The 57,671-nt window shown below is 44.6% G+C and carries 46 protein-coding genes (2 of these 46 cut by a window edge); 22 read left to right on the forward strand and 24 right to left on the reverse strand.

Annotation, left to right across the window (positions count from 1 at the left end):
* From HF312_02050 to HF312_02095, 10 genes are all read left to right on the forward strand, one after another.
* Positions 1-824, forward strand: partial view of a hypothetical protein gene (locus tag HF312_02050; protein MCU7518967.1) — the 3' portion only. Its footprint begins 496 nt before the window's first position; 824 of the gene's 1,320 nt are visible here — the last part of the coding sequence; its start codon lies off the left edge, out of view; it ends in the stop codon at positions 822-824.
* A gap of 4 nt (positions 825-828) precedes the next feature.
* Entirely contained in the window at positions 829-2,919 is a 2,091-nt protein-coding gene (locus HF312_02055; GenBank protein ID MCU7518968.1) for a SpoIIE family protein phosphatase, read from the forward strand.
* Positions 2,920-2,944: 25 nt separating this feature from the next.
* Complete coding sequence (locus HF312_02060; protein MCU7518969.1) at positions 2,945-3,298, forward strand: STAS domain-containing protein; 354 nt, start codon at positions 2,945-2,947, stop codon at positions 3,296-3,298.
* Between the two features lie 2 nt (positions 3,299-3,300).
* Entirely contained in the window at positions 3,301-3,732 is a 432-nt protein-coding gene (locus tag HF312_02065; protein ID MCU7518970.1) for an ATP-binding protein, read from the forward strand.
* A gap of 12 nt (positions 3,733-3,744) precedes the next feature.
* Positions 3,745-5,427: a SpoIIE family protein phosphatase gene (locus tag HF312_02070; protein ID MCU7518971.1), complete on the forward strand. Its 1,683-nt coding sequence runs from the start codon at positions 3,745-3,747 to the stop codon at positions 5,425-5,427.
* Between the two features lie 12 nt (positions 5,428-5,439).
* Positions 5,440-7,995, forward strand: a complete 2,556-nt coding sequence (locus tag HF312_02075; protein MCU7518972.1) for a SpoIIE family protein phosphatase — start codon at positions 5,440-5,442, stop codon at positions 7,993-7,995.
* Positions 7,996-8,068: 73 nt separating this feature from the next.
* A complete protein-coding gene (locus HF312_02080) occupies positions 8,069-8,746 on the forward strand; it encodes a hypothetical protein (protein MCU7518973.1) in 678 nt (225 codons plus the stop codon).
* Entirely contained in the window at positions 8,739-10,619 is a 1,881-nt protein-coding gene (locus HF312_02085; protein ID MCU7518974.1) for a PAS domain-containing sensor histidine kinase, read from the forward strand. The genes HF312_02080 and HF312_02085 overlap by 8 nt, the downstream gene beginning before the upstream one ends.
* Positions 10,620-10,754: 135 nt before the next feature.
* Positions 10,755-13,571: a S8 family serine peptidase gene (locus HF312_02090; protein MCU7518975.1), complete on the forward strand. Its 2,817-nt coding sequence runs from the start codon at positions 10,755-10,757 to the stop codon at positions 13,569-13,571.
* 18 nt (positions 13,572-13,589) lie between these two features.
* The gene (locus tag HF312_02095; GenBank protein ID MCU7518976.1) at positions 13,590-15,572 is read left to right on the forward strand and encodes an oligopeptide transporter, OPT family; all 1,983 of its coding nucleotides are present in this window, start codon (positions 13,590-13,592) and stop codon (positions 15,570-15,572) included.
* A gap of 86 nt (positions 15,573-15,658) precedes the next feature.
* Here HF312_02095 and HF312_02100 read toward each other — a convergent pair whose 3' ends face one another.
* Positions 15,659-18,823 carry a T9SS type A sorting domain-containing protein gene (locus tag HF312_02100; protein MCU7518977.1) on the reverse strand — a complete coding sequence of 1,055 codons (3,165 nt, stop codon included), beginning with the start codon at positions 18,821-18,823 and terminating at the stop codon, positions 15,659-15,661.
* Between the two features lie 181 nt (positions 18,824-19,004).
* Positions 19,005-20,051: a hypothetical protein gene (locus HF312_02105; GenBank protein MCU7518978.1), complete on the reverse strand. Its 1,047-nt coding sequence runs from the start codon at positions 20,049-20,051 to the stop codon at positions 19,005-19,007.
* Positions 20,052-20,943: 892 nt separating this feature from the next.
* Here HF312_02105 and HF312_02110 point away from each other — a divergent pair.
* Positions 20,944-22,080, forward strand: coding sequence for an aminotransferase class V-fold PLP-dependent enzyme (locus tag HF312_02110; protein ID MCU7518979.1), 1,137 nt, complete (start codon positions 20,944-20,946; stop codon positions 22,078-22,080).
* Positions 22,081-22,126: 46 nt separating this feature from the next.
* Here the strand turns inward: HF312_02110 and HF312_02115 are convergent, their stop codons facing one another.
* Both HF312_02115 and HF312_02120 read right to left on the reverse strand, forming a co-directional pair.
* Positions 22,127-22,354, reverse strand: coding sequence for a hypothetical protein (locus HF312_02115; protein ID MCU7518980.1), 228 nt, complete (start codon positions 22,352-22,354; stop codon positions 22,127-22,129).
* A gap of 61 nt (positions 22,355-22,415) precedes the next feature.
* Positions 22,416-23,762 (reverse strand): phosphomannomutase, encoded by a 1,347-nt coding sequence (locus HF312_02120; GenBank protein ID MCU7518981.1) that lies wholly within the window; start codon positions 23,760-23,762, stop codon positions 22,416-22,418.
* 796 nt (positions 23,763-24,558) lie between these two features.
* Here HF312_02120 and HF312_02125 point away from each other — a divergent pair.
* Positions 24,559-26,694 carry a S46 family peptidase gene (locus HF312_02125; GenBank protein ID MCU7518982.1) on the forward strand — a complete coding sequence of 712 codons (2,136 nt, stop codon included), beginning with the start codon at positions 24,559-24,561 and terminating at the stop codon, positions 26,692-26,694.
* 38 nt (positions 26,695-26,732) lie between these two features.
* Here HF312_02125 and HF312_02130 read toward each other — a convergent pair whose 3' ends face one another.
* The 4 genes from HF312_02130 to HF312_02145 form a co-directional block, all read right to left on the reverse strand.
* Positions 26,733-27,284 carry a hypothetical protein gene (locus HF312_02130; protein ID MCU7518983.1) on the reverse strand — a complete coding sequence of 184 codons (552 nt, stop codon included), beginning with the start codon at positions 27,282-27,284 and terminating at the stop codon, positions 26,733-26,735.
* Positions 27,285-27,350: 66 nt separating this feature from the next.
* Positions 27,351-27,533 carry a PspC domain-containing protein gene (locus HF312_02135; GenBank protein MCU7518984.1) on the reverse strand — a complete coding sequence of 61 codons (183 nt, stop codon included), beginning with the start codon at positions 27,531-27,533 and terminating at the stop codon, positions 27,351-27,353.
* A 109-nt stretch (positions 27,534-27,642) separates the two neighbouring features.
* Entirely contained in the window at positions 27,643-27,969 is a 327-nt protein-coding gene (locus HF312_02140; GenBank protein MCU7518985.1) for a cupin domain-containing protein, read from the reverse strand.
* 165 nt (positions 27,970-28,134) lie between these two features.
* A complete protein-coding gene (locus HF312_02145; GenBank protein ID MCU7518986.1) occupies positions 28,135-28,599 on the reverse strand; it encodes a YbaK/EbsC family protein in 465 nt (154 codons plus the stop codon).
* A 203-nt stretch (positions 28,600-28,802) separates the two neighbouring features.
* Here HF312_02145 and HF312_02150 point away from each other — a divergent pair, with 203 nt between their 5' ends.
* The 3 genes from HF312_02150 (at position 28,803) to HF312_02160 (ending at position 32,043) form a co-directional block, all read left to right on the forward strand.
* On the forward strand, positions 28,803-29,033 hold the full coding sequence (locus HF312_02150; protein ID MCU7518987.1) for a hypothetical protein: 231 nt from the start codon (positions 28,803-28,805) through the stop codon (positions 29,031-29,033).
* 1,224 nt (positions 29,034-30,257) lie between these two features.
* Positions 30,258-30,941, forward strand: a complete 684-nt coding sequence (locus HF312_02155) for a T9SS type A sorting domain-containing protein (GenBank protein MCU7518988.1) — start codon at positions 30,258-30,260, stop codon at positions 30,939-30,941.
* A gap of 232 nt (positions 30,942-31,173) precedes the next feature.
* Entirely contained in the window at positions 31,174-32,043 is an 870-nt protein-coding gene (locus tag HF312_02160; protein MCU7518989.1) for a ChbG/HpnK family deacetylase, read from the forward strand.
* A gap of 42 nt (positions 32,044-32,085) precedes the next feature.
* On the opposite strand, the gene HF312_02165 is transcribed toward HF312_02160, so the two are convergent.
* The 12 genes from HF312_02165 to HF312_02220 all read right to left on the reverse strand — a co-directional run bounded on the left by HF312_02165 (position 32,086) and on the right by HF312_02220 (position 44,955).
* A complete protein-coding gene (locus tag HF312_02165; GenBank protein MCU7518990.1) occupies positions 32,086-32,511 on the reverse strand; it encodes a Rieske (2Fe-2S) protein in 426 nt (141 codons plus the stop codon).
* Between the two features lie 161 nt (positions 32,512-32,672).
* The gene (locus tag HF312_02170; GenBank protein ID MCU7518991.1) at positions 32,673-33,305 is read right to left on the reverse strand and encodes a redox-sensing transcriptional repressor Rex; all 633 of its coding nucleotides are present in this window, start codon (positions 33,303-33,305) and stop codon (positions 32,673-32,675) included.
* Positions 33,306-33,489: 184 nt separating this feature from the next.
* Entirely contained in the window at positions 33,490-34,692 is a 1,203-nt protein-coding gene (locus tag HF312_02175) for a SpoIIE family protein phosphatase (GenBank protein MCU7518992.1), read from the reverse strand.
* Positions 34,676-36,403 carry a 4Fe-4S binding protein gene (locus HF312_02180; protein MCU7518993.1) on the reverse strand — a complete coding sequence of 576 codons (1,728 nt, stop codon included), beginning with the start codon at positions 36,401-36,403 and terminating at the stop codon, positions 34,676-34,678. The genes HF312_02175 and HF312_02180 overlap by 17 nt, the downstream gene beginning before the upstream one ends.
* A gap of 9 nt (positions 36,404-36,412) precedes the next feature.
* On the reverse strand, positions 36,413-36,670 hold the full coding sequence (locus tag HF312_02185; GenBank protein MCU7518994.1) for a (2Fe-2S) ferredoxin domain-containing protein: 258 nt from the start codon (positions 36,668-36,670) through the stop codon (positions 36,413-36,415).
* Positions 36,671-36,726: 56 nt separating this feature from the next.
* Positions 36,727-37,353, reverse strand: coding sequence for a redox-sensing transcriptional repressor Rex (locus HF312_02190; GenBank protein MCU7518995.1), 627 nt, complete (start codon positions 37,351-37,353; stop codon positions 36,727-36,729).
* 119 nt (positions 37,354-37,472) lie between these two features.
* Positions 37,473-39,476 carry a 4Fe-4S binding protein gene (locus HF312_02195; GenBank protein ID MCU7518996.1) on the reverse strand — a complete coding sequence of 668 codons (2,004 nt, stop codon included), beginning with the start codon at positions 39,474-39,476 and terminating at the stop codon, positions 37,473-37,475.
* Between the two features lies 1 nt (position 39,477).
* A complete protein-coding gene (locus HF312_02200; protein ID MCU7518997.1) occupies positions 39,478-41,373 on the reverse strand; it encodes a 4Fe-4S binding protein in 1,896 nt (631 codons plus the stop codon).
* A complete protein-coding gene (nuoE, locus tag HF312_02205; protein MCU7518998.1) occupies positions 41,357-41,875 on the reverse strand; it encodes an NADH-quinone oxidoreductase subunit NuoE in 519 nt (172 codons plus the stop codon). The genes HF312_02200 and nuoE overlap by 17 nt, the downstream gene beginning before the upstream one ends.
* A gap of 129 nt (positions 41,876-42,004) precedes the next feature.
* The gene (locus tag HF312_02210) at positions 42,005-42,655 is read right to left on the reverse strand and encodes a redox-sensing transcriptional repressor Rex (GenBank protein ID MCU7518999.1); all 651 of its coding nucleotides are present in this window, start codon (positions 42,653-42,655) and stop codon (positions 42,005-42,007) included.
* A gap of 175 nt (positions 42,656-42,830) precedes the next feature.
* Complete coding sequence (locus tag HF312_02215) at positions 42,831-43,298, reverse strand: CoA-binding protein (protein MCU7519000.1); 468 nt, start codon at positions 43,296-43,298, stop codon at positions 42,831-42,833.
* A gap of 79 nt (positions 43,299-43,377) precedes the next feature.
* Positions 43,378-44,955, reverse strand: coding sequence for a T9SS type A sorting domain-containing protein (locus tag HF312_02220; protein ID MCU7519001.1), 1,578 nt, complete (start codon positions 44,953-44,955; stop codon positions 43,378-43,380).
* Between the two features lie 843 nt (positions 44,956-45,798).
* Between HF312_02220 and HF312_02225 the strand changes: the two genes are divergently transcribed.
* Entirely contained in the window at positions 45,799-46,854 is a 1,056-nt protein-coding gene (locus HF312_02225; protein ID MCU7519002.1) for a hypothetical protein, read from the forward strand.
* Between the two features lie 241 nt (positions 46,855-47,095).
* Positions 47,096-47,851, forward strand: a complete 756-nt coding sequence (locus tag HF312_02230; GenBank protein MCU7519003.1) for a T9SS type A sorting domain-containing protein — start codon at positions 47,096-47,098, stop codon at positions 47,849-47,851.
* 150 nt (positions 47,852-48,001) lie between these two features.
* Here HF312_02230 and HF312_02235 read toward each other — a convergent pair whose 3' ends face one another.
* Together HF312_02235 and HF312_02240 are read right to left on the reverse strand one after the other, a co-directional pair.
* Positions 48,002-48,706: an SDR family oxidoreductase gene (locus HF312_02235; protein ID MCU7519004.1), complete on the reverse strand. Its 705-nt coding sequence runs from the start codon at positions 48,704-48,706 to the stop codon at positions 48,002-48,004.
* 12 nt (positions 48,707-48,718) lie between these two features.
* The gene (locus HF312_02240; GenBank protein MCU7519005.1) at positions 48,719-49,300 is read right to left on the reverse strand and encodes a phosphatase PAP2 family protein; all 582 of its coding nucleotides are present in this window, start codon (positions 49,298-49,300) and stop codon (positions 48,719-48,721) included.
* Between the two features lie 158 nt (positions 49,301-49,458).
* Here HF312_02240 and HF312_02245 point away from each other — a divergent pair, with 158 nt between their 5' ends.
* Positions 49,459-50,319, forward strand: a complete 861-nt coding sequence (locus tag HF312_02245; protein ID MCU7519006.1) for a hypothetical protein — start codon at positions 49,459-49,461, stop codon at positions 50,317-50,319.
* Positions 50,320-50,345: 26 nt separating this feature from the next.
* Here HF312_02245 and rocD read toward each other — a convergent pair whose 3' ends face one another.
* The gene (gene rocD, locus HF312_02250; GenBank protein MCU7519007.1) at positions 50,346-51,563 is read right to left on the reverse strand and encodes an ornithine--oxo-acid transaminase; all 1,218 of its coding nucleotides are present in this window, start codon (positions 51,561-51,563) and stop codon (positions 50,346-50,348) included.
* Between the two features lie 295 nt (positions 51,564-51,858).
* Here rocD and HF312_02255 point away from each other — a divergent pair, with 295 nt between their 5' ends.
* The 4 genes from HF312_02255 (at position 51,859) to HF312_02270 (ending at position 57,446) form a co-directional block, all read left to right on the forward strand.
* The gene (locus HF312_02255; GenBank protein ID MCU7519008.1) at positions 51,859-52,701 is read left to right on the forward strand and encodes a hypothetical protein; all 843 of its coding nucleotides are present in this window, start codon (positions 51,859-51,861) and stop codon (positions 52,699-52,701) included.
* Between the two features lie 20 nt (positions 52,702-52,721).
* The gene (locus HF312_02260; protein MCU7519009.1) at positions 52,722-53,837 is read left to right on the forward strand and encodes a T9SS type A sorting domain-containing protein; all 1,116 of its coding nucleotides are present in this window, start codon (positions 52,722-52,724) and stop codon (positions 53,835-53,837) included.
* Positions 53,838-53,885: 48 nt separating this feature from the next.
* On the forward strand, positions 53,886-56,669 hold the full coding sequence (locus HF312_02265) for a T9SS type A sorting domain-containing protein (GenBank protein MCU7519010.1): 2,784 nt from the start codon (positions 53,886-53,888) through the stop codon (positions 56,667-56,669).
* Between the two features lie 327 nt (positions 56,670-56,996).
* Positions 56,997-57,446, forward strand: coding sequence for a damage-inducible protein DinB (locus HF312_02270; GenBank protein MCU7519011.1), 450 nt, complete (start codon positions 56,997-56,999; stop codon positions 57,444-57,446).
* 99 nt (positions 57,447-57,545) lie between these two features.
* On the opposite strand, the gene HF312_02275 is transcribed toward HF312_02270, so the two are convergent.
* Positions 57,546-57,671, reverse strand: partial view of a CHRD domain-containing protein gene (locus HF312_02275; protein ID MCU7519012.1) — the 3' portion only. Its footprint extends 2,436 nt past the window's final position; 126 of the gene's 2,562 nt are visible here — the last part of the coding sequence; the start codon falls outside the window, past its right edge; it ends in the stop codon at positions 57,546-57,548.

The raw sequence follows: 57,671 nt of genomic DNA on the forward strand, positions 1-57,671 counted from the left end.
ATCTTAACAAGGCCCTCTTAGCCGACCTGTTCATGTTTGCCTCAAAGGCCAACAGGGCGAAATTCAAAGAGATGGGTCCTTCCATGGCGGAGTTTACGGACAACCCGCAGCTCTCCCGGATGGTATCGGAGGTTAAGGAAGCTGACGTCAACCGTTTTATTTTCGTTACAAAAGACTCAATCTTCTCGCACGACTATAAATTTGACATGGAGCAGTACAGGAAGGATGCAAAGCAGTCGAAGCGTGATGCCGCGGAGACAGACAAGGACATCAAACTGCAGATGAAGTTTGAAAAAGACTACGCGAAGAACATGAAGAAAAACTCAAAGAAGCTTCCAGACAGGCAGTTTATGATCTACATGGATTCGACGCGTTTCCGCATCAGGGTGCCTGAAGTCCCCCCGGTTACTCCTGAAATCCCGGACATGGAAGAGATTGCAAAGCAGATTGAAATGGCCACAAGGCAGCTGAAACATTTTAATATAAAGATGAGACCTCCTGTTGTTCCCAACGGAAGGCACAGTAAGACGCCTCAGGTGCCTGATGTGCCGGCGGAGGATAAAGAGGAAGCCACAGACTATTTTGAACTGAATATTGATCTGCCGGACGTGGATTCAATTATTGAAGAAAGCCTGAAAAAAAGCGGATTTAATGAGGACGGGATTAAAAAACTCCGCCGGCATCCGGATTCGCCTTCGTACGTGCAGGGAGGGCTTGACAGCCTTAAGCGCCTGGAGCTAAGGGAAAGCATGAAGAAAGTAAGGGAAGAGCTTAAAAAACTTAAAAAAGTGAACAAACAAAAAACGGAAAACAGAGAGCCTTAAATAAATGCAAAATACACTCGCAAATAATGTAATTATAAAGAAACTGTTCCACTGGAGCAGCCAGCGCAAGCTGCAGAACGCAATGACACTGGCGGCTGTTCTGTTCCTCTTCAGGCTGGTTTTTCCTGATAACCTCAGCTACAGTCCGCTTTTTGTATGTCTGAGTGAAATCCTTGTAATTCTGACCTTTTACTTCAGCACGCTCTATGCCGGTGATTTTATTCAGGAGAAGAAGCTTTCGCCATTATCTATAATATTGAATGCCGGAATATTAAACGCGCTTATATTTTTTGTGCTCTCTGTGATCTCCCCGGTCTTTAATGAGATCTTCGGGCAGAATGGCGGCGGCAGCTTTATATATTCAATTGCTGCAATTTTTCTTGCATTCCTTTTTATTGTTGCAATGGCCTATAATTTTTCTGTTTTCAGGATGCTGTTCTTCCTGAAGCAGAAGCGCAACCCTTCATTCTACTTTAATACAATGGCGGGGTTTCTTGCTGCTACCTCCTTTGCCAGCACAATATCGTTTCTGCACGTTGAGTTTGCGGACTTCAAGACCGCTCTTATGATAGTTTCCATACTTTTAATTGCGCTTAATTCAATCAGGACATCATGGATTGCATTTCTTACCAAAAAGGAAAAGATGTATCTGCTCATTATTTCAGTTGTGCTTTCAATCCTCTTCGGCGTCAATATAGGCCTCAGCAATTCAGGCAGCCTGTTCGTTACGCAGGCTCTTACGGAGTTTTCACCCGCGCTTCATGAGTTCCTTGTGCTCATGATGACATACGGATGCATATATTTCAGCGTTGTATTCTTTACAACACTTTTCCACATGCCGACAGCTGAAGCCTTCGACCGCAAGGCTCAGGAGGTCTCATCGCTCATGGATTTAAGCCGCCTGATGACGCAGGTATTTGACTTTAAGGAGCTGGCTGAGACCGTAACGGATATTACAATAAAGGTATGCAACAGCGACTCGGCCTGGCTGGTCTCGGGCGAGAACGGCGAGCTTAATTTGAACGCGGTTAAAAACATAGGCTACGTTGAGGCCGATAAAATTACCTCTACCTTAAGCCGGAAGTACGGGCTTAAGAATATAAAAAATGTTAAAACAATTTCACTCGATCAGCTGAAGCATAAAGATCCTTCCACAGAGGAGTTCAGTACGGACTTCCGCCTTCTGGCGGTTTCCCCCTTAAAAGTGCACGATGAGGTAAACGGGTACCTTATTGCCGCCAGGAAAAGCGAAGACCCCTTTGACGACGACGACCAGAAGTCGATTGGGGCATTTGCAGATTATGCCGCCGTTGCAATTGAAAACGCAAAGCTCCTGGCTGAAAGCCTGGAAAAGGAAAGGATGGAAAAAGAGCTGGACGTGGCGCGTGAAATACAGTATAAGATTCTGCCGGACAAGACCCCCGAGCTTGAAAATATGAAGGTTTCGGCTCTTTTTGTCCCGGCCTTTGAAGTCGGGGGCGACTACTACGATTTCTTCAGGCTTACGGGCGACCGTCTGGGTTTTGTTATAGCCGACGTTTCGGGAAAAGGGATTCCCGCGGCTTTTATAATGGCGGAGGTTAAGGGCATTTTTGAGTCTCTGGCAAGGCTCATAGACAGTCCCAAAGAGGTGCTTGTAAAAGCCAATCAGGTCTTAAGGCACAGCCTGGATAAGAAGAGTTTTGTAACGGTTGAATACGGAATAATAGATACAAAAACCGGGACCCTATTTTTCTCGAGGGCCGGGCATTCACCGGTTCTTCTTGTAAGAAACGGTACGATTGAGGAACTTAAGCCGTGCGGAATGGGCCTGGGGCTTGATTTCTCGCCTAATTTTGCAAATTCACTTGAAGAAGTTGAGATTAAATTAAAAGAAAATGATATATTGCTGCTCTATACAGACGGAATTCCTGAATCGAAGAACGCATTTCTGGAAGATTTCGGCTATGAAAGGTTTAATAAAGTCATTCTTGAGAACCTGGATGCTCCGATAGATCTGATCTCAAAGAGGATCATGAAGGAAGTTGCCGTATTCTCTCAGGGAAAACCGCAGCATGATGATATAACTCTGGTAATTTTTAAGTGGACAAAATAAAACTAAATAAATCGGGAGAGGTTGAATGGTAGATTTTAATGTGGAGACGCGCGAAAACAGTCATGTAAATGTCGTCAATTTGCATGGCTATCTCGATGCACACACAGCACCTGAACTGGAGGATGTTTTCACAAAACTAATAGATAATAAAAGATACAAAGTTGTCGTGAACTTTGAAGATCTTGCTTACATAAGCAGTGCCGGACTCGGCGTTTTTATGGCATACGTCGAGACCATGCGGGAGAATGACGGGGACATTAAATTTTCAAATATGAGCCCGAAGATCTACAACATTTTTGACTTACTGGGTTTTCCGCTGTTGTACGAGTTCTACAGAGATGAAAAAGAGGCCGTTCAAAAGTTCAACGAGAAGAGTTAATATTGAAAACTGCAAATAAATTATTCGAAAAAGAGCTGGTTGTCAAAAGTACTACCGATAACCTGGCGCTGATAAGAGACTTCACGAAGTCCGCGGCGCAGAAGTGCGGTTTTACAGAGGAGACTATAGACAAGATAGCGCTGGCAGTAGACGAGGCCTGCACAAATGTGATAAAGCATGCCTACAAGTATTCCCCCGAAGGCGATATCATTGTCAATATTAACATCAACCACAATAAAATGACCGTCTCCATTACCGATCATGGCACTAACTTCGATCCGTCGCTGGTTCCCGAGCCTGACGTAAAGAAGTACTACCGCCAGCATAAGATCGGCGGCCTGGGAATCTATCTGATGCGGAAGCTGATGGATGAGGTGAATTTCAGTTCAGTTGCGGGCAGTAAAAATCAGGTCGTCCTAGTTAAATACTTTTAAGAAAGTACACGAATGAACAGTTATGACATAGATGGAGCAAAAAGAAATCTTTCTGCTTTGGTAGATTTCAGTAATTTCATTAATTCAAGCCTGGATTTGAAATTTATCTTAAGCAATCTTCTTCTTACCTGCTTCGGTAAATTCCATACAACGAAGGGGCTTGTAGCCCTTGTAGATGAAGACAATAAGCTGAGGGTAAAGGCCTTCAAGGGTTTTACGCAGGCAATGGCCGATGAATTCCCCGATGCTCTTCTTTGCGGTGAATGCTTTACTTCCAAAGGCCTTGAGGCATTCTGTGAAAAATTCCACATTGCATATTCCCAGAATATAGTCTGCTCACAGGGAGTGAAAGGCGCCATCTTCTTAGGCGAGCGCCTGAATAAAAAAGAATACTCCCCGGATGACAAAGAGTTTGTAGGCACACTGGTTAATATTGCCGCTACGGCAATTGAGAACTCGACTTTTGTTGAAAAGCTGAAGGACTTAAACCGCAGCCTCGATTCCAAGGTAAGCATGCTTTCCTCGCTTTTTGAACTTAGCAAGGAGTTCTCGGGCATATTTGACCCTTCGAGGGTTGGAAAACTCCTGGTTTACTCTGTAATAGGGCAGCTTCTGGTATCAAACTACGCCGTTGTGCTCTGCAGTCCTGAAGGTCTGCAGGTTCTGGAGGCCAATTTCCCAAAGAAGCTTCTTGAAACGCTTAAAGTCTGCAATGCTAATGAAGTGACAAGCGCCTTAAGGAAATCTGAATTTACAGAAGAGCTTCTGCCGCTTGCCACGCTTGGCGTTGAGCTGATCATTCCGATGCAGATACAGGGGGAGACCAAGGGGCTCATACTTCTGGGCAAGCGCTTTAACAAGGAAGAGTTTAAGGAGTCTGACATAGAATTTATTTATGCCACGGGAAGCCTTGCCATAATATCCATTGAAAACGCGAAGCTTTTTAAGGAGGCTCTGGAAAAGCAGAGGATGGAAGAGGACCTGGAAATTGCGCGCGACATACAGAAAAACCTTTTCCCGCAGAAGATACCCAAACTTAAGAGCTTTGAAATCTCAGCCATAAACGTTTCCTCCAAACAGGTTGGCGGCGACTACTACGATGTAATTAAACTTGCGGAGAATGACTATCTTATTGCAATTGGCGACGTATCGGGTAAAGGCGTTCCGGCCGCGCTGCTAATGGCTAACCTGCAGGCTTTCTTAAAGTCCATCTGCCGCCAGGGGCTTGAGCTTAACAAGGCCACAGACATGATCAACGACCTCATCTCGGAAAACACGGCCATGGGCAACTTTATTACTTTTTTCTGGGGTGTGCTTAATGATGAAACAAAAAGCCTGACTTATGTTAATGCCGGGCATAACCCTCCTTTACTTGTGCGCAACGGAGAGATAAGGAAACTGACAAAGGGAGGAATGATACTTGGGGTCTTAAAGACCGTGGTTCCTTACATCTCCGAGACAGTAAGCCTTGAGGCCGGGGACACACTGATACTTTTTACCGACGGCGTAACAGAAGCTATGAATAAGAACATGGAAGAGTTTACAGATGAAAAACTGGAGCATCTGGCAGCAGGATTGAAAAATGAAACTGCAGGAGAGATACTGCAGAAAATAAGGGCTGAAGTTGAAACGTTTGTCAACGGGGCAAACCAGTCCGACGATATAACACTTTTGACCGTAAAGGTAAAACCGTAAAGGCAATAACCGATGAAAAATATAAAAGCTTTCATTCAGAAATACAGGCAGAAACTCATCATTTTCTCTACTGTTGTGCTGGCCATAATAGGGGTTACCAACCTGTACTATAATCTGAAGATAAATCCCATATCAAATGACGAATGCCTCTGGGTTCCCCATATAGAGGGGCAGGATACACTCATCTATTTTGACAAGGTGAAAAATGGCGGCGTGGCCTGGAATGCCGGAATCAGAAACGGCGACCGCCTGATTGCAATTAATAACGTAAAGCTTACTAATGTAATGCTCGCCTCGCTCACGCTGAACAAATTTCATGAAGGGGAATATGCGCCTTATACTTATGAGAGAAAGGGAGAGAAATTTAATACAACAGTATATGTAAAGAAACTGATAAATTTCAGCAATCTGGGTTTTAACCTGCTCGGCATAATCTGGCTTTTTGTGGGTTTTGTTGTTATTATGGCAAAACCGAACGGCTACGTTCAGCGCCTGTTCTACAGGGTGGGCGTACTCTTTGTGCTTTCGTTTACCTATACTTTTCTTTCCTCTGAAAATATACCCAACTCGCTGAGGAATGCGGCTTTGGTGCCGGCAATTATAGATTTTGTCTGGACATTTTCGGCCTATCTGCTTCCCTTTATGATTATATACTTTTTCTGGCATTTCCCGAAGCCCTTTAAGGGTGTGGATAAGGTCTGGGTCCGCCGCATGTTCTTTATAATTCCGGGGATCTTCTTTGTCATATCTTATATATACAGGGTTTTCTTTGTTTACATACCGGGTACGACAGAAAATTACAAGTACGTCATGCTGTCGGTAAGTCTACTGATAGGGGTGGGGCTTTTGTCCGGGCTTATTTCTCTTATTGTAAGCTACAAACGCCTGAAGACAAGAAGCGAAAAGAAGCCGGTATTTATAATCCTTGCGGGATTTATACTTGGAACTGCATCAATAGTCTATACTACAACAATTGCAAACGTAATTGCCGATTCAATTTTTAATTCACCCGAATATTTCACGCCTATTATTCTTGTTATTCTTATTCCTGTTTCCTTCGGGTATTCAATATTCAAGTACCAGCTGATGGATGTCAGCATTGTTGTTAAAAATACTATAATTTATGGAACGGCAACGGCTGCCCTGGCTGCCATTTATTTTCTTACTGTTTACGGCCTGGGACAGGGAATTGGCGAAGTAATTGGAACAGAAAACAGGAGCTTTATTGCGGCTGCGGCCTTTGTAGTCTTTGCACTGATATTCCAGTCGACGCGCGACCGCTTTCAGGACCTTTTGACGAGGAAATTTTATCCTGAGCAGTTTGCATATCAGAAAGTAATACTGAAGTTTGGAAAGGATGTTGTTTCAATTGTAGGGCTGGGAAATATACTGGACTCCATGCTGGACACATTCGTCAACTCTTTGAGGCTGGAGCACTTTGCAATACTCTTAAACGACAGCGACCTTCACCGCTTTGACATGAAAAGAGGCAAGGGCCTGTCGGGTGCCGGAGCCTTAAGTATTTCGGACAAGGACATGAGGCTAACGCATTACATAAGAGAGCAGATTGTTCTTCAGGGGCCGCTTTCGGTTGAACGCCAGCAGTTCATGGAAATATTCCCGGGCGACTATACGCTTCTTGAGGCTGCACAGATCTATACAGTACTTCCGATGGTAATAAAGTCCAAGTCTATAGGGCTTCTGGCCTTTGGCCTTAAGCATTCAGGCTCGCAGTTTGCCGGAAAGGACCTGGAGCTTTTATGTGCCGCGGCCAATCAGGCGGCAGTTGCAATTGAAAACGCAAGGCTTTATGAATCCGAAGCCCAGAGGCTTGCCGTTCAAAGGGATCTTGAGAATGCAAGAAAAATTCAGGAAAGCCTGCTTCCCAAAACTTTCCCCCAGATCCCCTGCTTTGACATAAGCGGCAAGATGATCTCGGCAATGCAGGTGGGAGGGGATTATTATGATTTTATACAGGTCTCACCCTTAAAGATGTTTGCCGTTGTAGGGGACGTATCGGGCAAGGGCCTTTCGGCTTCGCTTTACATGTCGAAGCTGCAGACGATGATGAGGCTTTACTGTGTGGACGGCAGGAGCCCGAGAGAGATACTTGTTGAGGTCAATAAAAAGATCTACGAGGGAATTGAAAGGAACTGGTTTATTACGGCTACACTGGTGCTTTTTGACGCCGGTGAGGGCACGGTAAAATTCTGCCGCGCGGGCCACAGCCAGCTTCTGGACGTCAGCGGAAATAACGTCAATGTTTACCAGCCAAAAGGCATAGGCCTGGGGCTGGAGGAAGGGCGTGTTTTTGCCGATACGCTTGAAGAAGTGACGCTGAGGCTTGAGGCGGGGCACATATACGCCATTTATTCAGACGGCATAAGCGAGGCGATGGATGAAAGCAATGAGATGTTCGGAACCGAGCAGCTCGTAAGGTCCATTATGATGAATAAGGACAAAGCTTCCGAAAGTATAATCTCAGGCGTACTGGAAGAGGTAGCGCAGTTCCGGGGATCACGCGAGCAAAGTGACGATATTACGCTCGTTCTTGTAAAAAGCAGGTAACTAAAACCTCATTTTGCCCGGCAAGGGTTAATAAATTTTCCTGTTTCTACGATAATACTATCAGGGAAATTCCATGCTGGACAAAATAATAAATATAAAAGCCACACTGCCGTATCAGAAAGAATTAGGCGTTTACAATAACCTTGAAACCGCCAACCTTGAAAGGATTCTTGCCGGTACGGTAAAAACCACACAGGGGTCGAAGGATTCTATTAAGTTTTCTCCTGCGGCGCATTTCCTTGCCCGGATCAACTGGCGGCTTAAAGATCTTGCCATAGATAACGAGGGGGGTAAACTGCTAATAGCCTTTTCTGCCGGAGGCTACGAGATCCACACGGAAATTGATTTCCTGAAATTCCATCTTACAGCACGGCAGTTCTATGAAATTACAGGCATCAGAGTTTCAGGCGGTAAAACTGCCCGGGCCAGGATCAGGATTTCTGCGGCTAAAAAAGGGAGGCTCCCGCAGGACGAAAAGGCATTACTCAGCTTTCCCGGCCTCGACGAGCTGTTTAAGAGGGTTTTTTCACTTGAACTCAGCGGGGAAATTGACAAGTATTACAGCTCCGCGCTCCCGGAGCTGATGGATGGAATTAGAGAGACTTTAATTACAGAATTTGATTATATTAATGGCGCTCTTTTTACTTTAATAGACAGGATTTCTCCCGGCAAGATGGCGCCTAATTACGTCTATAGCGACGAGAGAAATGAAACGCTAATAATCGAGAAAATAAAAGTATTAAATGACTGACAGATTTCCCGGCAGTATGGATTCACCGGACAATACCCAGAAAAGATTCGAGTCACTGGAGGACTTTAAGCTACTGGAGGAGTTCCCGGATACAAAGTCTCTTGTGATAGTGAATATCGGGGGGACTATTGTATACAGCAATCATTCATTTGAAAATGCTTTTTCTCTCAAAGAGCACGACAGCATTTCAGGAGTAGAGTCTGAACCCAAGCTTGCCCAGATGATTCAGGGGCTGGCCGGCAGCAATTACAGCAGCTGCCACCTGGAGCTTTTCTTCCCGGGAGGTGACAGGGACATTCCCTTAAACTTTCTTGCCGAAATTGAAAGAATATTTGTCAGGGATCAGGAGCTCTTTGTAATTGTCCTTAGCTCACTTGAGGACAAATATAAGATTGAGAACAAAATAAACTCACTGCACAATGCCCTGGAGTTTGGAAACGTTCCGGTTATAATTACAGACGAATGGGGCAAAGTAACATTTTCCACGAGGTCGTTTGAGGAAATTCTGGGCACAAACATAGAATTTCTTTATAATCAGCCGATTCAGAAGGTGCTGGAGGATTTTCTTGAGGCTCCTGCACTCGAAGAGGTAAAAAGCAAAATTCAGCTGCATGAGAAGTGCACAAAAATAATCTCTGGAATACACGAGGAAGGCTCGCTCTGGTACCAGGAAATCAGCATTACGCCTGTCAGGAAAGAGGAGTCGGAGTCTGTAAACTTCATAGTAACGGCCAACGACATAACCAATTACGTCCTCAAAAACCGCATTATTAAGCGTTCAGAGGAAAGGCAGAAGCTCATTATCAATAACATCTCGGATCTGCTTTTAATTGTGCGCAACGAAAAAGAATCGCTTTTCTTTGAGAATGCAAACGACAACTTTTACGAGACATTCTCCATAAAAAGGGAAAAGGCGCTGGAAAGGAAGATTGAAGAGGTCTTTGACGAGCATTTCCTGATGGTGCTTTCTCAGGCTACTACGACCTTGCTCAGGACAAAGAGCGATTTTCATGAATTCCGCTATAAGAACTATGTGCTTGACAGGGAGTACCTGGGCTCGATTACCTTTACAGAGGATCTTTACGAGTCGCAGAGGATTTTCATCATAAGCCTCAAGGACATAACCGAGCAGCTCTTAAACGAAGAGCGCCTGAGGAAGGCATACCAGAAAGAAACCCACATAAACAAGCTCAAAAGCTCGTTTCTGGCAAATATGTCGCATGAGATCAGGACGCCCTTAAATGCAATTGTAGGCTATTCGGAGCTGATTGAAGATGACGTGATTGCAGGCAATGTGGAGTCGGCAGCGGAACTGTTCCCGTATCTGAAGGAAGGATACAACAGGCTCCTTAAGCTGGTGGATAACATTCTGGAGGTTTCGCTCATACAGTCGGGTGAGACGGAGTTTGAGATAGGCCGTACGAGGATCAGCGAGATACTGAGGGCAGTCTACCAGGATCTGATGAATGCCGCAATTGAGAAGACGCTGGCTTTTGACCTGGATATTGAGGACGAAAACCTCTCAATTAACGCCGACAGCCGCAAACTGGAGAAAATTATATCGGCCCTTGCCGATAACGCCATAAAATACACAGAAGCACGCGGCCGTGTAAGCTTAAGTTCCAGAATGGAAGGCAGTTACGCCAAAATTATCATATCTGACACCGGAATAGGAATTAAAAAAGAAAACCTTGCCCGCATGTTTGAAGCTTTCACGCAGGAAGATGAGGGCCATAAGCGCCAGTTTGAAGGTGCGGGCTTAGGTCTTACCATAGCCTACAACCTGACAAAAATGATGGGCGGCGAGCTTACAGTCGACAGCATCTTAACCGAGGGTACCACAATAACGCTTTCATTCCCAATTCCCTGCTGAACAGGGATATTGCCTTTCCTGTCAGCCCTTTTATCCGGCTCAAAAATCTTGGAAGTGACTCCATTTAATTCTTTTCTTTAAGGCCTTATTTACTTAACTTTTCGAATTAAAAAAACGGACTAATTATTTATAGTTATGAAACTTAGAAACCTTTTACCCCTGCTTTTTCTCTGTGTGCAGCCACTTAATGCACAGGATACTTCGCAGACATTTCTGTCGCTGAAGCCGACAGGAGTTGAAAATTTTCTTTTGTCCCACCCTAAATATGACGGGCGGGGGACGATAATTTTTGTGCTTGATACGGGCGTCGATATGGGAATTGACGGCCTTAAGAATACTTCTGAGGGGAAAACTAAAGTAATTGACGTGAGGGATTTTACAGGGCAGGGGGACGTAAAAATATATGATGCCCGCCTGGATGAGGCAACACTGAGCCTTGTAAATGAAGAACACGGGCTTTCGGTAAAAGGTATAGATAAACTTAAGTTAAAGCCTTCCGACGGGAAATATTACATCGGGAACTTTGACGAGGAAAGATTTAAGAATTCCAACTCCGGCGTAAAGGACCTCAACGGAAACGGCAAAACAGACGACAAATTTATTGTTGTTACTTTTAAGACTGTGCAGAACGGAGAAGAGTTCTGGGCGGCTTATTTCGACACAAACGCTGACGGCAGCCTCTCAGATGAAAAGCCTATGAGGAGCTACCACGAAAAGTTTGATACTTTCCAGATCCAGGCTGCGGATAAACTTCCCTATTTTACGTTCGCATTCAACATTTTCCCTGAGGCAAAGACCATCAGTGTTTTTTATGACGACGGCGCCCACGGCACTCACTGTTCAGGCATCGCTTCGGGTTACGGGATCGGGCGTGAAAAGCATTTTAACGGCGTTGCACCGGGTTCAAACATTGTGGGGCTCAAGATCGGGCAGAACACAATGTCGGGCGGAGCAACCGTTACAGAAAGCATGAAAAGAGCCTACCTCTTTGCCGATTCAGTCTCCAGGGTCTGGAAAGAGCCCTGCATAATAAACATGAGTTTCGGCATAGGGAGTGTTATTGAGGGAAGTGCCGACATGGAGCTTTTCCTGCAGGACCTCTTAAGAAAAAACCCTTATCTTTATATCTGCACTTCAAACGGCAATAACGGCCCCGGTATTTCGAGCTCGGGACTGCCGGCTTCATCGAAATATGTATTTTCCTCCGGTGCCGTTTTGACTAAAGAAGTGGGCCGCGACGTTTACGGCGCATCACTTTCTGAAGACATTGTTCTTCATTTCAGCGCAAGAGGAGGCGAGGTTTCAAAGCCTGACGTGGTTTCTCCGGGAGCCTGCGTTTCCACGGTTCCGAACTGGAAAGAAAGCGACCGCATGTGGGGCACCAGTATGGCCTCCCCGTATACGGCAGGCGTAATGTCTTTACTTTTAAGCGCTGTAAGCCACGAGTATCCGGGGCTTAAAATACCCTCGCAGGTGCTCTTCCGTGCCGTAAGAAACGGCGCAGTGCATATGGCGGGCTATAACGCGCTTGACGAAGGAGCAGGATACATAAACGTTGAAAACGCTTACAGTGTGCTGGAAAAAATGATAAAGAATAAGGATTATGAGGATACAGAGGACTTTAACGTTACGGCTTATGTACCCAGCATGCCGACTGACCGCGCTCCGAACTTATACTTCCGCGACGGCAATATAATTAAAGACGGCGACACATTCAGGTATAATATTTCAAGAGTAAAGGCAGGCGAAGGGAAGAGGTTTTACAGCATATTTAACCTTGAGAGCAGTTCACAATGGCTTATTCCGGTGCAGAAGAAAATTTATTTCAGGAACGGGCAGGGCACTTATGTCAGTGTCCGCTTTGACAAGAGCCAGATGAAAGAGCCCGGCATATACACGGGCAGAATATCGGCCTTTGCCGATGGAAGGAAAGATGTTTCTGAATTCAGCATGCTGGCAACGGTTATTATTCCTTATGAATTCAGCAGTCAGAACCGCTACACCCAGTCATTTGAAAAAGAAAGCCTTGAGCCGGGGCGCCACAAGAGGTATTTTCTTAATATCCCGGCCGGAACGGGCAACGTTACAATTAAGATCAGCTCCGACGGGAAGAATTATGCTCAGGCAGTCTACCGCCTGTTTGATCCTGACGGCGTAAATATTTATTCTTCGCAGCTGCTGAACTCAGAGCTTAAGGATGCGGAGTTTACATCCAATCATGAGAACCTGAAGCCCGGCGTCTATGAGCTCGTTGTACACGGCAACTATATGGCAAAGAAGGCTTCTGTATACAACCTTAAAATTGAATGCTCAGGCGTTAATTCAATTGCGCGTGAGATCGTGCTGGATACAAAGGACAGGAACATTTCAGTAATGAACTCCTTCAGCCAGGTAAAGCAGTATGAGCTTACAGGAAGGCTTTTAGGATATGAGAAGGACTTTAAGGCCGAGTTCAATGGTGTTGACAGGTATGTTTATCCTTTTGTAATAAGAAAGAATGAAAGTTCAAAAGACTTTGATTTTTCCATCAGCAAAGAAGATTTTAACAAGTTTACCGATTTTTCAGTAATTATCTATGATGAATCCGGTAAAGCATTAATAAAAGACGGGCTTAATTATCAAAACGGGGAAATCAGTGTAGCCAACACGTTCGGGGAGAAAGACTCGACGAAGCTCCTGCTAACGCTGGTTCCGGCCTTTGCAAACAAGGCGGGCTATGCCGTTGTAAGTATCAAGGAGCTTACAAAGATATCCTCCCCCGTGGAATTCCCGGTTCAGTACGGAGAATCAAGCCGCATTGAACTTTACCCGAATGTTGAAAAGAAGCTGAAGTGTTCATTTGCCCCTCCGGCATATTATTATCCTTCGGATGCAAAGCCTTACGGCAAAGTTTACTTCAGATCGTTAGAGACAGACAAAGTAGAATTAGAGTTACCTTTTTTATTCAAATAACGAAGGAGTATTTGTTTTATGAGTGATCAAGTTGCCATTACAAACGGCGGATTGCCCGAGAATGCCTATACGGAGTTAAAGCCGGGTGAGGAGTATACGCCGGTAATGTCGCCCAAGGCGGCGCATCCGGAAGTTACCCCGTGGTCGGTTACCTGGGGCCTCGTTATGGCTGTAATATTTTCGGCTGCCGCGGCTTATCTTGGACTAAAGATCGGGCAGGTTTTTGAGGCCGCAATTCCTATTGCAATTATTGCAGTGGGGCTTTCAACGGCTACGAGAAGGAAAAACGCCCTTGGTGAAAACGTAATTATCCAGTCGATAGGCGCAAGTTCAGGCGTAATTGTTGCAGGTGCAATATTTACAATTCCTGCTCTTTACATATTAAATCTGCACGTTCAGTTTATGCAGATCTTCCTGGCTTCACTATTCGGCGGCTTTCTGGGTATACTTTTCCTTATTCCCTTCAGGAAGTATTTTGTGGGCGAGATGCACGGTAAGTTCCCCTTCCCCGAGGCAACTGCGACAACTGAAGTTCTGGTTGCAGGAGAAAAGGGGGGCGGGCAGGCGCTCGTTCTGGTTGTAAGCGGTATAATCGGCGGTGTTTACGACTTCATTGTTGCCACCTTCGGCTGGTGGAGCGAAGTCTTCTCAACCCGCGTCATAGATTTAGGACAGAAGCTGGCAGACAACTACAAGATAGTTTTCAGAATGAACATAGGCGCTGCCGTTATGGGCCTCGGCTACATAACAGGCCTTAAGTATACAGCAATTATTGCAGCAGGATCGTTTGTTTCGTGGTATGTTCTTATTCCGATAGTCTCCTACATTGGAGGTGCCCTTACGCAGCCATTGGGAGTTAATGTTACGCTGCTTGTAAAGGATATGTCGGCCGAGCAGATATTTTCAACCTACGTCCGCCACATCGGCATCGGCGGCATTGCAATGGCAGGTATAATCGGAATTATCCGTTCCTCAAAGATTATCGTTTCGGCTTTTTCTTTGGCCGTAAAGGAGATCTTTGGCGGCAAGGGTGAGCATACCTCAAAGCTGAGGACGCAGAGGGACATACCGATGGCAGTTATAGTAATCGGCATTCTGGTTACAGCCGTCCTGGTATTCATCTTCTTCATGTCGGGCGTTGTTACAAACCTTACGCACGCGGTAGTAGGACTTTTAATTGTGCTCATAATTTCATTCCTCTTTACCACTGTAGCCGCAAACGCAATTGCAATTGTAGGTACCAACCCGGTTTCAGGCATGACGCTTATGACGCTCATACTATCAAGCATAGTTTTAGTTTCAGTTGGCCTTACAGGTGAAGCCGGCATGATATCGGCTCTTATTATCGGCGGCACGGTCTGCACGGCTTTATCAATGGCAGGCGGCTTTATAACAGATCTTAAGATAGGCTACTGGCTGGGATCATCGCCTTACAAACAGGAGTCATTTAAGTTCTTAGGCACCGTAGTTGCCTCGGCAACCGTGGGCTGGGTAATACTTATATTAAACCAGACATACGGATTTACAGGCGAAGGCGCACTGGTAGCCCCGCAGGCCAATGCAATGGCCGCCGTAATTAAGCCTCTTATGTCCAATCAGCCTGCTCCCTGGATGCTTTATGTTGCGGGTGCTTTTATGGCATTAATACTTACGATGCTTGGTGTTCCGGCTTTAGCATTTGCGCTTGGAATGTATATTCCTCTTGAACTGAACACACCGCTTTTAGTAGGCGGACTCATCTCATACTTTGTTTCCACAAGGAGCAAGGATGAGAAAGTTAACAATGCAAGAAGGGAGCGCGGAACGCTTATAGCTTCAGGCTTTATTGCAGGAGGAGCCTTAATGGGTGTGGTAAGCGCGATGATGCGGTTCTGGAACCTGAACTTTGTCAACGCCGAATGGCAGGAATCGCACTCGGCTGAGCTGATAGCAATTACGATGTTCGCGCTTATCTGTGCTTACATGATATGGGATTCATTGAGAGCAAAGGTTCAGGACTAAAATTTCCTAACCCATTTCATCTTTACAAAATGAAAAGGCAGAAGCCCAAAAGAGGGTTTCTGCCTTTTTTTATTTCCCTAATAAAGTTACTTGAGAAGTATCATCTTGCCGCTTTTAACGAAGTCATTAGCCCTAAGTTCATAGATATAGGTTCCTGATGGGAGGTTTGAAGCATTAAGCTCAACCGAATACCTTCCCATTTCCTTATATTCATTTACAAGAGTTTTAACTTCCTTTCCCAGCAGGTCATAGATCTTAAGTAGTACCTTTGAAGCCTTCGGAATCTGATAGTTTATGACTGTTGTTGGGTTAAATGGATTCGGGTAATTCTGGCTTAAAGCATACTCTGTTACAGGTTTTACTTCACTGTATGTGAGATCGACATAGCCTTCTTTCTTCATTTTGCCGTCAGGCTTGTAGTAGTTCATTAGTCTATATTCAACATTCAGGGAATCATTTGCCTTTATGTCGTATGAAACTCTAAGCTTTAGGGTGCGGCTGCCGATTCCATTTAAGTCAAGCCTGAAGGCCTGAGGTTTCCCTGTGGAAAGGGATTTGGAGTTAAATGTTCTGGAGGTGAGCCTTTTTAGGACCTCATTGCTTTTTGCCTCAACTAACTCCAGGGAAAAAGTCAAAGATTCAAGACCTTGCTGAAAAAGTGAGGCTGCCATTGCTGAATCATTTATGGTGAATTCAGAGCTATAGCTTAGAACGGTCTTATCAGAGGCAGTAAATTCCCTCGATTCAAGTGCCTGAGAGAAGTTTTCTTTTTCAGGTGTAAAATCATTCTCTATATCTTTGAATGTGACATAGCTCTCCCCGGCTTTTATTTCTCCCAGAGTTGCCCTGAAGGAAGCCTCATTGATCTTTATTATGCCTGTACGGCTTTCAACGGTCCTGGAGGTGTTCTGCCCCTCTTTTTCTTTGGAAAGTGTTTCTTTGGAAAGTGTTCCCTTGGCCAGGGTTCCATTTGACATAGGATCTGATATCGTAAAATAGTAAGGAACTGCATCATTTGTAAAAGACATAAGCCTCGTATTGGTAAAGTCAGTCCCGTTTGCAACCTGAATATCACGCCCGGAGGTGTTTGTAATGTAAGGGGTTGCCATCGAAGTGCTTTTAACGAACTCGTTTCCATAGCCATCAACGTTCCAGGCAAGAACGAAGTTATTTACCCCGACATTATTCATGTGGACTGATGTGATGTCGTCTTCTTTTCCGTACCTGTCGAATAAGTTCCAGGATCCTCCGGTACTCCTTGCCAGAGCGGCCTCATGCAGGTAGGTCAAGTCGCTGTAGTGAAGCCAGCTAATGTAAGGTGTTCCATTTACAACCGTAACCAGGGGCTTTTCGTTCAGGTCTGAATATGCCGGGAAAATGTAGGAGGAAATGTCCAGAGGAGTTGAAACTGAAACTGCACCCGAGGGGTTTATGTTCAGTAATGAGTATTTAACAGAGCTTCCTGTTGAGAGCTGTTCAAAGGCAATGTGGAACTTTAGATCGGCGTTGTACTTGGAAATGGTGGCGCTGTAATATGGGGACTTTATTGACGGGTTAACTGAGTACATGCCAGTCCCGCTTAACCTTGCGGCACTGCCTTTCCACTCGTAGTGCATCCCGGTCCCGTCAAGACCTGCCAGTCGGTAGAAGATTCCGGGAAGAGATTCAGAGTTATCCTGGAAAACTACAGCAATTCTGTTATAAAGGTACTGGTTAAAGTCAAATGCAACTACAGGATTGGCATTGTAGCTGTAGGGGTATGACTGCCAGACAGGGAGTATGTCCTGAGGAGAGTCAACATCAACATTATATACCATGAGCTCAATTAAGTACAAGTCTGGAGGAAAGCCGTTTTCAAGCCTTTTCTGATAGGTAAAGATTATTCTTGAATCCGTGTCATAGGCCTCAATTGACGGGAGCTTTGCGTCCTCACTTACCAGGGGCTTGCCACCGTTCATTATTCTCCACGTAGTCCCGTTATCCGTGCTCTTTTCATACCAGACTTTTCCCATGCTTTCATAGACCAGGTGCAGGCTGCCGTTTGGTGTACGTGCCAGCTTTCTCTGGCTTGAGTTGGTGAATGCTGCTGAAGTGTTTGATTTGTTGGGAATTTTATAAATGGCAGTATAGGTTGTATTGTCAGTCGGTGTTCTTAATGAACCTTCCCCGTCTTCCCAGCCTACGAAGCTGTAAGTTCCTGCCGGTTTTACCAGGGTTGCTGAGTACGGAATGTTTAGACTATTTTTCTCAACAACACGGGTTACGTCATTTGTCTGGAAGTTGCCGTCGAATTCAGTCTTATCGGTCCTGTTTATTATAAATTTCTTCCTTATGCCTGCCGTAAAGGATGAAAAAAGGTTATTGGCTTTTGCTGTATCGGTATAAATTCTACCAGGAAAGAATTCAAAGAATTTTTCCTTTTTAATTTTCCAGTTGCTTATTGTATTTCCCAAAGTACTTGGATCCTGATTCCATACCCAGAAGTACGATCCATCAAACTGCTCTTCTTTTGCCCTTAGCTGAACTACTGAGCCTTTACTTAATATTAGTACCTCCCCGCTGTTCGCTTCGTAGAAAGGCTGGTTATTAACACTTACGTCAATTTTCCCATTCCCGCTGACGTTTTTAATTGTATCCCTTACCACGATTTCGTAGGTATATCTTAACTTGGCATATTGAAAACCGTTCGTATTTACCGTAGTTGCGCCCCATTCAGGATAAGCTCTAAAGCCAAGGTAAAGTTTGGTCTTCCTTTCGTCCAAAGCATTATTTGCTATCCATTCAAGGAGGGAAGCCCGTACAGTAATTTCCTGATTGGAAACTCCCCAATTGCCTTCGTAAGTGCCCATATCTGTTACATTCCAGATCTGAGAATTAGTCCATGTATCATCATATGAAGAAATTGGGATATTGTATAAAGAGAAGCTTTCACCTGGATTATAAGCACTACTATTGTAAATGAATTCAATTTTCGTAATATAAGCTCCCACAGGTAATGCAGAGGGCAGATCCACCTCATAAACAGATCTGTATTTGCTTTCAGAAGAAAGACCATTTAAGGGATAATAACCGAAGGATGCTCCGGGTGAATTGTTGTAGGTAATATTTGAGTCCTTATCCATCTGCCTAAATAGCATTGATTTTAATCTCAAGGAGCATGTTTGTGAACCTGTCTGAGGCAATAAAACAGAACTAAATAGCATCAGCAGGACCAATGCTTTAACCAGTACCTGAACTTTACTACTTCTCATGAGAGCCTCCTTTTGGTTAAATAAATTAATTTTATTATTTTAAACATAAATAGCCCCCGGTCCTGCCGAGATAGCAGGGTTATTAAGGTAGTGAGCCTTTAGGTGGACTATTTAACCCAGGGGGCAGTGTTACCGCACTGTCCCTTGAATTCCTTCTGACCTATAGTTTCTCATATGTTTTTTACTCCTTCAGTTTTCCTTTCACCAGGTAGTGATCTCCTGTTACATTATCCTGTGCAAAGAAAAATATCTCCTTTTCAAAAGCAATTACATCGTCTAAGAGCCAAACATCATTTTTAAGCCTGAAAATGGTCTTCAGGTCGCTTCCATTGAAGTGCTGCAGTTCACCGGGCTGCCAGACGAAGAAGTCACTTCTACTTCTTCCTCCCATTATTTCTCCACCATTCAGGGTTTTGGCTGACATGAATCTCCTGTACTGCCCATAAGAATATTCATAGATCATATTCTTCATTTCAACAAATAGGTCTCCATTTATGGTATAAATCATAGTCTGATTCTCCATTTCCCAGAAGGGACCCGTTGCAATCTCCTTCAGGGTGGAATTCCCGTCATATTCATAGATTACAGTACTGTCGGGGAAAGTGTCAGCTCTGTTTTTTACTGCATAAATCAGGCACTTATTCCCCTCACCCGTGGGAAAGACACGGTAGAGGTCTATGTTCTTCTTTTTCATTACCATGCTTTGTTGCCACCTTTTCCCATCGAAGTGGTATATTACTCCATAGCTCGTATGTTGATCCCTGTAGCCAAACCCCACGGCCCAGATGTTATCAGGACTAATACCCCGGATATCCGGAAGGAGAATACTCCAATAAGATAAACTATCCACCTTTGGAATAAACATTTCTTTCCATGAGGAGCCTGAATAGTGGAATATGCTGAAGCCACCTGTATAGATGTCGGCTCTGGAGAAGCCGAAGATGCAGTATGGAGCAAGTCCCCACAATCCTGCTGCCTGCCAGGAATGCCCGTCATAATGCCAGAGCATTTTATCATAGTCCCCGTCTTCTCCACTCACCCATACATCACTTGGACTGCTTGCCCAGATTCTACTTAGAGATAGCATTTGACTTTTTATGGTATCAACACTCCACTCGTAGTCACGCCTGCCCGGAGTGTCTTCAATGGGGGATACTGGATCCTGATGACATGAGAATGCCTGGAAAATAAATATGAGGAAAGAAATGCTGATGACTATTCTTTTCATGTCTAAGCCCTGAATGATTGCAGGAAAAAAAGAATCTGATTATTAATGGCTTAACTCTCTGAATTTATAATCTTCTTAGCTTAATGTAAATACGTATGGATGCGTATTTTTCAAAGGGATCTGGTGATTCAGTTGTTAAAGCACAGTTATTCCAAGGCAGATCATGCCTTTTCCAAAAGAATGCTCTTTTTCTTTGTCATTAATGTCTAAAGCTGTTCTGTTCACATTCTCTTTATGAATGCGGACTGTGTTTCCTGACCTGGACTTACTTAGAAATGAATGTAGGTATTGGGACGCTTTGGAGAGTGGAATAAGTATCGCAGTATGTAAGGGTTCTTTATTCATCTGTCATTCAGAAATAAAACTCTTTATATGACTTGAATGAAAGTAAGTTACAGTATTGGAAATTTAATGTCAAGTCTTCAACGTTTTAACTGAATTAATTTTATTGCTTTTATTTTTTCTATATATTTTACGGGAAGGACAATAGTATAATTGCAAATTATTTTCAAATATGCAAACAGGATTGGGAAAATATAGAACAGCTACGCTGTTCTATATTTTATTTATGCTTTTTCTACAAATAGGTATCCGCTAGCGCGGATAGAAAGAAAAAACTTTGCCATGAATTAAAAGGATAATTCCTAACTGCGTTAGCAGTTGCCTATTTGTAGCAATATGGAATAAAACTACAAATAGGTATCCGCTAGCGCGGATAGAAAGGAAAAATACTTTGAATAAAAAGGGGATTGCTTTAACTGCGTTAGCAGTTACCTATTTGTAGGATGAATAAAGGTGGGAAAATCGCTATATTTAAATATTATAAACATGCAGGTGACCTTGAGGAGAGTTCCTCAGGGTCTTTTTATTTTATAAAAATTGAAGAATTAAAATGATGCAGATCAGTGAAGCTAGAAAATTTTACCCTTATCTGAATTCGGGGCGTATCTATATGAATCACGCCGCAATAAGCCCTCTGTCTGAACCGGTTGTAAATGAGCTTAATGACTATATTTACGTTAGAAGCCGGACGGAAATTGAAAACTTCCCGGAATACCAGAAAATGCTTGTGGATACTAAAACCAAGCTGGCAGAGATGATTAACTGCGACGCCTCCAGGATCGCTTTTATGGACAACACATCCAACAGCCTTAACCTTTTAGCACAGGGGCTCGAATGGAAAACAGGCGACAGGATTGTCTTAAATGACATTGAATTCCCTTCAAATATCTACCCTTTTCTTAACCTGAAAAGCCAGGGCGTGGAAATGGATATTGTAAAAAGCCACGACGGGATAGTCTCTTTTGAGGATATTGAAAAGGCAATTACTGAAAAAACAAGGCTCGTTTCTATAAGTCACGTGCAGTTCCTCTCAGGCTACAGGGCCGACATTGAAAAAATAGGAGCGCTCTGCCGCAGTAAAGGCATTATATTTTCTGTTGATGCAATACAGTCAATGGGAGCCTTAAGGGTGGACGTTAAAAAGATGAACATTGACTTTCTGGCCTCGGGAACGCAGAAATGGATGATGGCGCTGCAGGGGCTTTCATTTGCTTTTGTAACTGAGGAGCTGCAGGAGAAAATAAGCCCTAAGTATGTGGGCTGGACGTCTGTTGCAGATGCATGGAACCTTCTGGACTATAACCTTAAGCTGAGGACGTCGGCTGAGCGCTTCCAAAACGGTACAATTTCGGCAATCGGCGTTGTGGCGCTGCACGCTTCAATTGACTTTATGAGGCGGTTCGGGCACGATAAAATTGAAGAGGCAATCCTGGGTAATACGGAGTACTTCATGGAGCGCCTGAGGGATTGCGGAATTAGTCCGGTGCTTCAGAATGTGGACAGAAATAACCTGTCTGGAATTGTGAGCTTTTCTTCCCCAAAGGCCGAGGAAGTATTTACGGAACTTGGGAAAAGGGATATAACTGCAGCCGTAAGAGAAGGTATAGTAAGGTTTTCCCCCCATTTTTACAATACACGGGAAGAAATAGACAGGGTTGTAAGTGTCCTTAAAGAGATTCTGTTCTGAAAAATAATCAGCAGGCGGACACATTCCGCCTGCTGTGACCATAGCATTAAAGCTGAGTGTCTTCCGATTTTAACGAAAGTTCAACCTTAAGGTTAAATTCAGCACCGCTGAAAAGAGTATATTTAATATTACCGATACTGCACTTATAATCCTCACCCACGAGATCACTAACAACCTTAGAAATGCCTGCTTCCAGAGAATCCGTAGATATGGATTTTAGTTTGTTGTGCAGAATTCTGTTGATATCGATGTCTTTTTCGTTTTCCTGATTCATTGTTTTCTCTCTTTATTGGAGGTTTTTATTAATTAGACGCATCCAATTTAAAAAGGTTCTGTTATTTTGCCCTTATAATGCCTAAAAGTTCCTCCGTTTTTTCCTTCATCAGGCTTTCATCGTTCCGGCTTTCGACGTTCAGGCGCAAAATGGGTTCCGTATTGGACATTCTGACGTTAAAGCGCCAGTCGGGGAATTCCACGCTAAGGCCGTCCAGGCGTTCTTTTTTACCGTTATACTTTGCATCCAGCTCTTTTATCTTTTCTGCGGGTTTATCTATAGTGGTATTAATTTCACCCGAGCATGGATAGTTCTTCACCATTTCTTCAACAAGGCTTGAAAGAGGCTTGTTTTCCTCAGAAATAAGCTGCAGCACGAGCAGGAAGGGTATCATTCCGCTGTCTGAATAGGAATTATCCCTGAAATAGTGATGAGCCGACATTTCGCCGCCATAGACTGCATTAGCCTCGCGCATCTTTTCTTTTATATATGCGTGACCGCTCTTGGATTCAACCGGGACGCCGCCATATTTTTTTACAACTTCAACCGTGTTCCAGACAAGTCTGGGGTCGTGAACGATTTTTTCGCCGGGGTGAGTCTTCAGTATGGATTTTGCCAGAAGGCCTACGATATAGTATCCTTCTATGAAATTCCCCTTTTCATCAAAGAAGAAGCAGCGGTCGTAGTCGCCGTCCCATGCCACGCCCAGGTCGGCCTTGTTTTTTAACACGGCGTCTATGGTAGGCTGCCTGTTTTCGGGCAATAAAGGGTTCGGAACGCCGTTCGGGAAGCTGGAATCGGGCTCGGTAAAAACCTTGATCATTTTAATCGGGAGGTCACCTTCAATAGCATCGAGCGCCAGTCCGACGCAGCCGTTACCCCCGTTAACCACTACATTAAGAGGCTTAATTTTATCTTTGCTGTAGAATCTCTTAAGATTATTGATAAAATCAGGCATTACATCCTTACGGGCAACACTTCCCTTTTTCTGGCTTACGGGATCAAATTCGTCATTTACTATCATTCTTTCTACTTCATTGAGCCCTGAGTCGTAACCGACCGGAACAGAACCTTTTTTTACAAATTTCATTCCGTTATATTCTGGCGGGTTATGGCTTGCCGTAATCATAATTCCCCCGTCGGCATTCAGGAAAGGGGTGGCAAAATAGATCATTTCCGTGCCGCAAAGTCCTATATCTGTAACGTCGACGCCGCTGTCTGTAATACCCTTTATAAGGCTTTCCGACAGCTGAACAGATGATTTTCTGACGTCATGGCCTACGACAATAGTTTTTGCACCGGTGAGCTTGCTGTAAGCCCTTCCGATCTTATAGGCCAGGTCCTCATTTAATTCCCCGGGCACCTTGCCGCGTATGTCATAAGCCTTAAATCCGTTGATTTTTTCCATTTTCTCTCCTTCAGTGACTAGATTTCGTTATAAATAAAAATAATATTTTTTATCCAGACAAAAAACCTGAAGTTAAAATAAAGGCATGGGGAAATTAGTGGAAGCTAAAATAAAGGCATGGGGAAATTAGTGGTAGACTTAATTTTTACATAGAATTTGTATACTCAACTCTTTACTTTTGATACAAAAAAAATAGTGGAGGCTGCAATCGAACCCAAGAATACGGTACAGTTACATTTTGTTAAATGCAATAATACCAGATGTAATTCAATTTATTTAGTAGATCCCGAGAAAACTCCTGGTGATTTGGGTTATCTGTGTCCAATCTGCCGTGCAAGAGTAAAGACCTCCCATGTGGTACAATGCGCAAGCTGCCAGACTGTTATCAACTTCGTTCATGCCTCGCCTCAGGAAGAAAAAACAGTTTATTATGTGGAAAAGTGTTCCCATTGCATTGGTACAGTGGAAGACGAATGGGAGATTGAGCCTTTATATACCCCGGAATCCTATATCTGAACCAGGGAATTATAAGTAAGACATCCGGCGGGATTTTCCTTCTCAAGGGGATTGCCTGATCCTCTTTCTCAGAGCTGCTTTTAGAGGGAATTAAAGGCTTTGAAGCCTTTTAGTTCCTGAATCCGTATTTTATTTGTAAATTAGTAATTGTAATGGTATGAGAATTATATTAATTTTCATCAGAACAGTTCATTAATTACAAATAAAATACGGAATCAATATGCTAAAAAACCTACGACAAGCTTTCCTTAGCTTGAGTGTTGCATTCTCAGTCGCCTTTATGGCAGGCTGCTCAGGAAGTACAGCAACAACACAGCAGGAAACAGCCGTAACATCAAACGTTGCCGGCGGTATCAATCTCGATACTGTTAAGGCACAGAGGTTTGATACCGGCAAAATGTGGACATTTGACAACCCTCCTGTTAAATACTTCCAGGAAGCTTACGGCTTTACTGCAACGCCTGAATGGCTTGAAAAGGCCAGAAAATCAGCGTTGAGATTTGCCAGCTACTGCTCGGCTTCCTTTGTCTCGGCCGACGGCCTGGTTATGACAAACCACCACTGCGGCCGTGAAAGCGTTACACAGGTTAACAAGGAAGGTGAAGACCTTCATAAAACAGGCTTCTATGCACAGACACTGCAGGATGAAAGACCCGTCCCGGGCCTTTATGTGGACCAGCTCGTCCTGATGAAGGACGTTACAAAAGAGGTGCAGGATGCCATAAATGCAGCAACAACAGACGCAGAAAAAGTCCAGGCCAGGAAGGACAAAATCAGTGAAATTGAGGCCCGCACAAGAAAAGAGACAGGCCTTGAGGCTTCAGTTGTAACATTATACAGCGGCGGAGAATATTCTCTCTATGGATACAAGAGATATAACGACGTGCGTCTTGTATTTGCCCCTGAAAACCAGATAGGATTCTTTGGCGGCGATTACGATAACTTTACATATCCCCGCTACAACCTCGACTGTACATTCTTCCGCGTTTATGATGAGACGGGAAAACCGTTAAAAACAGACAACTATTTCAAATGGAGCCCGCAGGGCGCAAGTGAAGGCGAGGCCATTTTTGTTATTGGCAACCCGGGAAGAACCAACCGCCTTAACACAATGGCACAGCTGGAATATTTCCGTGATGTACAGTACCCTGTAACACTCAACATGCTTAACGATTTAATTGACGTTTATTCACAGACACTGAAAGAGCATCCAGACCAGTCATTAAAGTATGAAGATATGCTCTTCGGCCTTGCAAACTCACAGAAGGTTTATGTGGGAATGATCAAAGGATTAAACGATCCGGTGCTCATGGCAAGAAAAAGAGATTTTGAAAAGAAGTTCAAGGCTGCAGTCGACTCAAAGCCCGAACTGAAGTCAAAATACGGAAATATCTGGGATAATATTGCACAGACAAGAAGTGAAATGAGGCAGTACTCAAAAGATCTTTCTGCATATTCAGTAAACCCGAGATTTTCTGCTTCTTATTTTTCAATTGCAAGGGACATCATTCAGTACGCAAACCAGATGCAGCTGCCGGAAAATGAAAGAAGCAAAAAGTTTAAGGGCGATGAGCTTGATTCCACAAAGGCAAAGATATTCCCGGATGATATGGATAAGGACTTCGATTACAAACTCGTACAGGTTTTCGCTAAAAACCTCATTAACACGCTTGGCGAAGGCAACGAGCTTGTACAGAAGCTTTTTGACGCTAAAAAGGGAAAGGACGCTGCCGACTATATGCTGAGCCACTCACAGCTTACTTCAAAAGAGTCTGTTATGGCCCTGCTTAACAAGTCACCCAAGGACATACTATCTTCAGATGATCCTTTTATCTATTTCCTGCAGAATACATCCGGCAAACTGGATGCCATCAGGCAGAAAGCCAGGGACATTCAGGACAAGGAAGCTGTTAACAATCAGCTCTTAGGGCAGGCTCTTTTTGCAGTTTACGGCACCTCAATTCCGCCTGATGCAACATTTACGCTCAGAATTGCTGACGGTGTTGTAAAGGGTTACGATTATAACGGAACCAAGGCTCCGGCAAAGACTACCTATTACGGATTATATGACAGGTACTATTCTTTCAACAAGCAGTATCCCTGGGATCTGCCTGAAAGGTGGAAGACTATTCCTCCGGAATTCAATCTTGAAACCCCGATGAACTTTATCTCTACAAACGACATTATCGGCGGCAACTCGGGAAGCCCGGTTATCAACAAAAACCTTGAAATTGTTGGTCTTGCTTTTGACGGCAACATCGAAAGCCTCCCCGGCGACTTCATCTTTACAACAGAATCTAACCGCTGCCTGAGCGTTGATTCTGAAGGTATGGTTGAGGCAATCAAGGATATGTACAAGGCTACAAGACTCGGTGAAGAGTTAAGAGCCGGAAAAATGGCTGAAGCCACAAAGTAAGTTAAAAAAGCCGCCCCCAAAAAGGCGGCTTTCTTTTTTTAGTCACTTCCCAGAAAATAATACTGTGCCTGAAGGTAGATAGAGAAATAAGAAGCCAGCGTGTTTGTAAATGTCATCCCGTACTCTGTACCCAGTCCAAAAGCCATCCCTTTGGGGCTAGTCCTGAAATCCAGCCCTGCCATAAAAGAAAAACATAAGCCAAGGTCGATTGAATTAACGTCGCTGAAGGTCCTGTCGTTAAGGAGCAAAGGTCCGATAGACTCTTCTGTATAGAAGAAGTTCTGGAATGTCTGGCTAGTTACGGCTTTTAAGGAAATGCCCTTTACGAAGGGGAAATACCTATCATAGACGCCCTGGGGCAGGAGGGCCTCAATTTTGCGTCCGTAAAGGAGTGAGAGCCTCAGGGATGAGTTTCCCATGAAGGCGGGGGAGGCATCAAGAAATATACTGGTATTAAAGCTGGTCTGTGAGGGGGAATTCCCCTTTATTGAGCCTATGCCGAAATTTCCTCCCACGCTCATGGAGTTTATCTGGGGCAGAAGCTCCGTGCTGGAAAGAAGCAAGAACAGAAAGGTTAAGATCCGGCCCATATTGTTTTCTGCTTTCGGTTATTTTTTGAGGGATTTCTCCCCGATTATACACAGGACAAACCTGCCTTAATCCGCCGGGGGCATTACAATCCAGAGGATTATATAAACCAGTATTCCTGGAAATGCTGCGCTGAGCACTGAAATGAGCACATAGGCGATTCTGACGATGGTGGGATCCCAGCCCAGCCATTCTGCTATGCCGCCGCAGACGCCTGCAATAATTTTGTTTCTGGATCTTCTTAAAGGCATTTTGTCCCCGATTTATATACTTCTTTGGCCGCCTTACAAAGGCGGCCATAAAAAACATTGCAAAATATATCGTAAAGCAGACTGAAAAGGCCGCTCACTGAAAATATGTTTAATCCATATAATGCAGTGCAAGCCAGACTGTTTTCTGTTTACGGTCAGTCCATTCTATACGATGCTTTGTATTGGCTGGAATCAAAAGATAGTCACCGGGATAGAGAACTTTTTCATCGCTTTCCCCTTCAAATAACAGGCCTGCCGAACCTCCCAAAAGTATAACCCATTCGTTTGTCTCCTGTTCATACCATTCCCCCTCGGGAGAAGCCTGTCCGCACGATACAATTCTTTCTAAAGTCAGATTATGATTATGAACTAATATATCAAAAATTTCTTTCTGGAAATTATCGGGTATTTCCGAAAAGAGATTATTTACTTCCATTGCCTGTTTTTACTCCAATTAAAAAATTTCATAAGGAAATATAAACTATTTAAGGCAATTTTGCTTGTTTTTGTCCCTTAAATGCCATCTTCTTACAAAGATGGATTATTATTTATCCAAAAAACAGGGAGGCATGGCGCCATTGGCGCCATGCCTCAGAGAAACTTAAGCCAGTGAGAATTTTACAACTTTCGGCTTAACAAGCCTTTCGAAGTCCTCATACGACAATTTAATGAGTTCGGAATGTGTACCCGCATTAAAGGCAATTTCCTTGTCCCTGGTCAAAGGTTCGGCAACAAAGACCTGCATATTGTACAGGTTACCAAAAGGCGGCATGGCTCCGATTTCGCAGTCGGGGAACTGGTTTTTGAATTCTTTTTCACTGGCCAGCTCAACGTTCTCATTTCCGGTGACTTCCCTCAGCAAATCCAGATCCACCAGGTTTTTAGCCGGCAGAACGGCCATTGCCATATCATTGCCGATTTTAACTATTACTGTCTTGGCCAGGTCTTTGCCTCTGATATGGGCGGTATGAGCTACCTCCTGGGCCGTAAAGGCGGGTGAATGTTTGATGCTTATGTATTTAATGTTGTTAGCATCCAGGAACTGTTTTAATTTTCTGGCAGGCATAGTATCCTCCTTTAATTAAGTTATTAATCCGGAATGCGTTTTAATGTACCTAAAGGAAATATAATAAACAATTCCACAATAATAGTATATCTAAATTTGTCCTTGATGATAAAATGTGACCTGTGAAATTTTATTTTTTCAGGTTTTTATGTAATTTAGCAGATATGCAGAAATATAACTACTAACAATAAGAGGAGTCGAACATGAAAATTAAAATATTTGCCATGATCATTGCTGCTGCTTTCTTAATGACAGGTGTTAGTTCTTCTTTTGCGCAGGAAAAGGTTGCACCAAAGACCAAGACCGAGCAGAAGGTTGTAAAAGTTACAAAGAAAGAAACCGTAAAGGTTAAGAAGACAAAGACAAAGGTTAAAGAGCACAAGTGCACAGATAAGGAAAAAGAAAGCTGCACAAAGGCATGCGAACAGGAATAAACTGTTCTCAATGATCTGAATATATTAAAGGAGAGCCGTATGGCTCTCCTTTTTTTTGCCCCGGAAGACTGAATTAACTTCTAAAACCCCATTTAACTATTTTCTAAGAGAGAGAGAAGGATGGATATGAAAAAAGTACTATTCCTGGTTCTTTTATCGGGCTTATGTTCTGCACAATACAATGTACGTTCCCCTTACCTGCTTCAGCCGGAAAAAGCTATAGGCTACGTGGACAGCTGCGCCAGGTTCTGGAATAAGGCATATGACAATTCTCTTGGAGGGTTTTATACAAACGTCGACAAGTACGGCAATGTTACAGGTACAAACAAAAATACTCTCTCGCAGTCGCGCGATACCTACGGCTATGTGAGAGCCTTTATGCTTACGGGTAATGAGGCTTACCTCGGCTATGCGCGTGGTGCCCTCAACTTTATGTACAGTCACGCGTGGGATAAATCCTACGGCGGTTGGTTTACAAACCTGGACAAAAACGGAAACCCCGTAAACTCAAAAGAAACTAAAGACGCCTTTAACCAGCATTATGCCCTTCTTGGAATTACAGCTTATTTCGAGGCTACGGGCGACACAATGGACTGGAGCCGGCTGATGAAAGGCTACGTAAACAATGAACAGAAGCTCTGGGACAGAAGACCGGGTTACGAGGGCTATTATGACAACGCGAGCTATAACTGGACATCAAAAAGCGGGAAGAGCTTTAATGCGACCGTAGACGCCATAACGACACATACCTTATACCTTTATCTTCTAACAGGTGACGCGCAGTATAAAGATAAACTCCTTAAGATAACAGATAACATGACAGAGCATCTTGCAGGAAGCATGGACAGCCAGAAGATAGGTTTTGTGGAGGAGTTTGACAGCGACTGGAATCCGGACAATAATGAAACGATGACCATAATGGGGCACGTTCTTAAAACCGCCTGGTGCCTGGGAAGAGTTTACCAGATAAGTCCCGACACCATGTTTATTACAACCGCTAAAAAGCTAATAAAAAGCGTACTGGATAAAGGCTACGACCACCAGTATGGCGGGCCCTACAAGGACTTTGACCGCACCACAGGCCAGATGCTGATGTGGGGAGTAAGTGACACGGCAAAGGCCTGGTGGCAGATGGAACAGGCTGTAACGGCAGGCCTTGAACTCTACGACATTACAAAAAGTGATGAGTACCTTAAAATGGCTGACGAATCGCTGGACTTTTTCATGAAGTACTTTGTTGACCATGAGAACGGCGAAGTGTATTCGGACAGGACGCGAGACGGACGAAAAGTGCCGCAGTGGGGAGAAGAGAAGGGTAATAGCGGCAAGGCCGCCTATCATTCAACCGAACTGGGCTACTACACTTATCTTTATGGGAATCTTTTTTACAAAAAGGCACCCGTAAGCCTCTACTACTACTTTAAGGCAGATTCCGCGGATAGAAGCGTTTTTCTATATCCTCTTGCAATTAAGGACAACAGGCTTAAAATAAAAGATGTAACGCTTAATGGCGAAGCGTTTAATAGTTTTAATTCCTCAACAAGAACCATCAGAATACCCGCGGGGAAAGGGGGCAAGTTCAGGGTTACATTTGAATTAAATGACGTTACTTCTGCAGCATCAAACAATGGGCAGAAGCCTGAAAATTTCAGCCTCGGGCAGAATTATCCTAATCCCTTCAACCCGATAACGAGGATCAGGTATTCGGTAGGTGAAGCAGGATCGCATGTTTTACTTAAGGTATACGACGTGCTTGGAAGTGTTGCGGCAACACTGGTAGATGAGGTTAAGGATAAAGGATCATATGAGGTGGCGTTTGATGCGTCCAGGCTTTCAAGCGGGATTTATTTTTACAGGCTGCAGTCGGGAAAGAATGTAATCAGCAGGAAGATGACATTGTTGAAGTAGGGATTTTTTTAACGTTTCACGCGCAGGTAACAGATATAAAACCGCTACGCGGTTTTTGGGGTTTGGGGATATCTTCCCCAGGGTTACAAATATGAAACCGCTATCGCGGTATTTTTATGTGTCTGTCTGCGGGCAGGCGCAGCTTAATTAAGGTGAGCCATATTTGCTAGTAAGCTGCAATCTGTTTAGTTTTACCCCGGAATTTTTCCCGATTAAATTAATGGATGCTCAAATGATTAAAAAAATTCAATTTGTAATTTTTCTTTTACTTCTTCTGGTGCCGGCGCTTCAGGCACAGGATCAGAAAACACTTCTTATAAGGTGTGATGACATCGGTATGTCGCATTCGGTCAATATGGCGGCCAAAGAGCTCATTGAATCAGGCATTCCTTTTTCGGCCTCTGTTATGTTTACGTGCCCATGGTACCAGGAGGCGGTGGACCTGTTAAAAAATCACCCTGAAATAGCCGTCGGTGTGCACCTTACGCTTAATGCCGAATGGAAAAACTACAGGTGGGGTCCCGTTACGGGTAAAGACGCCGTACCGAGCCTGGTGGACAGTGCGGGATACTTCACCCCTTCGAGGGCATTATTTAAGGCAAACAAGCCCAAACTTAAGGAGATTGAAAAGGAGCTGCGGGCACAGGTGGAACGTGCCATGAAGTCGGGCCTTAAGATAACATATCTTGACCACCACATGAGCACGGCAGTAGACAGGCCGGAGTACAGGAAAATTGTTGAAAAGCTTGCTCGTGAATATCACCTGGGAATATCAAATTATTTCCAGGAGAATTATCTAAACACAATGTACAACGATCCCGTGGACAAGAAGCAGGACAGCCTTAAGGTGATACTGAGCGACCTGAGCCCTGAACGCGTGAATCTTCTTGTGTGCCACATCGGAATGGATACGCCGGAACTTCAGGCGATGATTGATTTGAACTCTTTCGGGATGAAGGAGATGAGCAGGCACCGCCAGGCTGAGCTGAATGCGCTCCTGTCACTAAAAAAAGAAATTTTAAGCGGCAGTCTGAGGCTGATCAATTATGAAAAGCTGATTTCTGAACGGGGATTAAAAAGCATGACAAGACCTGTTGATTAGAATAAAAAAGGCCGGGCGCGTAAATACCCGGCCTTTTTTATGTCAGCTGAAAACTCTCAGCATGGTTCCGTTTAAGGAAGTTTTATATTTCTGAAGGGGGCTTCCGGCAGGCCCGTTTATTACGTTTCCGTTTACGTCAAAGTTAGAGCCGTGCCTCGGGCAGTGAAAGCGCGTGGCAGAGGCCTCGTAATCAACCGTAGCTCCCTGATGTGTGCAGGTCTGTGAAAGAGCTGTGAAAGTGCTGTCGTTTATTTTAGCTATTATTAAGCCTCCCTGGTATACATATCCCCCGACGCTGTTCAGGGCTGCATTTTCCTGCTTTGAGAGGTCCAGTGTAAAGTCAACGTTCTGAGGTGCAGTCGGGATACCGCTGTCTGAAGAGTTTGATGAGCAGCTTTGAAAGCATGAACCTAATATGAGTACTGCCGCGGACTGCCCGGCTTTAAGAAGAAATTCTTTTCTATCCATTTATGGCTCCCTGTTCTTGAATTCTGAAGAAATAATTAGAATTGTGCCCTATAAGTTTAATATAGAACTGCAGCCGATAAAAACAAGATGGACAGATAAGGTAAGTTAAGTATTGGATAATAAAAAAGGCGGGCACAAGGCGCCCGCCTTTTTAAGAAGATTCAGGAGGTAATGCGGCTTTCGGCGGATTTAACAAAGTATATTACTTTTTCCAGCTCCCCCAGGAGGTCAACGTTGCTTATAAACACGTCATCGGGACCTTTAAGCTTAATTGGCGCAAAGTTCAGGACTCCCTTTATTCCGGCCTCAACCATGGTATCGAGCACATGCTGAGCAAACATTTCGGTAACTGAGATAATGCCGATTTTTATATTGTTATTTTTAACATAGTCCTTCAGCTCTTCGAACGGGTATACGGGAATGCTTCCTTCTCTTTGGATTTTTTCGGGATCGATATCGAAGCCGGCAGTAATCTGAATTCCCTCTTTGTCAAAGCCTTTATATCTCATAAGGGCGCTGCCTATGTGTCCGGCTCCGACAATGATTACCTTCTGAAGAACATCCTTACCGAGCAGGCTGTTAAGCCTTGAAAGGAGCTCGTCAATCTGATATCCGCCGCGGCGGTTGCCCGGAATTCCGAACAATGAAAAATCTTTCCTTACCTGTGCGGCAGTTACGTCAGCTGCATCTGCAAGGTTATCCGAAAATACCCTCTTAAAGCCCAGTATCCGGAACCGCAGCAAGGAACTCTTGTATTTCAAGAGCCTTATAATGGAGTGCTTGTTCCCGACCATTTTCCTCCAGTAATGTTATTAAACCAAATAACTTTAGAAAGTTAATAAATATATTCATGAAAACAACGCCTGGCAAGAATAATTATTCTCCACAAGCTGCTTTTTCATAAACTAATATAAGGGCTTTTAAGACAATCCTCCACTGCCTTTGCATTTTCACCATGCCAGTGAACGTGAGGATAATTTATATAAACTGAAGTTTGGTCTCCTTCAGGTATTTTTCTTCAAGCAGCCTTACTATGTTTTTAATTAGTGTTCTTCTGAGGCCGAGTTCAACGGGTATATTGGGATCCTGATGGGCTTCATTGATTTTTGTGCCTACTACAAAATGTATAATGTCGCTGTTCATAAGGGCGTTCAATAATTTTGAAACGGCGTTATCGCGCCGGTACTCGTTTACTGTACCCGACTCGAGCACCTCAAGGAGTTTCCCGATTGTTATTGTTCCTTCTGTCACAAGGTCAATTCCCGGCATCTGGCAGCAGGGTGGTATCTCGGGGTCGCGTTCATCCAGATTGATGGTAACTTTACGTGCAAGCTCGCGTGAAATGATCTTGGCCGTTGTGCCGCCGCAGATTACTTTCTCGCCGCTGAACTTATCGATCATCAGGGCCATTTCGCTGTCTTTTTCCTTCAAGACAGGAGGCCCCGTTACGATCATAAGCCTGCGTGGTTTTCTGAAGTAGATTACTCCGCAGGTAATGTCGTCTTTGGACTTATAGTTGTCGTTATAGTGCGCCCTGTCGACTATATTTCTTGCCAGTTCGCGTGCCGAGATGTCGGCTTCGTTTCTGATTGCCTTTAGAATATGCTCAACAATCTTATCCCTCGTCCAGCCGAGGGGCATATCCTTTGAGCCCATGGCAGACTGGCTGACGCCGTCGGAAAAGAATATGATCCTGTCGCCCATCTGCACGGAAAACTCCGAATAGTTCAGGACATTTTCCTTATACCTGTTAAATGAAAGCTTGATCGGGGTTGGGGTGATTTCAAGCAGCCGGTTTTTGCGTATAAGTATGAAGGGGGGATTGTCGTATTCAATTATTCTGGCTTTGCCCGATTCCTCTATATCTGCTATTGTGAATGTGGAATAGCTGATCTTGCGCACCTTGCAGACCGGGAGAGTCCTCATTATTGTCTCTGCGGTCTGGCGTATATCTTTTTTATTTGAAATAAAGCTAATGGCCATTGTTGAAGTAAGAGCCGCAAGCACGTTTGCCTTGACTCCGCTGCCCAGTCCGTCGGACAGGACAGAAATGATCCTGTTTTCCTCTTTAATCTTGTGCAGAAGAAACACGTCGCCGCCAACGATCTGATTATGCTTGAAGTTCTGGTAGTAGTCGACCTCAATAAAACACTTTTCTTTTTCTTTACCCGTCAATGTCATCAATCTTATCCGTAGAGAAGGATTCAATAATTCCGTTTAATATAACTTCAGTTTCAGCGGCATTTTCGCCCAGGAGGTAGGCTATCTTCTGTACCGTCGATAAATTCTTGCGTATAACCTGTTTGGCCTTTGTAATTATCTGTTCCTTGCGCACCCAGGGTTCGGTAATATCCCTGAATATGCCTCCCACATAGCGGTTCTTCTCAATTGTGAAGATTGAGAACAAAAGTACAGAGCCGTTATGGTTAATTTCCTTGCCCACTATATCGGTACCGCTTTCAAGCACATTCTGGAAGAGTTTATAGAACGGGGCGATTTTATTTAAGAACGCGCCTTCAAGGCCCGGCTTAACCTCGAAGAGAAATTCGGTTTCCTCTCCCATTAGGTGTGCGAAGTTCTGGTTGCTTTCAACAATCTTAAGCTTATCGTCGACGATCACGATTCCCGAAGGCATCGTTTTAATGAGGGCGTTTGCCTTTTTCTGCGCGAGCTGCCTCATGTATGAAACGCACATTGTCTTCTCTGACTTTCCGTCAAGAAACGAGACGGCAAAGTCGCGGCATGAATTATAGCCGCACCCGGCGCAGTTAAGTTCATCCTTATGGTTAATTTTGCCGATATCGTCGAGCACGGCCCTGATTTCCCGTTCGCTGTACTGTTTTCTTTCGACAGCCGGCACATTAAAGTTTTCTTCAATTGTTATTGAAGGCTTTCTCGGGATCTCTTGTTCCGGATATTCGGCCTGGCTTATAACATTGTACCTCTTAAGCAAGGTTGAGCACCTGTTCTGTGCCTTGGGGCCGTTGATGCAACCGCCATTGCAGGCCAGGAGTTCAAGGAAAAGGTTGTCTTTAAGTTCAAGTTTCTCCGCGTCCCTGAGGGCATTGGAAATATTGCTTATGCCGGAGAAGCTCATAAAGCGGCAGTCCGTTACGGGAAGGCTGGCCTTAAGGCCTGCAATCATGCCGCCGTCAACCGGGTAGAGCGCGCCTTCTTTTGCCTTCTCAGGAATAAACGTGTCACTTTCAGAGCAGGCGAGTTCCTCGAGTGAGAGGTTTTCCTCTTTCAGCCAGCGCCTTAAGTCCTCATATGTAATTGCGGCATCCAGCAGTTCCGGGTGAAGGTCGGCCTCTTTTTTCTTTGCAATGCAGGGCCCGATAAACACTATGCCTATATCGCTGCCGTAAATACTTTTAAGGAGCCTGCACTGTGAAAGAAGCGGGGAAAGCAGGTTTGTAAGGTATCCTGACACCTGTGGTTTGTATTTTTTAAGGTATTCAACTACAGAGGGGCAGGCCGAAGAGATCAGGAGTTTCCCCTCGTTTTTCTGCAGGAGCTCTGCAACGTTAGCCGAAACCTCCTGTGCTCCGATGGCGGTTTCAGAAACGCCATAGAAGCCGAGCCTTTTTAAGGCTGCAATCATGCGCGCCGGTTTAAGTCCGGGGAATTCACTTACAAATGAGGGAGCAAGGGAAGCTATTACGCGGTCTTTAAGCCTCAGAAGCTGGCGCACGCGTCCCAGGTCATCTCTTACTTTTTTTGCTCCTGCGGGGCAGACTTCCACGCAGGTGCCGCACATGATACATAGTTCGTACATGACGGTGGCGCTTCCGTCTTCAACTTTAATGGCTTTAACAGGGCAGGCGCGTACACATTTGTAGCAGTCCTGGCAATTTGCTTTTTCTGTATAAACAGGCTTTAAGTAATTCATAATTTTCAGCTATTTAATAAGCACATAGTTCAGCAGTTCAACAAGTGTGGAAGGATCCACGAAATTATATAATTTCCCGTTTATCCTTACGTTAGGACCCTTGTTGCACATATCCTCGCAAAGGTTACCTGAAACCTCTACTTTTAATTTCAGGTTATTAGCCCGTATAAATTCCCTGATTACTTCCAGGTTCTTGTTATTTCCTCTTGAAAAGCAGGAGCTGCCCATACAGATTACGATACTGTTTTGAATATTTTCCTCTTGCATCACAGATTACTCCATTTATTCAAGGCTGCAGGAGAAACGGGAATTTCATTCTCTTTTCAGCTTGTCTTTTCAGCTGACCTGACGAAATAAATTACCTTTTCCAGTTCGCCCAGCAGGTCCACGTTATTAATAAATGTCTCCGAGGTGCCTTTAAGCTTAAAGGGAGCAAAATTCAAGACTCCCTTAATTCCTGCGGAAATCATTGCATCGAATGCTTCCTGTGCAAAGGCTTCTGTAACAGCCAGAATGCCGATCTTAATGCCGTTGTTAATAACAAAATCCTTCAGCTCATCAAAAGGGTATACGGGAATAATTCCTTCCCGGTTTATCTTCTCCGGATCGACATCAAAAGCCGCAGTGATCTGTATGCCTTCGCTTTCAAATCCCTTATATTTCAGAAGCGCACTGCCGATATGCCCGGCGCCCAGAATAACGGCTTTCTGAACCACGTCCTTGCCGAGTATACTGTTAAGTTTGGCCAGGAGCTCATCGATCTGATAGCCGCCCCTGCGGTAGCCTGAAATTCCAAATACTGAGAAATCTTTTCTAACCTGAGCCGAAGTAAAACCAGCTGCGTCAGCGAGGTTTTCAGAGAAGACCCTCTTAAAACCTAATATTCTAAAGCGCAGTAATATAGATTTATATTTCAAAAGCCTGATAACTGAATGATTACTTCCAAGCATATCTGGATTCCGGAGTTAATAAAGTAGAAAATGTGTCCGCATTAAAATGCGGACACATGGAATAAGGATTATCTATCCGGCTGATGAATCAATTATCATGCCTGTAATGTTAATACATATCAGTACTTCTTCAGTTCAGAGTCCATTACCTGGCAGGCTTTCTCCAGAGTGCACTTTTCAAGTGTATTCCCATTTATAGTAACCGATGGGCCGCGGTCGCACTGCTCGAGGCAGAAAGTAGCCTTAATGTCAACTTTCTCCTGAAGATTATTGTCATCGACGTGATCGATGAGCTTATGCAGGAGGTCCTGCGATCCCTTAAGATAGCAGCTCGTTCCGACGCAGACGCTGATCTCGAGCTTGTTTTTCTCAGAGCCTTTAAGGAGTTCTATGTCAACGTCCGAAACCCTGCGCCTGCTGCTATAAGTTGTATGCAGGAGGCTGTGGGCCTTAGGGCTGCCGGCATATTCGAGCGTTGTGTTATAGGCTTCCTGAACAAACGGGTTATCCTGTGATTTATGAATCTGAAGGTTCTTGTCGGCCGAATACAGGCCTGCTGTTCTTTTTTCCTTAACGCTCATTTCAAAAGTGACCGGCTGACCCGCGCCGCCGATGCAGCCGTTGGGGCATGACATTACTTCAATAAAGTCGTACTTGCACTCTCCCCTTTTTACTTTTTCCGCCATAGCGCGTGCGTTCTTAAGTCCGTGCACTACTGCAACGCTGATATTTGTGCCTGCGATATCGAGATTTACCTCTCTGAGGCCTTCTGTGCCGCGTACTTCATGGAAGTCCACGTGTTCGAGCTTTTTCTGCGTCAGCTTTTCGTAGACAAACCTGAGAGCCGCTTCCATAACGCCGCCGGAATTTCCGAAAATGACTCCTGCCCCGGTCTTAAAGCCAAAGGGCATGTCGAGCGATTCGGGCTCCAGGCTGTTAAAGATAATGCCTGCCTGGTCTATCATGCGTCCTAATTCCTGTGTTGTCAGTACATAGTCCACATCCGGCGAGCCGTCTTTTGAAAATTCAGGGCGCCTTGCCTCAAATTTCTTTGCCGTGCAGGGCATAATTGAAACGACTATTAGATCTTTCCTGTCGCGGTTTAATTCTTTTGTAAGGGTTTCCTTTGCCAGAGATCCGAACATCTGCTGCGGTGAGCGGCAGGATGAAAGGTTCGGCAGGAGGTCAGGGAAATACTGTTCTGCAAATTTAACCCAGCCCGGGCAGCAGGAGGTAAACTGCGGGAGTTTTTCTCCTGTTTCAATTCTTTTAATGAGCTCATTAGCTTCTTCAATAATGGTGAGGTCAGCTGAAAATGAGGTATCAAAGATTTTGTCGAAGCCGATTATCTTAAGAGCCGCGGCGATCTGACCGGTAGCATCAACGCCGGGAGCCATGTTGAACATTTCGCCAATTGCCACTCTTACTGCAGGGGCGATCTGTGCAATTACGGTTTTGGACGGGTCGCTAATTGCTTTCCAGACATCATCGATTTCAGATTTAGGAGTAATGGCGCCCGTAGGGCATACTCTTGAGCACTGGCCGCAGTCGATGCATTCAACCATTTCGAGGTCCTTGCCGAAGGCAGGAAGCACGGCGGCGTTGGAGCCGCGGAATGCAAAATCAATGGCACCGATAGACTGAATTTCGCTGCAGGCGCGCACGCAGTCGCCGCATAAAATACATTTATTAGGGTCTCTTACCAGTGAGTGTGTAGAAGTATCCAGAGGAACGGTCTGCTTCATCCTTTTGAATCTGACCTCTTCCACGCCGTGGCGCTTTGCAATGTCCTGCAGTTTGCAGTTAGAGCTCTTGGCGCATGTGGGGCAGTGGTGCTCGCCGTTGGCAAGGAGGAGTTCCAGCGTTATTTTCCTGATTTCGCGGATTTCCTGCGTTGTGGTTTTAATTTTCATGCCTGCTTCGGGCTTTGTTGAGCAGGCGCCTATAATTCCCCTTCCTTCAAGTTCAACCAGGCAGAGCCTGCAGGCTCCGTAGACGCTGAGCTCCGAGTGGTAGCAGAAAGTAGGCAGATCTATGCCTGCTTTTCTGATTATCTCTAAAAGGTTTTTCTCGCCGTTAATCGGAATTTTTCTTCCATCTATAGTTAAAAAGTTATTTTCCATGTTAAACTCCAGTTATAGCATTTAATTTGCAAGCCTGAGCGCAGGCGCCGCACTTAATACAGATTGATACGTTGATCTTGTGGGGCATTTTCCTTTCACCGGAAATTGCACCGACAGGGCATTTCTTTGTGCACACGGTGCAGCCCTTGCATAGTTCGGGATTGATTTCGGGGGCAACAAGGCTTTTGCAGTTCTTTGTAGAGCACCATTTTGAAACAACGTGTTCGGTATATTCCTTCCTGAAATGCTTCATAGTTGAGAGCACGGGATTTGGAGCCGTTTTGCCGAGTCCGCAGAGTGAGCCTTTTTTAACCGCCAGAGCAAGCTTTTCCAGAAGTTCCAGAGTTTCAACTGTAGCCCTGCCTTCAATGATATCGTCAAGGAGTGCAAGCATCTGCTTTGTGCCCTCGCGGCAGAGTACGCATTTGCCGCAGGATTCATTCTGTGTAAACTGCATGAAGAACCTGGCAATTTTTACCATGCATGTCTGGCGGTTCATTACAACGAGGCCGCCGGAGCCGATCATGGCGCCGATTCCGGTAAGAGAATCAAAGTCGAGCGGCAGGTCGAGGTGCTCTTCTGTAAGGCATCCGCCTGAGGGCCCGCCAATCTGGACCGACTTAAAGCCGTCTTCAGCGAGTGTGCCGTCGTTGTTTGTTACGCCGCCGCCAATATTATATACTATTTCCCTGAGTGTTGTGCCGAATGGTACTTCAATAAGTCCGGTGTTTCTGACGTGTCCAGTAAGTGCAAAGGTTTTTGTGCCCGGGGACTTGGCGTTTCCGATTTTCCTGAATTCACCGGCGCCCATTTTAATGATAAGAGGTACCGTAGCCAGTGTCTCGACGTTATTTATAACTGTTGGTTTTTCCCACAGGCCCGACTGTGCCGGAAACGGAGGCTTTGGTGAAGGCATTCCTCTTTTGCCTTCAATTGAGGCGATGAGGGCTGTTTCCTCTCCGCAGACGAAAGCTCCGGCTCCTTCCATAACATGGACGCGCAGGCTTTTGCCGGATGCAAAGACATCATCTCCAAGAATGCCTGCATTTTCGGCGTCTTCGACCGCTCTTCTAATACGTTTAACTGCAAGCGGGTATTCAGCCCTGACGTATACATAAGCCTCATCGGCGCCGATAGCACGGGAGGCGATCATAATTCCTTCAATTACGCTGTGAGGGTTGCCTTCCATAACGCTTCTGTCCATGAATGCTCCGGGGTCACCCTCGTCGCCGTTGCAGATGACGTACTTTTTCTTTTCCTGCTGGATGCGCGTAAGATCCCATTTTCTTCCCGTGGGGAATCCGCCGCCGCCGCGCCCGCGGAGTCCGGAGGCCAGGATCTCCTTGCAGATATCTTCAGGAGATAAAGTTGTAAATGCCTTTCTTGCCGCAGCGTAGCCGCCGATTGAGATGTATTCATTTATGTCTTCGGGATTGATATGTCCGCACTGTTTTAAGACAAACCGGCTCTGCCTGGTATAGAAAGGGATGTCGCCGATGCCCTTGCACTTCTCTCCGCTTGAAGGATCCTCATAAAGGAGTCTTTCAACGGCCTTGTTTTCCTTTATTGTCCTGTCAACTATTTCTTTAACGTCTTCGGGTCTTACCTTGACATAAAGGAGTCCCAGGGGCTCAATTGTAACGAGGGGTCCCATCTGGCAGAATCCCTGGCAGCCGCTTTCGGAGAGGAAGATGCCCTTGTGGTTTTCTTCAGGCTTAAGTTCAACTTTTACGTGCAGGCCGCTTTCGCGGATATAGTTAAGGAACGCGTTACGGACCTTCTCGGAGCCGTTTGCCATGCAGCCCGTACCGGCGCAGATAACGATCCTGAAATCGTTATACTTCAGGCTTTCTTTATATTGAGCGGCAACAGATTCCAGATTAATTGTTTCTTGCATAACTTTTCTCCATCTCAATAATTTGGTCAATCAAAGTTCCGGTTTTCTCGGGTGTCATCTGTCCGTGAACCTCGTCATTTATCACCATAACCGGTGCAAGTCCGCATGCGCCGAGGCATGAGACAGTCTCAAGTGTAAAGAGCATATCGGGGGTTGTTCGGCGTTTTTCGTCGAGGTTGAGCTTTTCCATTACAACTTCGGCCAAAGACATTGAGCCTTTTACGTGGCAAGCCGTACCGTCGCAGACGCGGATTACATATTTACCTTTAGGTTCCAGGGCAAAGTGGGAGTAGAAAGTAGCTACGCCGTAAACCCTGGCAGGTGAAAGATTTAAGGAAGTGGCAACAAAGGTAAGTACTTCTTCCGGCAGGTAGCGGTATTCCTCCTGCACTGCCTGCAGAATAGGTATCAGCTTTGCCGAGTCATTGGAATAACGGTCAAGAATCTCACAAACTTTCCCGAATTTCCTTGTCCGGCTGAGAATTTGCTTTTCGGCAATCATTATTAAGTTATCTCCTTGTTATCTATATATTATGCTTTGCATAACATGTTACTGTTATACGTGATTAATTCCTGCTATTAAAGGACCCGATTATCCGGTTATAGTGCAGCCGCGGGGCCTGTAAAATGGTCATTCACCCTGTTTTATGGATTCAGCCAGTTTGCGTGTCAGAACGGCAAGGCTCGTGGCAAACTGTGCATTTTCAACTATTATATCCTCTGGCAGCCTGAGCATAACCGGTGCAAAGTTCCATATGGCTTTAATTCCTCCTTCCACCATCATTTCTGCCACCGTTTGAGCTGCAGAGGCGGGGACTGTAATTATGCCTATATGTATGTGCATTCTTTCTGCCAGGCCGGTCATTTTTTCAACGGGCAGAACAGGTACCCCGCTTACCTCGGTGCCGATTTTACGCTCATCGTTGTCAAAAAGGGCAACTATCCTGATGCCGTACTTTGTAAATTGTTCAAAACCGAGCATTGCAAGGCCCAGGTTTCCAACCCCGGCAAGAAAAGCGTCGCTGAGGTTATTCCAGTTGAGGTAGTCTTCAATTCCCTTGATCAGAGTATCTACGTTATATCCGACCTTGGGTTTGCCGATTATGCCGGTATATGCCAGGTCTTTTCTTACCTGTGTGGGATCCAGCTTAAGGTCCCCGGCAATCAGTGTAGTGGAAATCTCGTTTTTTCCCGCCTGGCGGGCGTGTTTAAGATATTGCAAATAAATAGGAAGCCTTCTAAGTGAAGGTTCCGGAATGGGTTTTAATTCTTCTGTTGCCATATTTTAATCGAGAAATATTTCTCGATTAAAATATGGAATTGTGAAGTGGTTGTCAATATATTGTGAAAGGGATTCACAAAATATTTTCTTAAAATATGAGCCTTTACCGGGCAGAGGTGACCGGTAAAGGGGTAAAAATCCGTAATGTATGAGGATAGCGCTCTTTTTATGAAGATTAACTGACCGGGTAGCTGCCGCTTAGTCTGGCAAAAAATCCGTGGAATCTGTGTATGAAAGCGCTGTCTTTAAGGAACATAAAGGGGCAGTAGCCAGAAATAAAGTTAATGCCATGGGTTCTGCTGAAATCCTCCACCTGCTCAACTTCTTTTCCCTTGTCCCTCCCGTTATAGACCCAGACGTTTTTAACGCCAGTAGAATTGCACTCGTCCATAATAGTCTGAAGGGGAACAGCTGTGGTAAAGACCAGAGCGGCTTCAGGCTGAGGGGTAATTTCACTTACCTGGCCAAAGCACTTCAGGCCCTCGATTTCGGAAGCCATGGGGTTAACAGGAATAACGTCGTATCCTCTTGACTGAAACTCCCTGAAAAGATTACGTGTATAGTCTTTTTCACCTCTGGAGACGCCGATAAAAGCTATCCTTTTAAGGGAAAGAAAACGCTGGATTTGATTTATTGAGGTCATATAATTCCTCCCGGAACTGATTTGCTGTATAAATATAACAAATTGCGGAATAAAAACTTCAGGATTTTTATTTCCGGGTTCATTTAAATAAGATCATTTTTTTCGAACCGGAAAATTTACCTGTTATAAGCCGGTAATAATAAAGGCCTGAAGAAAGCCCTTTTGCGCTGAACTGCACCGAATGCCTGCCTTTGTCCTGAAAGCCCTCTGAGACCACGGAAATTACTTTGCCAAGTGTATCGTAAACAATAATTTTAGCGTAGCCGGCTTCGGCAAGTGAATAATCAATTGTTGTAGAAGGATTAAAAGGGTTAGGGTAGTTCTGTGACAGGTAGTACTGCCCGGGTAAAGAGCTTCCGCCTGATTTAACGCCTACAGGGCCCTCGTCAATAAGGGCAGTCCAGATGCTGAGCTGACTTTTATCCATTCTCATCCATATTGGGTATACCTTGCCGTCGTAGGCTGCAATGTTTATATAGTCGCCGAAAAACTCTGCTGAATCGGGGACAAATGAGCTTTCACTGATTTTAGTTGATGTAAAGGTTTCACCCCCGTCGGTGGATTTAGAGACAAAGACGTCAGTTGCAGTGCCTTCGGTCTGGCTCCTGTCGTAATAGACAATCCAGATGTGTCCCCGAACGGGGTCGACCGCAGCCCATGAGAAGAACTGGTCGCGGTCCAGTACATTTGTGCCGTTAACCTTCCGGGTCCCGGACCACGTTTTGCCGCCGTCGGTGGAGCGGGTAAAGAATACGTCGGTATTGCCGTAGCCGTTACGCTGGTCGGACCAGTTAATATAAATATTGCCCCTGTATTTGGAGTTACTGTTGTCGCAGAGTGTTATGGGCATTCCGTTGCAGCGGCTTATGCCCCGGACCTGGAAATCCCATCCTCCGGGCTGAGCGGCGGCATAGATATCCTGCCCGAAGGTGAGGCCTCCGTCAAGTGATTTATCGAACTTAATTCCTGTTGGGCCGGACCAGCTGATGTATACCTCGCCATTGGGGCCGATAGCAGGAACAGCGCCCTCGACTGTATTACTGCTGTCGCGGCAGTCGCCGCTGGAGTCGCTTATTACGATTGGATTGCTCCAGTTTTGTCCCCCGTCTGTGGAGCGTGAGAAAAGGATGCGTGAGCTGTCGGTGGGGAGAGTGGAGCCGTACTTATCAAACTGCGTCCAGGAGATATAGAGATTATTTCTGAAAATTGAATTAGTCAGGTCGGAAGTAATCCAACCCTTATCCTGGTTTTTCCTGGGAGGGTTATATCCGATGCCGGTCCCCTGGTCGTAGCTTTTGCCCCCGTCGGAAGATTTATTTACCACCATGCGGTCTATCCAGAAGCCGATGTTTGCCGGAGGTGCCGAAAGGTGCAGGAAGTAGAGGTTTCCCGAGGCATCGAAGGCAAGCGAGGGGTCGCCCCAGACGCCGTAGGTGGAAGTCAGTGTCCCTTCGTTCCAGCTTTTGCCGCCGTCAAAAGAATAGTAGTAATTATTTAAATTTGCCCCGGCAGCAATGTTGAGGGGGTTGGCGGGATTGATTGTAATGGAGACTTCTTCGGGCTGGTTATTAGTCTTATTGATTTTGACATTTGTACTCTGGGCGTCTGCCTCAAAGAAGGTAAAAAGAAAAAATACCAGTAGAATTACGGCCTTCATCTTATAGCCTCCTGCGGTTTACATTAAACAATGTATAAGGAGTAAAAATCAAAATAAATGAATAATTCAGTCCTAAATAAAAAAATGTGTCACGCAGGAGATCAGCCTGGGTAAATCTCCGGCGTCAACCTGCTCCCCGGAGAGATTGTCCGCGGCCAATTTGAAGAAAAACGGCGCAGATAAATGATTCAGAGTCCTCCGGAATTCTATAAATATCAGCTGCATTTGCTTTCGCTTTATTGGCTTTATTCAATGAAAAGAAATCTACTTGAAATGAGAAAAGAGTGAAAAAAGTGAGAAAATCTTTTCCGGACAGGGTGACTCAGTAAAAATACTGAGTCGATGAAAAAGATGCGAAAATGAGCTGAATTCCAAGGGGAATTCTCATTATGAGGCGGGTGTATAATTTTAAACTCAGTAAAAATACTGAGTCGGGCCCTTTAAGGATCAGCAATTCTACTGATTGACAGAAAATAAAATTTTCTCTAATTTCAGCGGACGCAAATTGAAACCCATAGTCTTATCATGAATGCAGGGCGATCACTCCATCTATGGATAAGGTGTCTTAATCTATTGAATGTGCAAAAGATTCCTGTATTTCTCCTAATAACAAAGCTCCCTTTCAGAACAAGGCTTTTTTACCATAAATATACGGTCAGTAGTAAATATCCTGAAATTAAAAAGGTTCTGAATTCATGAAACATAATCTGCTCCTTAAGTAAAATATTCTGTTTGGAGTAGGCACATGAATATATAAACCCGGTCAGGCAACATACTTATAAGAGCAATATCAGACAAAAACAAAGCAATAAATTTCTGAAAATAAATATGGAGTTAAAATATATGAGAATAAAGCTGTTACTCGAAGTAATTTTTCTTTGCATATCTTTCAGTGCATTTAGCTGTAAAAGCTCCACAGAGCCTGAGAGTAAGAATGCTCCTCCAGACTCCACATCACAGGACTTTACATTCGAAGTAAAAAGATTCGGTCTTTCTAACCTGTCATCGAGTATTTTTTTTGATGTATGGCTTTTTGATGAAAATAATATCTGGGCTGTGGGGGATGTCACTCTTCAAGATACTTCAGAACCTGTAAACGGAAAAGAATACAACATCATGCAGTGGAACGGAAAAGAATGGAAAGGCAGGGGGAAGCTTTTTAATTCCGCTGGCATTCATGGCATCTGGGCTCTGGATACAGGAAGAGTTTATATGTCCCCGGGCATTGCACTTGTTTATAAGAGGGGAGAATACAAGTGGGCAGACTTCAGCAAAATGGGATTTGAGAACTGGCAGTCGATGGATAGGATCTGGGCCAGCTCTGAAGACAATGTCTGGGGAGTGGGTAGAGGAGGCATTGTGATGCATTTCGATGGACAAGAATGGAAGAGGATAAATTTTGATCAGCAATGGTATTTCTACAGCATTACAGGTTCCAAGACAACAGGTGTTTCCTACGCACTGGCATTAAACACCCAGTATCAGACCAAAATAGTAAAGCTTCAGAACTCAAAGGCGGAAGTAATCTACACGAGTCAGTCACAGAATACAGAATTCAATGGTTGGACTCTTACGCTTGCAAATGAGAAGGAGCTTTTCATCGGAAATGGTCCCATATGGAAGTTCAATGTGGAGACAAAGGCTATGCAGGTGGTTTTTACCCCTTCACCCACAATAGGTTTTGTATCCTCTTTTGCAGTCAGTCCAAAAGACATATACTTCTATGGGTTTAATGAAATCTCCGATGTATTAGTCCACTACAACGGAAAAAGATTCAAAGAGTTTGCTCTACCGGGCAGGAGTGATAATCCGGAAGGGATCAAGGCAGCTACAAACATTGCAGCAGCCGTAAGTTTTGCGGGCAATCAGGCCCAAATAATCACAATCAAAAGGAGATGAAAAATGAAATGGTGACATCAGATACGTCAAAAGCACCAGCCTTTCCACAGTACGCTTTGCCGATAACTCCGGAAGTTACGTACAGGTAAAAGGTGGCCCCGACTTTAACAACAGTTTTATTACAGGTTTTCATAACGAGAGCCTCCCATACTACTTTACAAGCTCAAATGCCATTTCGGTTCTCGGTAAAACCAATACCGAGACCGTTTCAGGAAGAGGACTAAACATTACAGAAGATGGCATGGGATACAGTTTTAATCTTAAGGACGTAAGACTGGATGGAAACCAGGTGGATTTCACTGAAGAAAGCGATTCAGCAATGGCATTAAAGAATTCCATAGAGACCAAAGCTTTCAACGTGGGTGATAATTCAGAACTAACCTACTCATATTCGTATTTTACAAGCGATTCAGCCAAGGTTCTCATGAGCCTTAAAGACGGTGAAGTAGTAAACTACTCGCTTGACCTTGTTGATGCCGCATCCAAAGAAGTCCTGAAGAATCTTGCTAGCGTAAGCTATTCCAATAAGGACGTAAATAAGAAAAGGCCTGAATACTACAAGCTTCTCTTAAAGGGGATAGGAAACAGGACAGTTAAACTGAGAATAAGTTCGGATGTGTCTCTTACTGACGCTTCAGGTGTGGTAAGCACGATTGCAAAGATTTATTCAAACGGCAGTAGTCTTAAAAAGAACAGCTTTATTGAGGTAAATTATTCTGACGTGAAGCCTGTTGTGGAATACGGCTTAAGCCAGAATTACCCTAATCCTTTTAACCCCTCAACCGTCATAAACTATCAGATTCCGAAGGCTTCAAAGGTGACCCTCAAGATCTATGACATGCTGGGAAAGGAAGTTACAACTCTTGTAAATGAGTATAAGGAACAGGGAAGATATTCAGTTGAATTCAACGCTTCAAGTCTTCCTAGCGGAACCTATATCTATGAAATAAGAGCTAATGGCTTTGAAAAGAGCGGAAAGATGATGCTTCTTAAGTAATTTGTCTGATAATGCTAAAATTAAGGCAGAGGTTCTTTCCAGGACTTCTGCCTTTATCTTGTGCAATTCAATATTGCACCTTCATAAAACATCTGCTGCGATTTTTCGATTAAACAACCATCAACGAACCTGACACACTTATCTCAGCATCTAAAAATGAAATAGCCCGATGTCTTCATATTTAATGTGCCTGGGCTGCTTTAAGAGAAACATTACGGTTGAAGCCAGGTCTTCGGTCTGAAGCACTCCGGGAAGGATGTCTTTTTTATCCTTTGGCGCCGGTACCTGTACCAGCGCCGGGCAGAGGCAGTTGACGTGCACGCCGAAGTCCCTTACTTCTGTCTGCAGGGCCTCGGAAAACCCCATAATGCCGAATTTTGAGGCGCAGTAGGGGGCGGCCTGGGGGTAGCCGTGCTTGCCTGCCTGCGAAGATATGTTTATGATGTAACCGCTTTTCTGCTTTTTCATTAACGGCAAAACTTCCTTTGTCATAAGAAAAGTGCCTTTAAGGTTCGTATCAAGGACCAGGTCCCACTCCTCTTCCGGGCAGTCGATTACATACTTATCCACCCCAAGGCCTGAATTATTGACAAGAATATCAACCGTTCCGAAAAGATCCTTTGTAAATTTAACGGCACGGGCGATGTCGCTTTGTTTTCTTACGTCACAGGCTACATAAGCTGCTTTCCCCTTGCTGAGGCCATTGAGTTCTTCTGTGGTATTATTAAGCACGTCTTCTCGTCTGGATGCAATAACGACGTTAATCCCCTCCTGCACGCATGCCGAAGCAATTGCCTTTCCTATACCGCTTCCGCCTCCGGTTATAAGCGCGGTTTTTCCTGCGAGTTCAGTCATTTTCCCTGTCCTTTATTTTGCGTCTTCAGTTAATGTTTTATTATATCTTTCTTTAATGTAACTATCAAGCCTTAATGCCGCCAGGGAGAATATGTAGCCCAAAGCGCTCCCGATTATGGCGCCTCCAATTATATCCGACGGGTAATGGCGGCCTACGTAGACTCTGGATAAAGCAACCAGGAATGCCGAAATAAAAAGGACCCATTTTAGGTTCGGGTATATCCTGTAGAAGAAAACTGCCGCGGCAAAATTGTTTACGGCGTGTGAGGATGGGAAGGAATAGGACCCAGAACATTCAATGAGCTTCCTCGCATCGGGTAGAGCGTTGCAGGGGCGGATGCGTGCAACCCAGTGCTTTATAAAAAAGCTGCTCAGCTGGTCCGATGCCGCAATGAGCACCAGGGCTCCCACGGCCGCGATCTTGCCAGTCCTGCCTCCTTTTACAAAGGCGATTCCCAAAAGTATAAGATAAGCTATATACCAGTGGTTGACGTCCGTTATAAAAACAAAAAAACGGTCGAATGCCGGATTGGCAATGCTGTGATTGAAAAAATAAAAAACGGCTAAGTCTATGGAGTATAAAAATTCTGTCATGTCAGTTGATGATAATTTACACGGAAATATATGATTATTATGGATATTTTCCCACAGCGCCCGATTATTGTATTATGCACTTTTACAAAAATTTCTTAACTTGCCGTCAATTATTTTTATGTGACAGCTCGTTGAGAAGCAAAAGGAGAGTAAACGCTGTGGAAGAAACAGTTTTCGATCTGAAAAAAAAGCTGGCTGAAAAGGAACAGGAAATAAAAAGGCTTATAGAGGAATTGGAAAAATCCAATCAGGCGGCTTCGGAGGCTGAACAGGCAAGTGAAGCCAAAAGCCGTTTCCTTGCGAGCATGAGCCATGAGATCCGTACGCCAATGAACGGGGTGCTGGGATTTCTGGAGCTTATGGAACAGGAAGTCTATGAAAGTAAAGAGGAGCTGAAGGGTTTTATAAGCAAGGCGCGTTCGGCTGCTGAATCTCTTCTGGACATAATAAACAACATCCTTGACATTTCCAAGATTGAAGCAGGCAGAATGGAACTGGAGACGGTGGACTTTTCTTTGAGGGAAGTGCTGGAGGAAACAGTTTCCATGGTCTACGCGCTGGCCAATGAAAAGGGGCTGGTAATAAACTGCCATCTTGCAAGCGACGTTCCCCTCATACTGCTTGGCGACCCGGTAAGGCTGCGCCAGGTGTTTTCAAACCTGATCGGAAATGCAATAAAGTTTACAAACCGCGGTGAAATTGAGGTTATTGTTGAGCTGAAGGAAATTACCGACTCAACGGCAGTTATTCTTTCTACAATTAAAGATGAAGGAATGGGGATACCGAAGGAAAAAACGGACCTTCTCTTTAAGCCTTACGCACAGATTTCAAACACATATACAAGAACCCATTCCGGAACGGGCCTGGGGCTCAGGATCTGCAAGGAGTTCATCAATATGATGGGAGGTGAAATCTGGGTGGAAAGTGAAGAAGGCAAGGGGAGCAGTTTCTTCTTTACTGCAAAGCTTAAGATAAATGAGAATTCCCCGGACTGGCCGGGGAAATCAATTAAAAATTAAAAAGTAAGGAAAGAGAGATGAGCATATTAAGATTTGCTCATCTCGAGGATCGACTTTTTAATTATATCCACAGATTCCATAATCTGCTCTTTTGTAATAACCAAAGGAGGGGCAAAGCGGATTATGTGCTGATGGGTAGGCTTTGCAAGCAGTCCGTTATCCCTCATTTTAAGGCATACGTCCCAGGCTTCCTTACCATTCATAGGTTTTATAACAATCGCATTTAAGAGTCCCTTGCCGCGTACGAGTTCAATCATATCGCTTGGGATCTTTCTGATTTCTTCCCTGAAAAGTTCTCCCAGTTCAGAGGCTCTCTGGGCCAGGTTTTCATCTTTTACAACTTTCAGAGAGGCTATTGCGACTTTTGCCGCCAGCGGGTTGCCGCCGAAGGTGGAGCCATGCTCGCCGGGCTTAATTGTAAGCATAATGTCGTCATCGGCCAGAACGGCTGAGATAGGCATAGTGCCGCCTGAGAGCGCCTTGCCAAGGATCAGAACGTCGGGCCTTACATTTTCATGGTCGCACGCCAGAAGCCTTCCGGTTCTTGCAATGCCGGTCTGGACTTCATCTGCAATAAAAAGGACGTTTTTCTCTTTGCAGAGCCTGTAGGCCTCTGAGAGGTAGCCTTCATCGGGCACAAAGACGCCGGCTTCACCCTGAATAGGCTCAACGAGGAATCCCGCCACATTCGGGTCCCCGAGCGCGGTTTTAAGTGCGTTAAGGTCATTGTAAGGTATTTTTATGAATCCCGGAGTATATGGGCCGAAACCCTTGTAAGAGTCGGGGTCGGTGGACATTGAGATAATTGTGATAGTCCTGCCGTGAAAGTTTCCTTCGCAGACTATAATTTTGGCTTCATTTTCCTTAATCCCCTTTTTGTCGTATGCCCATCTGCGGCAAAGCTTCAAGGCTGTCTCATCGGCTTCGGCTCCTGAATTCATAGGAAGCACCTTGTCGTATCCGAAGTATTCAGTTATATATTTTTCATATTCACCGAGGCAGTTATTAAAAAACGCCCTTGAGGTAAGGGTAAGGGTCTTTGCCTGCTCTGTAAGAGCTTCAATGATCTTCGGATGGCAGTGTCCCTGGTTGACAGCCGAATAAGCAGAAAGGAAATCATAATATCTTTTGCCTTCGACATCCCACAAATACACACCTTCACCGCGCTGAAGAACAACAGGAAGCGGATGATAATTATGAGCACCGTACTTTTCTTCCAGTTCCATATAATCCTGCGAGGTCATATCTGCCTGAACTAAATCTCTTGGAGCCATAAAAAACCTTCAATTTGTGTATAATTATTTTGTTTCTTTGTAAATTTATAAAAAATCATCTTCATTTCCGAGTGATTATTAGGTAATTCCCCCTTTCTAAAGAAGCTGTTTTATCTTGTTTATACAATCAGGTTTTAATAATTTGCAAAAGTAAAAAATTGAGCGGAAGGCTAATTCCGGGTACCTTGCAGCAGGTAATTCTTGCGGATTTTGATAAAACAGGCCAAGGGACAGAAAAATTATTGTACAATTAACAGGAAAACAGATGAAACTAAAATACGCTACTGTATTACTCATATCAGCTCTTAACTTCATTCCTACTTCAAACGTTCTTCCCTGGGGGGACAAAGGCCACAAGCTTACGGCTTCAAAAGCATTTGAATGCCTGCCAAGTGAGCTCTCGTTTATGCTGCGATGGAAAAAAGACATTGTGGAGCATGCACCCGACCCTGATCACAGGAAAAAAGGAGACAAGACGGAAGCTCCGAAGCACTTTATAGATATAGACTATTACCAGGAATTCCAGAAAGGGACTCTTATTCTTAATCAGGATTCGCTGAAAAGCAAGTATGGCGAGAAGGTTTTCCTGGAGCAGGGGATTCTTCCATGGGCTACAGAGGCGACACTTGAAAATTTAACCAAAGCTTTCAGGCAGATGGATACAAGCGCAATTAAGCTCTACGCTTCGGATCTCGCGCACTATGTGGCCGACGGATTTCAGCCCCAGCACGCAACGGTAAATTACGACGGGAAGCTTACAGGGCAGAAAGGGATCCATTTCCGCTATGAAATAACGATGCTTGACAGCAATCTGACCGAGCTGGAAAAGGAAGTAAGGCCTGAGGATGCATACTTTGTAAGTGAACCTGAAAAATATATATTTTCTTATATAGACGGCGCGGACATGTATGCCGAGACCATACTTTCTGCCGACAGGTTTGCCTTTAAGGCCTCGGGTGAAAAGTATGACGGCAATTATTACAAGCTGATGTGGTTCAGGACCAAACACATGACCGTTCAGCAGATTGATTCAGCCGCCCGCGCTCTTGCTTCACTTTACTACACTGCATGGGTTAACGCCGGAAAACCGGTTGCACACAATAATTAACCCATAGAAAAAGTGAGTATATGAATAAAATCAAGAAATTTTTAGCCGTTACCTGTTCCCTGGCCTTTTTAACGGGCTGGGGAGGCGCGGGCCACAGCAAGATAAACTATAATACCGTCCTTTATTTCCCGAAAGAGATCTCGCAGTTTAATTCCTGGAATACAATCCTTCAGCAGCATGCCTCGGATGCCGATAACAGGAAAGGTTCCGATCCTACTGAAAGCAAAAAGCATTTTATTGATATTGACAGCTACAGTGAGTTCAACTCAACGGGCAGAATACCGGAAGATTACCAGACAATGGTAAGAACTTACGGCTCTTCTTATGTGGATGCACAGGGAACACTTCCCTGGGCGACTGTTACTGCGGTCGATTCACTGAAAAGCGCATTCCAAAGAAAAGACTGGGCAAAGGCTCAGCTCTTTGCAGCAGACTTAGGTCACTACGTGGGTGACGGGCATATGCCTCTGCATATTACAAAAGATTACAACGGAAGAAACGGTACACAAAAAGGCATACATGGCCGGTACGATGACATAGCCAAATATCTCCCGGATCAGATAGTGTTCCTGCCGGATACAGCGCAATATGTAGGTGATGTTTCAAGGTTTGTTTTTGATTATCTGTATGCAAACAACCGCTACGTGGATTCAGTCTATTATGCCGATAGTATAGCAATAAAGAAAACCAACGGGCAGGCAAACAGCGCCTATTACAATTACTTCTGGGAGAATGGTAAAGGCTACACAAATATGCTCTTTAACAGAGCGGCCAAAAGTCTGGCTAGTCTGATCTACACGGCCTGGGTTAACGCAGGCAAGCCGCAGTTGAGCAGCACGCTTGTTGAAAAGGAGAATAACGCCCCTGAGAGTTTTGAGCTCATGCAGAACTACCCGAATCCCTTTAATCCTGAGACTGTTATTAAGTACCGCATTAATACCCCGGGACACGTGAGGCTAAGCCTTTTTAACGTGCTGGGAAAAGAAGTTGCCACACTTTTTGAGGGTGAGAGGCCCTCGGGAGAATTCAGTTTGAAAGTAAATGCCAATAGTCTTAATATTGAAAGCGGAATTTATTTCTACAGACTTGAGGCCGGAAGCCTTATTGAGACGAGAAAAATGACTGTTCTTAAATAGATATATAACATTCTTAACGCTTAAAAGTATTCTGTTAAAAGGAAAAGTATGAAAGTTAAACTTATACTGTTTGCCATTTTTATTTTTGCGCAGACCCTGGCCGCTCAGGTTGTGACACTCTATCCATCCTTTGCCACTGAAAATGATTCGATCAGGGTTGTATTTAATATTCAGCAGGCCACAAGAAAAGACCTGGTTGGATACACGGGTGATGTTTATACGCATACCGGTGTAACAGTAGGAACATCGAGATGGCAGCACGTTATCGGAACCTGGGGCAGTAATACCACACAGCCAAAATTAAAAAGAATAGGTGTGGACCAGTATGAACTTGTAATCGGAAAGCCGCACGATTTCTACAAAGCCGGTTCTTCGGAAAAAATTACGGAGCTGGACTTTGTTCTCAGGAGTGCCGAAACCACGAACGGGACCTGGAAACAGACAGAAGACATATTTATCAAACTTTTTGAGCCTGGGCTGAGTCTGACCATTCTTTCCCCGAAACAGTTCCCAGTGTTTCTTATGCCGGGTGAATCCGCAGACATAAAGGCCTCAGCCTCAAAGGCTTCAACAAAAACCGTGTTCGTAAATAATGTGCAGCTATTCCAGACCTCAAATGATACTTTAGTATACAGCTATAAGCCGGCAGATACGGGAAAGAAAACCGTCAAAATTGTGGCTCAGGACGCTCAGGGAGGCACAAAGGCGGATTCTTTTTATATTTATGCCAATTCTTCAGTTGTACAGCAGGAGCTTCCAGCCGGTGTGAAAGACGGCATTAACTATATAGATGCAAATACCGTTACGCTTGTTCTTTATGCGCCGTATAAGAAGTTTGTCTATGTTACGGGTGATTTTAACAACTGGGATATAGATCCGGCATATTACATGAAACGCACCTCCGACGGTAAAAGATTCTGGGTTACAATCCCGAACCTGGCTTCCGGGAATGAATATGCATTCCAGTACTACGTGGACGGGCAGCTTAAGATTGCGGATCCTTATACCGATAAAGTGCTCGACCCATGGAATGATAAATATATTACTTCCGATATCTACCCCAATCTTAAAGCTTATCCGACAGGCAAGGGGGACAATGTCGTTTCTGTGCTACAGACCGCCCAGACCGCTTTCAACTGGACTGCTGCGGGCTATAAGCGTCCTGACAAGGAAAACCTGGTAATATATGAGCTCCTGGTAAGGGATTTTGTTTCAACACACAGCTTTAAGACTCTGAGCGATACCATAAGCTATTTTAAGCGCCTTGGTGTTAACGCTATTGAACTTATGCCTGTCTCGGAATTTGAGGGCAATGAAAGCTGGGGATATAACCCAAGTTTTTACTTTGCTCCCGACAAATACTACGGGCCAAAAGATGAATTTAAGAAATTTGTTGATGTGTGCCACGCTAACGGCATAGCTGTTATAATGGATATTGTCCTTAACCACAGCTTCGGCACTAACCCGATGGTAAGGCTTTACTGGGATGATACAAAAAGCGCCCCGTCAGCTCTTAACCCCTGGTTTAACCAGGTATCTCCAAACACAGCTTATTCATGGGGCTATGATTTTAATCATGAAAGCCAGGCGACAAAGGATTTTGTTGACCGTGTGACATCGTACTGGATTAGCGAATACAAAATTGACGGCTACAGGTTCGATTTTACAAAGGGTTTTACAAACACTCCCGGCGACGGCTCGGCTTATGATTTATCGCGCATTACAATCTTAAAGCGCATGGCTGACAAGATCTGGACTGTGGACCCTTCGGCTTACGTCATACTGGAGCACTTTACAGACAACAACGAGGAAAAAACGCTCACTGACTACGGTATGATGATATGGGGCAACTTAAATAACAATTACATGCAGGCTTCAATGGGATACCTCCAGAATTCGGATTTATCCTGGGGCTCGTACAAAAACAGGGGCTGGTCAAAGCCGGGTCTTGTCACATACATGGAAAGTCATGACGAGCAAAGGTTAATGTATAAGAATGTAAACTTCGGCGCTCAGTCGGGCAGCTATAACGTTAAGGATACAAGCCAGGCCCTGAACCGTGTGAAGCTTGCTTCTGCATTCTTCTTTACTATTCCGGGGCCCAAGATGATCTGGCAGTTTGAAGAGCTTGGCTACGACTATAGTATTGACTTTAATTCCAGAGTGGGCAACAAGCCTATACGCTGGGATTACCTGAAGCAGCCCAGGCGTGAAAAGCTATTTAAGGTAATGCAGGCCCTGATCAGTCTGAAAACAAATTATCCGGCATTCAAGAGCAGCAACTACTCAGTGTCGCTAAGTGACCTGGTAAAGAGGATAACGATCAGTGATCCATCGATGAATGTGGCAGTTATTGGAAACTTTGACGTTATAACAAGGAGTTCCAGCATTGCATTTCCAACTACAGGAACTTACTATGATTACTTTACCGGCCTCGGCATTGAGGTTACAAATACGCAGACGCCGGTTGAACTTCAGGCGGGTGAATTCCATATTTACACGAGCCAGAAGCTCCCTCTTCCCGAGAAGGACATTCTGAATACAGTAAACGATAAGGGTGCCAGGATAGAAAGCTACGGACTGGAGCAGAATTATCCAAACCCTTTTAACCCGTCCACGCTCATCAGTTATGAACTTGCCAGGGACTCAAGAGTTTCGCTGAAGGTTTACGACATAATGGGGCGTGAGGTTGCAGCGCTCGTAGACGGATTCCAGAGCAAGGGTAAATACAGCAGGGAGTTCACGGGGAAGAATCTTTCAAGCGGGATTTACTTTTATGAATTAAGGGCAGACAATTTTACCGCAATCCGCAAGATGATGCTTCTCAAGTAGCACACACCCAAATAAATTTTACAAAAAACGGGCGCCCGTAAAAAGACGCCTTTTTTTGTATCCGGTTGAAATGGTACCAAAATTTCCGGCCGGGCTGTAACAGATATAAAACCGCTACGCGGTTTATTTGGGGGGTGATATTTTACCCAGGGTTACGGCATTCCCTCCGGGAATTTGTAACCCTGGGCTACAGATATGAAACCGCTATCGCGGTTTTTTTCTCTATAAACCTTGAACTTTGAATCTGGGACCTTGCACCCCTCTTCCCTCCCTTTCAGTTTAACGTAAAATATATTATGTTTTTATAATAATAGCGGGGAATGCGTTATGAAGGAATATTTTATTAAACTCTTCAGATATAACGAATGGGCAAATAACCAGGTGCTTGAGTCCTTTATTCAGCTGGCGGATAACCAGGACGAGGTAGTACGGCTTTTCAGCCATATTATTTCCGCCCAGAAAATCTGGCTCGACAGGGTTCAGAATAATAAGACTATCTACGAGGTCTGGGACAACTTTTCTGTTGAGGGGTGCATAAAGATATCTAAGGAAAGCTCTTCGGATTGGCTTAAATTCCTGGAGAATCTTCCGGAAGAAGGCTTCTCTGAAAAGATTTCCTATGTGAATTCCAAAGGGGAAGCTTACCAGAATACGATTGAGGACATAATGGCCCACGTCATTAACCACTCCACCTACCACCGTGCCCAGATTGCAATGCTGCTTAGGAAAGCTGAGGCCGTTCCGCCGGTTACGGATTATGTGTTTTATAGAAGATGAAAGGCAGGTCCGACGTCCAACGTCCGACGTCCGACGGTAAGGAAAAGAAAGGGCGGCTTCTTAGGCCGCCCTGTAATCTGCTTGTAGAGGTCTCACTTTCTACTTGAGCAGCATCATTTTCCTGACTGAAACGTTTTCTCCGGCACTCAGCCTGTAGATATACATTCCGCTTGGAAGAGCCGATGCGTCAAATTTCACTTCGTAGTTTCCTGCATTCATCTGCTG

This window comes from Ignavibacteria bacterium, from assembly GCA_025612375.1.
Taxonomy (GTDB): Bacteria; Bacteroidota; Ignavibacteria; order Ignavibacteriales; family SURF-24; genus JAAXKN01.

What these genes read in the sequence shown, in the direction of transcription:
- HF312_02055 (MCU7518968.1), top strand. Translation starts at nt 829, where the DNA reads ATGCAAAATACACTCGCAAATAATGTAATTATAAAGAAACTGTTCCAC.
- HF312_02060 (MCU7518969.1), top strand. Translation starts at nt 2,945, where the DNA reads ATGGTAGATTTTAATGTGGAGACGCGCGAAAACAGTCATGTAAATGTC.
- HF312_02070 (MCU7518971.1), top strand. Translation starts at nt 3,745, where the DNA reads ATGAACAGTTATGACATAGATGGAGCAAAAAGAAATCTTTCTGCTTTG.
- HF312_02075 (MCU7518972.1), top strand. Translation starts at nt 5,440, where the DNA reads ATGAAAAATATAAAAGCTTTCATTCAGAAATACAGGCAGAAACTCATC.
- HF312_02080 (MCU7518973.1), top strand. Translation starts at nt 8,069, where the DNA reads ATGCTGGACAAAATAATAAATATAAAAGCCACACTGCCGTATCAGAAA.
- HF312_02085 (MCU7518974.1), top strand. Translation starts at nt 8,739, where the DNA reads ATGACTGACAGATTTCCCGGCAGTATGGATTCACCGGACAATACCCAG.
- HF312_02090 (MCU7518975.1), top strand. Translation starts at nt 10,755, where the DNA reads ATGAAACTTAGAAACCTTTTACCCCTGCTTTTTCTCTGTGTGCAGCCA.
- HF312_02095 (MCU7518976.1), top strand. Translation starts at nt 13,590, where the DNA reads ATGAGTGATCAAGTTGCCATTACAAACGGCGGATTGCCCGAGAATGCC.
- HF312_02100 (MCU7518977.1), bottom strand. Translation starts at nt 18,823, where the DNA reads ATGAGAAGTAGTAAAGTTCAGGTACTGGTTAAAGCATTGGTCCTGCTG.
- HF312_02105 (MCU7518978.1), bottom strand. Translation starts at nt 20,051, where the DNA reads ATGAAAAGAATAGTCATCAGCATTTCTTTCCTCATATTTATTTTCCAG.
- HF312_02110 (MCU7518979.1), top strand. Translation starts at nt 20,944, where the DNA reads ATGATGCAGATCAGTGAAGCTAGAAAATTTTACCCTTATCTGAATTCG.
- HF312_02115 (MCU7518980.1), bottom strand. Translation starts at nt 22,354, where the DNA reads ATGAATCAGGAAAACGAAAAAGACATCGATATCAACAGAATTCTGCAC.
- HF312_02120 (MCU7518981.1), bottom strand. Translation starts at nt 23,762, where the DNA reads ATGGAAAAAATCAACGGATTTAAGGCTTATGACATACGCGGCAAGGTG.
- HF312_02125 (MCU7518982.1), top strand. Translation starts at nt 24,559, where the DNA reads ATGGCAGGCTGCTCAGGAAGTACAGCAACAACACAGCAGGAAACAGCC.
- HF312_02130 (MCU7518983.1), bottom strand. Translation starts at nt 27,284, where the DNA reads ATGGGCCGGATCTTAACCTTTCTGTTCTTGCTTCTTTCCAGCACGGAG.
- HF312_02135 (MCU7518984.1), bottom strand. Translation starts at nt 27,533, where the DNA reads ATGCCTTTAAGAAGATCCAGAAACAAAATTATTGCAGGCGTCTGCGGC.
- HF312_02140 (MCU7518985.1), bottom strand. Translation starts at nt 27,969, where the DNA reads ATGGAAGTAAATAATCTCTTTTCGGAAATACCCGATAATTTCCAGAAA.
- HF312_02145 (MCU7518986.1), bottom strand. Translation starts at nt 28,599, where the DNA reads ATGCCTGCCAGAAAATTAAAACAGTTCCTGGATGCTAACAACATTAAA.
- HF312_02150 (MCU7518987.1), top strand. Translation starts at nt 28,803, where the DNA reads ATGAAAATTAAAATATTTGCCATGATCATTGCTGCTGCTTTCTTAATG.
- HF312_02155 (MCU7518988.1), top strand. Translation starts at nt 30,258, where the DNA reads ATGAAGTACTTTGTTGACCATGAGAACGGCGAAGTGTATTCGGACAGG.
- HF312_02160 (MCU7518989.1), top strand. Translation starts at nt 31,174, where the DNA reads ATGATTAAAAAAATTCAATTTGTAATTTTTCTTTTACTTCTTCTGGTG.
- HF312_02165 (MCU7518990.1), bottom strand. Translation starts at nt 32,511, where the DNA reads ATGGATAGAAAAGAATTTCTTCTTAAAGCCGGGCAGTCCGCGGCAGTA.
- HF312_02170 (MCU7518991.1), bottom strand. Translation starts at nt 33,305, where the DNA reads ATGGTCGGGAACAAGCACTCCATTATAAGGCTCTTGAAATACAAGAGT.
- HF312_02175 (MCU7518992.1), bottom strand. Translation starts at nt 34,692, where the DNA reads ATGACATTGACGGGTAAAGAAAAAGAAAAGTGTTTTATTGAGGTCGAC.
- HF312_02180 (MCU7518993.1), bottom strand. Translation starts at nt 36,403, where the DNA reads ATGAATTACTTAAAGCCTGTTTATACAGAAAAAGCAAATTGCCAGGAC.
- HF312_02185 (MCU7518994.1), bottom strand. Translation starts at nt 36,670, where the DNA reads ATGCAAGAGGAAAATATTCAAAACAGTATCGTAATCTGTATGGGCAGC.
- HF312_02190 (MCU7518995.1), bottom strand. Translation starts at nt 37,353, where the DNA reads ATGCTTGGAAGTAATCATTCAGTTATCAGGCTTTTGAAATATAAATCT.
- HF312_02195 (MCU7518996.1), bottom strand. Translation starts at nt 39,476, where the DNA reads ATGGAAAATAACTTTTTAACTATAGATGGAAGAAAAATTCCGATTAAC.
- HF312_02200 (MCU7518997.1), bottom strand. Translation starts at nt 41,373, where the DNA reads ATGCAAGAAACAATTAATCTGGAATCTGTTGCCGCTCAATATAAAGAA.
- nuoE (MCU7518998.1), bottom strand. Translation starts at nt 41,875, where the DNA reads ATGATTGCCGAAAAGCAAATTCTCAGCCGGACAAGGAAATTCGGGAAA.
- HF312_02210 (MCU7518999.1), bottom strand. Translation starts at nt 42,655, where the DNA reads ATGGCAACAGAAGAATTAAAACCCATTCCGGAACCTTCACTTAGAAGG.
- HF312_02215 (MCU7519000.1), bottom strand. Translation starts at nt 43,298, where the DNA reads ATGACCTCAATAAATCAAATCCAGCGTTTTCTTTCCCTTAAAAGGATA.
- HF312_02220 (MCU7519001.1), bottom strand. Translation starts at nt 44,955, where the DNA reads ATGAAGGCCGTAATTCTACTGGTATTTTTTCTTTTTACCTTCTTTGAG.
- HF312_02225 (MCU7519002.1), top strand. Translation starts at nt 45,799, where the DNA reads ATGAGAATAAAGCTGTTACTCGAAGTAATTTTTCTTTGCATATCTTTC.
- HF312_02230 (MCU7519003.1), top strand. Translation starts at nt 47,096, where the DNA reads ATGGGATACAGTTTTAATCTTAAGGACGTAAGACTGGATGGAAACCAG.
- HF312_02235 (MCU7519004.1), bottom strand. Translation starts at nt 48,706, where the DNA reads ATGACTGAACTCGCAGGAAAAACCGCGCTTATAACCGGAGGCGGAAGC.
- HF312_02240 (MCU7519005.1), bottom strand. Translation starts at nt 49,300, where the DNA reads ATGACAGAATTTTTATACTCCATAGACTTAGCCGTTTTTTATTTTTTC.
- rocD (MCU7519007.1), bottom strand. Translation starts at nt 51,563, where the DNA reads ATGACCTCGCAGGATTATATGGAACTGGAAGAAAAGTACGGTGCTCAT.
- HF312_02255 (MCU7519008.1), top strand. Translation starts at nt 51,859, where the DNA reads ATGAAACTAAAATACGCTACTGTATTACTCATATCAGCTCTTAACTTC.
- HF312_02260 (MCU7519009.1), top strand. Translation starts at nt 52,722, where the DNA reads ATGAATAAAATCAAGAAATTTTTAGCCGTTACCTGTTCCCTGGCCTTT.
- HF312_02265 (MCU7519010.1), top strand. Translation starts at nt 53,886, where the DNA reads ATGAAAGTTAAACTTATACTGTTTGCCATTTTTATTTTTGCGCAGACC.
- HF312_02270 (MCU7519011.1), top strand. Translation starts at nt 56,997, where the DNA reads ATGAAGGAATATTTTATTAAACTCTTCAGATATAACGAATGGGCAAAT.